The sequence below is a fragment of the Actinoallomurus spadix genome, assembly GCF_024055725.1.
Taxonomy (GTDB): Bacteria; Actinomycetota; Actinomycetes; order Streptosporangiales; family Streptosporangiaceae; genus Actinoallomurus; species Actinoallomurus spadix.
In genome coordinates this window covers 1-56,533 of sequence record NZ_JAMXMX010000024.1, presented here as the reverse complement: position 1 = coordinate 56,533, position 56,533 = coordinate 1, and the positions used below count along the sequence as shown (strand labels likewise).

56 protein-coding genes (1 of these 56 cut by a window edge) are annotated in these 56,533 nt (G+C 70.5%); 25 read left to right on the top strand and 31 right to left on the bottom strand.

All coding sequences use genetic code 11. The features are described from left to right. Window positions 1-562, top strand: the 3' portion of a protein-coding gene (locus NE235_RS28970) for an alpha/beta fold hydrolase (RefSeq protein WP_252808448.1). 470 nt of this gene lie to the left of the window's left edge; only the last 562 of its 1,032 coding nucleotides appear in the window; its start codon lies off the left edge, out of view; the stop codon is at window positions 560-562. Window positions 563-576: 14 nt separating this feature from the next. On the opposite strand, the gene NE235_RS38395 is transcribed toward NE235_RS28970, so the two are convergent. The 11 genes from NE235_RS38395 to NE235_RS28915 form a co-directional block, all read right to left on the bottom strand. Further along, a complete protein-coding gene (locus tag NE235_RS38395; RefSeq protein ID WP_252808447.1) occupies window positions 577-1,026 on the bottom strand; it encodes a helix-turn-helix domain-containing protein in 450 nt (149 codons plus the stop codon). Next, window positions 1,023-2,204 carry an ABC transporter permease gene (locus NE235_RS28960; protein WP_252808446.1) on the bottom strand — a complete coding sequence of 394 codons (1,182 nt, stop codon included), beginning with the start codon at window positions 2,202-2,204 and terminating at the stop codon, window positions 1,023-1,025. Before NE235_RS28960 ends, NE235_RS38395 begins: the two co-directional genes overlap by 4 nt. Window positions 2,205-2,260: 56 nt before the next feature. Further along, window positions 2,261-3,037 carry an ABC transporter ATP-binding protein gene (locus NE235_RS28955; protein WP_252808445.1) on the bottom strand — a complete coding sequence of 259 codons (777 nt, stop codon included), beginning with the start codon at window positions 3,035-3,037 and terminating at the stop codon, window positions 2,261-2,263. Further along, complete coding sequence (locus NE235_RS28950) at window positions 3,034-4,089, bottom strand: peptidoglycan-binding protein (RefSeq protein ID WP_252808444.1); 1,056 nt, start codon at window positions 4,087-4,089, stop codon at window positions 3,034-3,036. Before NE235_RS28950 ends, NE235_RS28955 begins: the two co-directional genes overlap by 4 nt. Further along, the gene (locus NE235_RS28945; RefSeq protein ID WP_252808443.1) at window positions 4,086-4,682 is read right to left on the bottom strand and encodes a hypothetical protein; all 597 of its coding nucleotides are present in this window, start codon (window positions 4,680-4,682) and stop codon (window positions 4,086-4,088) included. Before NE235_RS28945 ends, NE235_RS28950 begins: the two co-directional genes overlap by 4 nt. Window positions 4,683-4,761: 79 nt before the next feature. Continuing rightward, window positions 4,762-6,555, bottom strand: coding sequence for a sensor histidine kinase (locus NE235_RS28940; protein WP_252808442.1), 1,794 nt, complete (start codon window positions 6,553-6,555; stop codon window positions 4,762-4,764). After that, a complete protein-coding gene (locus NE235_RS28935) occupies window positions 6,533-7,237 on the bottom strand; it encodes a response regulator transcription factor (RefSeq protein WP_252808441.1) in 705 nt (234 codons plus the stop codon). The genes NE235_RS28940 and NE235_RS28935 overlap by 23 nt, the downstream gene beginning before the upstream one ends. A 67-nt stretch (window positions 7,238-7,304) precedes the next feature. Then, window positions 7,305-7,820, bottom strand: coding sequence for a hypothetical protein (locus tag NE235_RS28930; protein WP_252808440.1), 516 nt, complete (start codon window positions 7,818-7,820; stop codon window positions 7,305-7,307). A 78-nt stretch (window positions 7,821-7,898) separates the two neighbouring features. Continuing rightward, window positions 7,899-8,735 carry a DUF4097 family beta strand repeat-containing protein gene (locus NE235_RS28925; protein WP_252808439.1) on the bottom strand — a complete coding sequence of 279 codons (837 nt, stop codon included), beginning with the start codon at window positions 8,733-8,735 and terminating at the stop codon, window positions 7,899-7,901. Beyond that, window positions 8,732-9,382, bottom strand: coding sequence for a response regulator (locus tag NE235_RS28920; protein ID WP_252808438.1), 651 nt, complete (start codon window positions 9,380-9,382; stop codon window positions 8,732-8,734). Before NE235_RS28920 ends, NE235_RS28925 begins: the two co-directional genes overlap by 4 nt. Continuing rightward, window positions 9,370-10,683: a sensor histidine kinase gene (locus NE235_RS28915; RefSeq protein ID WP_252808437.1), complete on the bottom strand. Its 1,314-nt coding sequence runs from the start codon at window positions 10,681-10,683 to the stop codon at window positions 9,370-9,372. Before NE235_RS28915 ends, NE235_RS28920 begins: the two co-directional genes overlap by 13 nt. 133 nt (window positions 10,684-10,816) lie before the next feature. On the opposite strand from NE235_RS28915, the gene NE235_RS28910 reads away from it, so the two are divergent. Continuing rightward, window positions 10,817-11,326, top strand: coding sequence for a hypothetical protein (locus NE235_RS28910; protein WP_252808436.1), 510 nt, complete (start codon window positions 10,817-10,819; stop codon window positions 11,324-11,326). A gap of 5 nt (window positions 11,327-11,331) precedes the next feature. On the opposite strand, the gene NE235_RS28905 is transcribed toward NE235_RS28910, so the two are convergent. After that, a complete protein-coding gene (locus NE235_RS28905) occupies window positions 11,332-12,669 on the bottom strand; it encodes a helix-turn-helix domain-containing protein (RefSeq protein ID WP_252808435.1) in 1,338 nt (445 codons plus the stop codon). Window positions 12,670-12,931: 262 nt separating this feature from the next. On the opposite strand from NE235_RS28905, the gene qcrB reads away from it, so the two are divergent. Continuing rightward, window positions 12,932-14,509 (top strand): cytochrome bc1 complex cytochrome b subunit, encoded by a 1,578-nt coding sequence (gene qcrB / locus NE235_RS28900; protein ID WP_308206170.1) that lies wholly within the window; start codon window positions 12,932-12,934, stop codon window positions 14,507-14,509. A gap of 130 nt (window positions 14,510-14,639) precedes the next feature. Here qcrB and NE235_RS28895 read toward each other — a convergent pair whose 3' ends face one another. After that, window positions 14,640-15,473 carry a trypsin-like serine peptidase gene (locus NE235_RS28895; protein ID WP_252808433.1) on the bottom strand — a complete coding sequence of 278 codons (834 nt, stop codon included), beginning with the start codon at window positions 15,471-15,473 and terminating at the stop codon, window positions 14,640-14,642. Window positions 15,474-15,738: 265 nt separating this feature from the next. Here NE235_RS28895 and NE235_RS28890 point away from each other — a divergent pair, with 265 nt between their 5' ends. Together NE235_RS28890 and NE235_RS28885 are read left to right on the top strand one after the other, a co-directional pair. Next, window positions 15,739-17,082: a 6-phospho-beta-glucosidase gene (locus NE235_RS28890; protein ID WP_252808432.1), complete on the top strand. Its 1,344-nt coding sequence runs from the start codon at window positions 15,739-15,741 to the stop codon at window positions 17,080-17,082. A 170-nt stretch (window positions 17,083-17,252) separates the two neighbouring features. Further along, complete coding sequence (locus NE235_RS28885; protein ID WP_252808431.1) at window positions 17,253-18,149, top strand: S1 family peptidase; 897 nt, start codon at window positions 17,253-17,255, stop codon at window positions 18,147-18,149. Here NE235_RS28885 and NE235_RS28880 read toward each other — a convergent pair. The 4 genes from NE235_RS28880 to NE235_RS28865 form a co-directional block, all read right to left on the bottom strand. Continuing rightward, window positions 18,139-19,809: a SagB family peptide dehydrogenase gene (locus tag NE235_RS28880; protein ID WP_252808430.1), complete on the bottom strand. Its 1,671-nt coding sequence runs from the start codon at window positions 19,807-19,809 to the stop codon at window positions 18,139-18,141. The two genes, NE235_RS28885 and NE235_RS28880, sit on opposite strands and share 11 nt — an antisense overlap. Window positions 19,810-19,849: 40 nt before the next feature. Further along, window positions 19,850-20,476 (bottom strand): sulfotransferase family protein, encoded by a 627-nt coding sequence (locus tag NE235_RS28875; protein WP_252808429.1) that lies wholly within the window; start codon window positions 20,474-20,476, stop codon window positions 19,850-19,852. 101 nt (window positions 20,477-20,577) lie between these two features. Next, the gene (locus NE235_RS28870; RefSeq protein ID WP_252808428.1) at window positions 20,578-21,207 is read right to left on the bottom strand and encodes a sulfotransferase family protein; all 630 of its coding nucleotides are present in this window, start codon (window positions 21,205-21,207) and stop codon (window positions 20,578-20,580) included. Window positions 21,208-21,345: 138 nt separating this feature from the next. Continuing rightward, entirely contained in the window at window positions 21,346-22,152 is an 807-nt protein-coding gene (locus tag NE235_RS28865; RefSeq protein ID WP_252808427.1) for an alpha/beta fold hydrolase, read from the bottom strand. Window positions 22,153-22,294: 142 nt separating this feature from the next. On the opposite strand from NE235_RS28865, the gene NE235_RS28860 reads away from it, so the two are divergent. Continuing rightward, a complete protein-coding gene (locus NE235_RS28860; protein ID WP_252808426.1) occupies window positions 22,295-23,146 on the top strand; it encodes a helix-turn-helix domain-containing protein in 852 nt (283 codons plus the stop codon). A 136-nt stretch (window positions 23,147-23,282) separates the two neighbouring features. Here the strand turns inward: NE235_RS28860 and NE235_RS28855 are convergent, their stop codons facing one another. Genes NE235_RS28855 through NE235_RS28845 form a run of 3 tightly spaced genes read right to left on the bottom strand, consistent with a single transcriptional unit; the run spans window position 23,283 to window position 27,272 of the window. Further along, window positions 23,283-23,921 carry a response regulator gene (locus NE235_RS28855; RefSeq protein WP_252808425.1) on the bottom strand — a complete coding sequence of 213 codons (639 nt, stop codon included), beginning with the start codon at window positions 23,919-23,921 and terminating at the stop codon, window positions 23,283-23,285. Between the two features lies 1 nt (window position 23,922). Further along, window positions 23,923-25,065 (bottom strand): sensor histidine kinase, encoded by a 1,143-nt coding sequence (locus NE235_RS28850; protein WP_252808424.1) that lies wholly within the window; start codon window positions 25,063-25,065, stop codon window positions 23,923-23,925. 5 nt (window positions 25,066-25,070) lie between these two features. Next, the gene (locus NE235_RS28845) at window positions 25,071-27,272 is read right to left on the bottom strand and encodes an MMPL family transporter (RefSeq protein WP_252808423.1); all 2,202 of its coding nucleotides are present in this window, start codon (window positions 27,270-27,272) and stop codon (window positions 25,071-25,073) included. Between the two features lie 169 nt (window positions 27,273-27,441). On the opposite strand from NE235_RS28845, the gene NE235_RS28840 reads away from it, so the two are divergent. Together NE235_RS28840 and NE235_RS28835 are read left to right on the top strand one after the other, a co-directional pair. Beyond that, window positions 27,442-28,404 carry a hypothetical protein gene (locus NE235_RS28840; protein ID WP_252808422.1) on the top strand — a complete coding sequence of 321 codons (963 nt, stop codon included), beginning with the start codon at window positions 27,442-27,444 and terminating at the stop codon, window positions 28,402-28,404. Then, on the top strand, window positions 28,401-28,571 hold the full coding sequence (locus NE235_RS28835; protein WP_252808421.1) for a hypothetical protein: 171 nt from the start codon (window positions 28,401-28,403) through the stop codon (window positions 28,569-28,571). The genes NE235_RS28840 and NE235_RS28835 overlap by 4 nt, the downstream gene beginning before the upstream one ends. Here the strand turns inward: NE235_RS28835 and NE235_RS28830 are convergent. The 3 genes from NE235_RS28830 to NE235_RS28820 form a co-directional block, all read right to left on the bottom strand. Further along, the gene (locus tag NE235_RS28830; RefSeq protein WP_252808420.1) at window positions 28,550-30,205 is read right to left on the bottom strand and encodes a serine/threonine-protein kinase; all 1,656 of its coding nucleotides are present in this window, start codon (window positions 30,203-30,205) and stop codon (window positions 28,550-28,552) included. The genes NE235_RS28835 and NE235_RS28830 overlap by 22 nt on opposite strands. 253 nt (window positions 30,206-30,458) lie before the next feature. Further along, entirely contained in the window at window positions 30,459-31,304 is an 846-nt protein-coding gene (locus NE235_RS28825; RefSeq protein WP_252808419.1) for an LLM class flavin-dependent oxidoreductase, read from the bottom strand. A gap of 284 nt (window positions 31,305-31,588) precedes the next feature. Further along, the gene (locus tag NE235_RS28820) at window positions 31,589-32,101 is read right to left on the bottom strand and encodes a P-loop NTPase family protein (protein ID WP_252808418.1); all 513 of its coding nucleotides are present in this window, start codon (window positions 32,099-32,101) and stop codon (window positions 31,589-31,591) included. Window positions 32,102-32,205: 104 nt separating this feature from the next. On the opposite strand from NE235_RS28820, the gene fxlM reads away from it, so the two are divergent. The 7 genes from fxlM (at window position 32,206) to NE235_RS28790 (ending at window position 38,936) form a co-directional block, all read left to right on the top strand. Continuing rightward, the gene (gene fxlM, locus NE235_RS28815; protein ID WP_252808417.1) at window positions 32,206-33,423 is read left to right on the top strand and encodes a methyltransferase, FxLD system; all 1,218 of its coding nucleotides are present in this window, start codon (window positions 32,206-32,208) and stop codon (window positions 33,421-33,423) included. A 229-nt stretch (window positions 33,424-33,652) separates the two neighbouring features. Beyond that, on the top strand, window positions 33,653-34,522 hold the full coding sequence (locus tag NE235_RS28810; RefSeq protein ID WP_252808416.1) for a hypothetical protein: 870 nt from the start codon (window positions 33,653-33,655) through the stop codon (window positions 34,520-34,522). Window positions 34,523-34,711: 189 nt separating this feature from the next. After that, a complete protein-coding gene (locus NE235_RS28805; protein ID WP_252808415.1) occupies window positions 34,712-36,049 on the top strand; it encodes a helix-turn-helix domain-containing protein in 1,338 nt (445 codons plus the stop codon). A gap of 14 nt (window positions 36,050-36,063) precedes the next feature. Next, window positions 36,064-36,672 carry an HAD family hydrolase gene (locus NE235_RS28800; RefSeq protein WP_343885554.1) on the top strand — a complete coding sequence of 203 codons (609 nt, stop codon included), beginning with the start codon at window positions 36,064-36,066 and terminating at the stop codon, window positions 36,670-36,672. Window positions 36,673-36,779: 107 nt separating this feature from the next. Continuing rightward, window positions 36,780-37,925, top strand: coding sequence for a radical SAM protein (locus NE235_RS28795; protein ID WP_252808413.1), 1,146 nt, complete (start codon window positions 36,780-36,782; stop codon window positions 37,923-37,925). Then, a complete protein-coding gene (locus NE235_RS37780) occupies window positions 37,922-38,053 on the top strand; it encodes a hypothetical protein (RefSeq protein ID WP_289849355.1) in 132 nt (43 codons plus the stop codon). Before NE235_RS28795 ends, NE235_RS37780 begins: the two co-directional genes overlap by 4 nt. Before the next feature lie 73 nt (window positions 38,054-38,126). Continuing rightward, complete coding sequence (locus tag NE235_RS28790) at window positions 38,127-38,936, top strand: hypothetical protein (protein ID WP_252808412.1); 810 nt, start codon at window positions 38,127-38,129, stop codon at window positions 38,934-38,936. A 100-nt stretch (window positions 38,937-39,036) separates the two neighbouring features. Here NE235_RS28790 and NE235_RS28785 read toward each other — a convergent pair whose 3' ends face one another. Then, window positions 39,037-42,138, bottom strand: a complete 3,102-nt coding sequence (locus NE235_RS28785) for a DUF3427 domain-containing protein (RefSeq protein WP_252808411.1) — start codon at window positions 42,136-42,138, stop codon at window positions 39,037-39,039. 129 nt (window positions 42,139-42,267) lie between these two features. On the opposite strand from NE235_RS28785, the gene NE235_RS28780 reads away from it, so the two are divergent. Next, complete coding sequence (locus tag NE235_RS28780; protein WP_252808410.1) at window positions 42,268-42,612, top strand: effector-associated constant component EACC1; 345 nt, start codon at window positions 42,268-42,270, stop codon at window positions 42,610-42,612. Next, the gene (locus tag NE235_RS28775; protein WP_308206169.1) at window positions 42,609-44,219 is read left to right on the top strand and encodes a caspase, EACC1-associated type; all 1,611 of its coding nucleotides are present in this window, start codon (window positions 42,609-42,611) and stop codon (window positions 44,217-44,219) included. The genes NE235_RS28780 and NE235_RS28775 overlap by 4 nt, the downstream gene beginning before the upstream one ends. Before the next feature lie 38 nt (window positions 44,220-44,257). Here NE235_RS28775 and NE235_RS38795 read toward each other — a convergent pair whose 3' ends face one another. Together NE235_RS38795 and NE235_RS28770 are read right to left on the bottom strand one after the other, a co-directional pair. Then, entirely contained in the window at window positions 44,258-44,344 is an 87-nt protein-coding gene (locus NE235_RS38795) for a DUF397 domain-containing protein (RefSeq protein ID WP_406567652.1), read from the bottom strand. Next, window positions 44,337-45,212 carry a helix-turn-helix domain-containing protein gene (locus NE235_RS28770; protein WP_252808409.1) on the bottom strand — a complete coding sequence of 292 codons (876 nt, stop codon included), beginning with the start codon at window positions 45,210-45,212 and terminating at the stop codon, window positions 44,337-44,339. The genes NE235_RS38795 and NE235_RS28770 overlap by 8 nt, the downstream gene beginning before the upstream one ends. Before the next feature lie 122 nt (window positions 45,213-45,334). Between NE235_RS28770 and NE235_RS28765 the strand changes: the two genes are divergently transcribed. Continuing rightward, a complete protein-coding gene (locus tag NE235_RS28765; RefSeq protein ID WP_252808408.1) occupies window positions 45,335-45,769 on the top strand; it encodes an ATP-binding protein in 435 nt (144 codons plus the stop codon). Window positions 45,770-45,890: 121 nt separating this feature from the next. Here the strand turns inward: NE235_RS28765 and NE235_RS28760 are convergent, their stop codons facing one another. Next, window positions 45,891-46,376, bottom strand: coding sequence for a TSCPD domain-containing protein (locus NE235_RS28760; RefSeq protein WP_252808407.1), 486 nt, complete (start codon window positions 46,374-46,376; stop codon window positions 45,891-45,893). A gap of 149 nt (window positions 46,377-46,525) precedes the next feature. On the opposite strand from NE235_RS28760, the gene NE235_RS28755 reads away from it, so the two are divergent. Both NE235_RS28755 and NE235_RS28750 read left to right on the top strand, forming a co-directional pair. Beyond that, window positions 46,526-46,957, top strand: a complete 432-nt coding sequence (locus NE235_RS28755; RefSeq protein WP_252808406.1) for an ASCH domain-containing protein — start codon at window positions 46,526-46,528, stop codon at window positions 46,955-46,957. A gap of 29 nt (window positions 46,958-46,986) precedes the next feature. Beyond that, entirely contained in the window at window positions 46,987-47,508 is a 522-nt protein-coding gene (locus NE235_RS28750) for a hypothetical protein (protein WP_252808405.1), read from the top strand. Here NE235_RS28750 and NE235_RS28745 read toward each other — a convergent pair. Then, window positions 47,474-48,043 carry a TetR/AcrR family transcriptional regulator gene (locus NE235_RS28745; protein ID WP_252808404.1) on the bottom strand — a complete coding sequence of 190 codons (570 nt, stop codon included), beginning with the start codon at window positions 48,041-48,043 and terminating at the stop codon, window positions 47,474-47,476. The genes NE235_RS28750 and NE235_RS28745 overlap by 35 nt on opposite strands. A gap of 112 nt (window positions 48,044-48,155) precedes the next feature. Between NE235_RS28745 and NE235_RS28740 the strand changes: the two genes are divergently transcribed. After that, on the top strand, window positions 48,156-48,761 hold the full coding sequence (locus NE235_RS28740) for a dihydrofolate reductase family protein (protein WP_252808403.1): 606 nt from the start codon (window positions 48,156-48,158) through the stop codon (window positions 48,759-48,761). 143 nt (window positions 48,762-48,904) lie between these two features. Beyond that, window positions 48,905-49,609 carry a hypothetical protein gene (locus tag NE235_RS28735; protein WP_252808402.1) on the top strand — a complete coding sequence of 235 codons (705 nt, stop codon included), beginning with the start codon at window positions 48,905-48,907 and terminating at the stop codon, window positions 49,607-49,609. A 6-nt stretch (window positions 49,610-49,615) separates the two neighbouring features. On the opposite strand, the gene NE235_RS28730 is transcribed toward NE235_RS28735, so the two are convergent. Next, on the bottom strand, window positions 49,616-50,497 hold the full coding sequence (locus tag NE235_RS28730) for a helix-turn-helix transcriptional regulator (protein WP_252808401.1): 882 nt from the start codon (window positions 50,495-50,497) through the stop codon (window positions 49,616-49,618). A gap of 139 nt (window positions 50,498-50,636) precedes the next feature. Between NE235_RS28730 and NE235_RS28725 the strand changes: the two genes are divergently transcribed. Both NE235_RS28725 and NE235_RS28720 read left to right on the top strand, forming a co-directional pair. Further along, window positions 50,637-51,410, top strand: coding sequence for an SDR family oxidoreductase (locus tag NE235_RS28725; RefSeq protein WP_252808400.1), 774 nt, complete (start codon window positions 50,637-50,639; stop codon window positions 51,408-51,410). A gap of 162 nt (window positions 51,411-51,572) precedes the next feature. Then, window positions 51,573-52,061: a TIGR03618 family F420-dependent PPOX class oxidoreductase gene (locus NE235_RS28720; RefSeq protein WP_252808399.1), complete on the top strand. Its 489-nt coding sequence runs from the start codon at window positions 51,573-51,575 to the stop codon at window positions 52,059-52,061. Window positions 52,062-52,076: 15 nt separating this feature from the next. Here the strand turns inward: NE235_RS28720 and NE235_RS28715 are convergent, their stop codons facing one another. Beyond that, window positions 52,077-52,559, bottom strand: a complete 483-nt coding sequence (locus NE235_RS28715; protein ID WP_252808398.1) for a MarR family winged helix-turn-helix transcriptional regulator — start codon at window positions 52,557-52,559, stop codon at window positions 52,077-52,079. Window positions 52,560-52,868: 309 nt separating this feature from the next. Between NE235_RS28715 and NE235_RS38390 the strand changes: the two genes are divergently transcribed. Then, entirely contained in the window at window positions 52,869-55,238 is a 2,370-nt protein-coding gene (locus NE235_RS38390) for a D-alanyl-D-alanine carboxypeptidase family protein (protein WP_252808397.1), read from the top strand. 189 nt (window positions 55,239-55,427) lie between these two features. Here NE235_RS38390 and NE235_RS38385 read toward each other — a convergent pair whose 3' ends face one another. Next, window positions 55,428-56,093 (bottom strand): LppP/LprE family lipoprotein, encoded by a 666-nt coding sequence (locus NE235_RS38385; RefSeq protein WP_252808396.1) that lies wholly within the window; start codon window positions 56,091-56,093, stop codon window positions 55,428-55,430. Window positions 56,094-56,533 lie beyond the last annotated feature (440 nt).

The following is a 56,533-nucleotide window of genomic DNA, read 5'->3' as shown; positions in this document are numbered from 1 at the left end:
GAAGACCTCGCCGCACAACGTGGTGTTCATCGAGAGCCTGCGGGCGACCCTCACCCTGGACGCCGCCTACCGCGACGGACGCTATGAGGCTCCGCCCCTCGCGGGCATCAGGGCGTTCTCCCGCGTCTACGCCGGCTGGGGCTTCTCCCAGGCGTTCTACGGGGAGGAGACCTACCGGCAGCTCGGCTTCACGACGCTGGAGGAGTTCCTGACCGGGTTCTGGGAGGCCAACTTCATCGACCAGGACGCCAATGACCTGCTGGCGATGCTGTGGACCTGGCGGCACGCCGACGTGTCGGCCACGCCCGGCATGGACGGCGACATCAAGCGCGCGCTCGGCTCCATCACGGCCGAGACCCTCGCCCTCCCCGCGGAGAAGGACCTGTACTTCCCGCCCGAGGACGAGATCCGCGCCGCGCAGCACATCCCCGGCGGCCGGGTCCGGGTGATCCCCGGCATCTGGGGCCATCTGACCGGCGGCGGCGCCAACCCCGCCGACGCCGCCTTCATCGACGGGGCCGTCCGTGACCTCCTGGCCACCGGGACCGACGGCCGAGGGTAGCGGTGCGGGCGAGGTCACCCTCCAGAGCGCCGGGTGAACGTGGCGCGGTAGGCGCTGGGCGTCGATCCGGTCCGTCGGAACAGGTGCCGGCGCAGGGAGTCGGTGGTGGCGAGGCCGCTGAGCCGGGCGATGCCGTCCATCGGCAGGTCCGTCGTCTCCAGAAGTTCCTGCGCCCGGATCACACGCTGGTGAAGAAGCCACTGGAGAGGGCTGAGGCCGGTCTCCGCGTGGAACCTGCGGGCCAGGGTGCGGACACTGGTCCGCGCGTGGGCGGCGAGGTCGGCGCGGGTGAGCGGTTCGTGCAGGTTGCCGAGTGCCCAGGCCCGCGTCGCGGCGAGCGAGGTTCCGGTCTCGGGCGGCAGCGGCGTCTCGATGAACTGGGCCTGTCCGCCCGGTCGACCCTCGGCGCCGAGGATGCGCGTCGTTCGGACGACGAGGATCCTCGGCACCGGCGCGCGCTTCACAGGGCGAGGGCCTCGACCGGGGGGAGGCGAGCGGCGCGGGCGGCCGGGTAGAGGCCGGCGAGCACGCCGATCAGCAGGGCGGACCCGGTGCCGCCGAGCACCGCGAACGCCGGGATGACCGCGGGCCAGCCGCGCGACGCCGCGTACACCGCGGTGCCCAGGGCGCCGAGCGCCGCGCCGGCGCAGCCGCCGAGCGCGCAGACGCTGACCGACTCCGCGAGGAACTGGCCGCGGATCTGTCCCCGGGTGCTGCCCAGGGCACGCCGCAGCCCGATCTCGGGTCTGCGTTCCAGCACCGAGATCACCATGGTGTTGGCGACGCCGACCCCGCCGACGAACAGGGCGACCCCGGCGAGGCCGATGAAGAGGCCGGAGAAGGCGGTGGAGGTGATCCGCTTGGCGGTGAGCGCGTCGGACGGGCGGCTGACCTCGACCTTGGCGGGGTTCTCCGGGAAGACCGTGGCCGCGAGCACCGACCGTACGCTCTCCACTTGGTCCTCGCGTGCCCGGACGAACAGCTCGGTCGGGTGCCCGTCGAACCGCAGCCACCGGCGGGCGGCCGGCCAGCCGACGAGCACGGAGCGTTCGACGTCCGGGGCGAGGGGCAGCGGCGCGAGTACGCCGATGACGGTGAACCAGCGGCCGCCGATCCACACCATCGGCGCGGAGGCCCCCGCCGGGACCGAGGTGATCCCGAGGCGCGTCGCCGCCTGGTCGCCGAGAACCACGGTCGGCAGCGCGGCGGTGGTGGCGTCGAGGTACCGCCCGGACGAGACGTGCCCGCCGATGGCCGGCAGCAGGTCGGGCCGGGCGGCGAGCACGGTGAGGCCGGAGCCGTCCTCGGGCGGGATGCGGTCGGTTCGCTGCACGGTGGCGTGGGTGTTCGCCACCGCGCTGGCGCGCTGCACGGGGCCGATTCGCGTCACCATTCCGGCCGCGGCCTCGGGGACCGGCGGCAGGGTCTGGGGCTGTTCGTCCATCTTCGCCTGGACGCGCAGCAGGTTGGTGCCGAGTGCGGACAGCCGGTCGTTCAGGGCCTGCCGGCCGGACGCGGGGATGCCGACCACCACGACGATGGTGGCGATGCCGATCGCGATTCCCAGCGCCGACAGCACGGCGCGCAGGGGGCGGATGCGCAGGCCCGACAGGCCCAGCGCGAGCAGGTCCGCGACGGCCATCCGGACCGGCGTGGTCGGGCCGGGCGCCGTCCTTCGACGTGTCCTTCCCCGGCGCGTCATTCCCCGGCCTCCCGCGACCGGCCCTGCGACCGGCCTGCCTCCCGCAGCCGGCCTGTCTCCTGCGGCCGGCCTGTCTCCTGCGGCCGGCCTGTCTCCTGCGGCCGGCCGGAGTCGAAGCGGATGCGGCCGTCGACCAGTTCGACGCGTCGCGGGAGCGCGGCGGCGATGTCCCGGTCGTGGGTGATGACGGCGATGGTGGTGCCGGCGCGGTTGAGGTCCTCCAGGAGCCGCAGGACCGTACGGCCGGTCGCGGTGTCGAGGGCGCCGGTCGGTTCGTCGGCCAGGACGATCGCCGGGTCGTTGACCAGGGCGCGGGCGATGGCCACCCGCTGGCGTTCGCCGCCGGACAGTTCGTTGGGGCGGTGCGCGGCGCGGTGGCCGAGGCCGACGCTTTCGAGTGCGGCGGCGGCACGGGGGCGCCGTTCCCGCCGGGGGACGCCGGCGTACAGGAGCCCGGTGGCGACGTTGTCCACGGCGGACAGGCCGTCGGCGAGGTGGAACTGCTGGAACACGAACCCGATGCGCCGGGCCCGCAGCGCGGACAGGCGGCGGTCGGGGAGGGCGTCGGCGTCGATGCCGTCGATCCGTACGCTTCCGCTGGTCGGCCGGTCGAGGGTGCCCATGACGTGCAGCAGGGTGGACTTGCCGGATCCGGACGGTCCGACGACCGCCAGCAATTCGCCGTGGTGGACGTCGAGGGAGACGTCGTCGAGGGCGCGGACGCCGCCGGGGTAGACCTTCTCGGCGTTCCGTACGGCGAGGGCGGGGGTCATGAGGCGATCACCACGCGCATGCCCTCGGCGAGGCCGGTGCCGCTGACCTCGACCATGCCGTCGGCGAAGAGGCCGGTCCGTACGCCGACGAGTCTCTTCGCGGTGCCGTCGGCGACCTGGAGGGCGTATCCGCCTTCGGCGAGCGCGAGCAGTGCCGTGACGGGGACCGCGAGCACGCCACGGCGGGCCTCGGCAGTGATCTTGACGTCGACGGATCCGTTCACCTCGGCGATCGCCGACTGGTCGGGCACGGTCACGGTGGCCTTCTGTTTCGGTGGCCCGCCGTCTCCGGCGCCGGAGTCGTCGGCGGCCGAGTCGGTGACCCGGGTGACCTTGCCCGGGGTCCGCCCGCCTCCGGGGATCAGCACCGTGACCTTCGCGCCGGCCTTCAGGGTGGGGGCGGTGGTCTGCGTCGGGTCGAGCTGGAGGGTGATCGTCTTGTGGATGGAGGTGTAGGCGAACAGCTCACCGGTCGCGGGGGAGCCGAGCTGCGCCTTGCGCGCGTCGATGCGCACCGGCCGCGGCAGCATGACCGCGTCGCCGGCGCCGACGGTTCCGGTCTCCTTCAGCCCGTTCGCGTGCTGCCAGCGTTTCACCGCCGCCTTGGTGGCCGGTCCGAACCGGTCACCGGTACCGGCGTCGCCGTGGCCGAGCGCCCGCAGGTTCTCGATCAGCTCGCGGACGTCGGGGCCGGGGGCGACGCCGGCGCGCATCGTGCGGTACAGCGGGGTCGCGCCGATGAGCAGCGGTACGGGCCTGGCGTTCACCGCGTACAGTCGCTGCCCGCGCCGGACCACGGTCCCGGTCTTCGGCAGCCAGGTCAGCGTGCCCGGTTTGCGGCCGGTGAACAGAGTGGACGCGCCATGGCCCACGGTGCCGGGGACGGTGACGGAGGTGTTCAGGTCCATCCGGCGGATCCGTACGGTCTGGGCGGCGGCCGGCGTGCCGTCCGCGACGACCGGGGGCCGCTCGGTGAACCGGCTATAGGCGATCGCGGCGGCCACGGCGACGGCGAGCCCGGCGGCGAGCCCGGGCATCAGCCATCGGTTCACTTATGCCCGCCGCCGACGGAGAGTTCCTTCTCGCAGACGGGCGTCAGGTTCAGGCCCTTGCTGATGGAGGCGCGGTCGTTGTTCTTCCCGCCGAAGGAGATGGCGTTGCGGTCCTCGCCGGGGCCGGCGGGGGTCTCCTCGACGTACCGTACGCCCTTGTTCCGCAGGCACCGCACCAGCTTGTGGATGAAGTCGAGCGACTCGGGGTTGGCGGTGTCGTACTGCCACGGCGGCAGCGGTTCCTTGTTCTTGCACGCGGCCTCCGCCTTGGCCTCGACCTTCGGATCGACCCGTACGGCCTTCGGTCCTGAACCGGCTCCGCCCTTCGGCTTGAACTTGCTGAGGCCGTTCTGGTCCAGGCAGCGGTTGTAGGTGGCCCAGAGGGCGTCCTGTTCCTCCGGGGTCATGTCGAGGCGTTCGCGTGGCCGGGCCTCGGGGTGCGACGCGCCCGAGGCGCGGGCGCTCGTGGTGCCCCCGGCGCCCGGGGTCTGCAGGGTCGCCACCTTCGGCTTCGGCTGCGACGAGCCGCACGCGGCCGACGCCGAGAGCGCGGTCACGGCCGCGAGGACGCTGAGACGTCGTGTCAGGGTCATGCCCGAAAGGATGATCGGCGAATGTGAAGAACCTGTCAGGACGTCGTTCAGGTTCCTTCACGTGTCGCCGGCGGTTCCTTCACGGACGGCGGGCGGTTCCTTCACGGGTGGCGGGCAGGCGGACGGTGAACGTCGTGCCGGCACCGAGTTCGCTGTCCACGGTGACGGTGCCGCCGTGCGCCTCCACGAGCTGGCGGACGATGGCGAGTCCGAGGCCGCGGCCGCCGGTGACGCGGCTGCGCGACTTGTCCGCCCGCCAGAACCGTTCGAAGACGTACGGCAGGTCCTCCGGTGCGATGCCGCTGCCGGTGTCGCGGACCGCCAGGACGATGGCGTCGCCGTCGCGGTGGCCGTGCAGGGTGATCCGGCCGTCCGGTGGGGTGTGCCGCACCGCGTTGACGACCAGGTTGCCGACGGCCTGCCGCAGCCGGACGGGGTCGGCGTCGAGCTGCAGGTCCCCGGAGGTCTCGACGGTGAGCCGGGCGGGGTGGGCGGCGGCGACCTGTGCGAGGAGTTCTCCGGCGTCCATGGGTTCGGGATGCAGGCTCAGCCGCCCGGCGTCTGCGGAGGCGAGTTCCTGCAGGTCGTCGACGAGGTGCTGGAGTACGAGGGTCTCCTCCAGCAGGGACGCCAGCAGCTCGGGGTCGAGGTCGGCCACGCCGTCCTGCGCGGCGATCAGCCAGCCCCGGATGTTGCCCAGCGGCGTGCGGAGTTCGTGCGAGACGTCGCTGACCAGGTCCTTACGCTGCTGCTCGGTGCGGGCCAGGTGCTCGGACATCTCGTTGAACGCCGCGGCGAGCTCGGCGATCTCCCATTTGGCCCGTACCTCGGCCCGGGCGGTACGGTCGCCGCCGCGCATCCGCTGGGTGGCGGCGGTCAGCGCCCGCAGCGGCAGCAGCACCCGGCCGGCGAGCAGGACGCTCACGCCGACGGTGAGAACGAGCACGGCCAGGGCGGCGCCGACGATCCGGGTGGTGCCGGCGGCGGGCAGCCCGGCCGGGGAGCGCGCGTCTCCCGCCGGAGCGCTGATGAACAGCAGGGCGGCGGGGGCGACGTACGGTTCCAGTACGGCGCGCCTGCTCGACCCCAGGCATTCGAAGAACGTCTGCCGGGACTCGGTGGCGACGATGAACGTCAGGCGGCCGGTGGCGGTGAGTACGGCCTGGTAGGGCCGTACGGAGTGGCCCTTGAGACAGTCGGCGAGGTAGTCGTTGAGGATGCCCAGCGCGGTCGCCTCCGTCCTGGTCGGGGTGACCACGGCGTCGCCGCGCGGCATGCGGTCGCAGTGCGGTGCGGGAGCGGCGTTCGACCGGACGTACGGCCGGCCGCCGGGCGTCTCGGCGACGGCGGCCTGCTGCCCGGCGGCGCGCATGCACGCCACCTCCGCGTCCGCCGTACGGCGGAGGGCGTCGTGTTCGCCGGCGCGCAGCCGGAACGGCCCGACGGCCCGGGGGTCGATCCGGTCGTCGGGGACGGCCGGCGACAGGGTCACGTCCACGGCGAGGGGGTCGGCCACGGCCGTCGGCGTGGCCGGCAGCGGCGGGTCGTCGGGCCCGAACGCGCCGGCGATCGGCACCCGGTTCCCGGCGGTCAGGCCGATCCGCATCCCGGTGCGCCTGCTCAGGTCGGCGAGTACGGGGGCGACGTCGGCCCAGCTCGGATGGGTCGCCGCGTAGGCGAGCACGCCGTCGTATATCCGGGCCACGGCGGCGCGGTTCTGCCCCTGCTCTGCCTTGATCGTTCCGGTGGCGCTCTGCACGGACAGCCACGCGGTCGCCCCGATCGAGCAGATCGCGACCAGCACCGTCCCGGCGAGCAGCCGGACCCGCAGGCCGCCCCGCCACCGAGGCTCAGTCGCCGGTGTGCCGGCCATCGACGATCTTGTATCCGACGCCGTAGACGGTCCGCAGGTAGGCGGGCCTGCGCGGGTCCTGCTCGACCTTCTTGCGCAGGTTCATCACGTGCACGTCGATGGTCCGCTCGGTGATGTACCCGTCGAGCCCGTAGGCGTTCTCCAGCAGCCGGCGGCGGCTGAAGACCTGCCCGGGCGCGGCCATCAGCGTGCTCAGGATGCGGAACTCGGCGGGCGTGCAGGCGACGGCCCGGCCGCCCACCCGCACCTCGTGCCGCAGGGCGTCCACGGTGAGGTTCCCCACCCGCAGGGGCGGCGCGGCGGCCGGGCCCGGCGCGCGCTGCGACCGGCGCAGCAGCGACCGTACGCGCGCCATCAGCTCGCGCGGGTCGTACGGCTTGGTCAGGTAGTCGTCGGCGCCGAGGTCGAACCCGAGCAGCTTGTCGTCGGCGCCCGCCCTGGCCGTGACCATCAGCACGGGCAGGTCGTACTCGCGCCGGAGGACCCGGCAGACGTCCAGGCCGTCGAGCTCGGGCATCATCACGTCGAGCACGAGCAGGTCGGGCCGGTCCCGGCGGACCTCGTCGACGGCGGACCGGCCGTCGGCCACCACCCGCACGGAGTGCTCCTCACGGCGGAGGTACCTCCGCACCAGCTCGGCCTGCTTCGGGTCGTCCTCGGCCACCAGAATGTACGCGCACACGGTCCTCTCCCCGCTGGGCGTGCCCCATGATGCCGGAGTCCGCCCGAAATTCCGGGGAATCGCCGTTTCAGCCGTCCGCGTCCAGCACCTCGTTCACGAGATCGTCGAGGTGGCGGAGCGCCGCGCCCTTCTCCTCCAGGCAGAAGTCGACGTAGTTGACCAGTGCCCAGGCCGCGTAGACCCAGGCGAGGGACTCGGCGTGGGAGACCGGGCCGAAGGCGTCCCGCCATCCGTTCGGGGAGATGCGGAGGAACGCCGCGGTCATCCCGCCCGCGATCATCGGGAGGACCCCTTCGGGCACCACGCCGAGTCTGCGGATCTTGCGGACGGCGGCCGGGATGAAGTCGAGCGGCGGCTCGGGGAACGTCGCGCCGAGGAACATCAGGAGGGTCATGCAGCCGGTACGGACGTCGTCGATGGCCTGCTCGTCGGCGAACCGGTCCGCGAGACGCCGGGCTAACCGGTCGTCCGGTGCGCCCAGCTCGTCGTTCAGCCCCCGGACCAGCTCGATCGCCAGGTCGAGGTCACCAAACTCGTCGAGGTACGCGCGGTCCGGCGCGTCGCCGTCGGTCCTGTCGGTCATGCGACGACGTTAACCCCACCGGGCCGTCACGTGTGACGTCTTCGCCGCGCTCCGTGACGGCGGAGCCGGGTGCCGGGGTCAGGGGCGGGCGTAGCGGATCTCGATCGAGCCGGAGGAGGTTCGCGCGTCGATGCGGCGGGTGGCGGTGTCGTCGGCCAGGCCGCCTTCGACGGACGGGGCGCCGAAGGACGCCTTCGTGGTCACCTGGTAGCGCTGTCCCGGAGGCAGGAAGACGGCGAGCGCTCCGGAGCTGGCCTTCGCCGTGACCTCCTGGGGGGCCTGCGCGAAGGTCAGGTCGACGGAGCCGGAGGACAGCGCGGCGTCCACGCGGCCGGACCGCAGGCCGGTCCCCCTGATCACGCCGGAGGTGGCGCGCGCCCGGACCGGCCCGGCGAGGTCGCGCATCGAGACGACACCGGAGGAGGTCGACAGCCGCGCCGGGCCGGTGAGCCCTTCGGCGTCGACCGTGCCGGACGATGAGGTCGCCCGCACCTCCACGCCGGCCGGGACGCGGACGCGCAGGCCGACACTGCACGAGAGGGCGGACAGCGGTGCCCGCGTCCCGCACCGGCCGCTGAGCCGGAGCGTCGTGCCCTCCCAGGTCGCCTGGACGTGGGGCTTGCGCATCGCCCACTTGAGCGTCTGGTCCACGGTCACCCCGCCGGTACCGTCGCCGACGACCGTGAGGTCACCGGCGCCGATGTCGACCTCCAGCGCCGTGATCGGGCGCGTGCCGACGGCGAGGCGGCTCCGCTGTGTCTGGCGGATCAGCCGGCCCCACATCTGCACGGCGTTGGGCGCGACGATGACGAACGCGGTCAGCGCCGCGACGAGGGTCCACAGTCCCCGGCGGCGCGGGCGCGGCGGGGGCGTGGCGGCCTCGGGTTCACGGGTGCGCGGCACGTCGGTGATCATGATCCGCCCTCCAGGAAGCGGAGTACCGCGAGGACGCGGCGGTGGTCGGCGGCGGCGCCCTCGACGAGGCCGAGCTTCGCGAAGATGTTGTTGATGTGCTTGGCGACGGCGCTCTCGCTGACGACGAGGGCCTGGGCGATGCCGCTGTTCGAGCGGCCCTCGGCCATCAGCGCGAGCACGTCCCGCTCGCGCGGGGTGAGGGCCTGCAGCGGGTCGCTCTGCCGCCGGACGAGCAGCTGGGCGACGACCTCGGGGTCCAGGGCGGTGCCGCCGGACGCGACCCGGCGCAGCGCGTCGAGGAAGGACGAGACGTCGGCGACCCGGTCCTTCAGCAGGTAGCCGATGCCGCTGGTGTTGGTGGCGAGGAGGTCCGCGGCGTACCGCTCCTCGACGTACTGCGAAAGGAGCAGCACGGCGACGTCCGGCCACTGGCGGCGGATGACGAGCGCCGCCCGTACGCCCTCGTCGGAGTAGCCGGGGGGCATCCGCACGTCCGCGATCACCAGGTCGGGCCGGTGCTCCCCGACCGCGGCGAGCAGGCCCTCGGCGTCGTCGGCGGCGGCCGCGACCTCGAATCCCGACGTCTCGAGCAGCTTGATCAATCCGGCTCGCAGCAGGACGGAATCCTCGGCGATCACAATGCGCACGGCAACTCCACGGTGATGACGGTCGGCCCCCCGGCCGGACTGGTGATCCGGAACGTACCGTCGACCGACGCCACGCGCTGCCGCAGTCCCGTCAGGCCGGTGCCGTTGGAGGGGTCGGCGCCGCCGACCCCGTCGTCGGTGATGGTCATCCGCAGCAGGTCCTCCTCACGGGTGAGCGTCATCTCCACGTGCGCGGCGCGGGCGTGCTTGGCGACGTTGGTGAGGGCCTCGGAGGCGACGAAGTACGCGACGGCCTCGACGGTCGGCGCGGGGCGTTCGGGCACGTCGACGCGGAGCGTGACGGGCAGGGGCGCGCGGGCGGCGATGCCGGACAGGGCGGCGTCCAGGCCCCGGTCGTCGAGGACGGCCGGGTGCAGGCCCCGTACGACGTTCCGCAGGTCGGTGAGGGCCTCCTTGGCCTCGGTGTGCGCCTCGGCGATCACCCGCATGGCGTGGTCCGGGACGTCCGTGAGCGTCTCGCGGGCGAGGCCGAGGTTCATGGCGAGGGAGACGAGCCGCTGCTGCACGCCGTCGTGCAGGTCGCGTTCGATGCGGCGGCGTTCGGCGTCGGCCGCGTCGACGACGCCGGCCCGCTTCTCGGCGAGGTCCTCGACGCGGCGTTCGAGCTCCTCGGTACGGCTCGGCCCGAGGAGGGCCAGGGCGGCGCGGGTGTCCAGCCGCGCCACCAGCGCCGCGACGGTCGGCGTGACGATCAGGAGCAGGACGCCGGACGCGGTCAAGACGTTGATCAGCTTCTGGTGGTCCGGGACGTAGAGCGGGCTGTACGGCGGCAGCGCCCACGCGTACGCGTACACCCCCGCCATGCCGAGACCGGCCGCCCACATCACGACGACCAGCAGCCCGCCGAGGCCCAGGAGGGGACCCGCCAGCAGGTGGTAGGCCAGCGCCCGCCACATCGCCCCGGAGCGGAGCACGGCGCGGAGATCGAGCACGGTACGGAGGTCGCGTGCGGTACGGAGGTCGAACACGGTACGGAGGCCGAGGCGGCCGCGGGGCGGGGCGGGCACGTCGACGCCGAGCAGCCCCCACAGGCGGCTCCGCTGCACGGCGTTCAGCGGCCACAGCGCGGCGAACAGCGTGAGCGAGACGACGGTGGCGAGCAGGATCTCCGGCAGGGTGGTGGGCGCGCCGACCCAGGGCAGGGCGACCAGCGACACCGCCACGGCGTGGACGGGCACCCCGGCCGTGACGAACGTCGTGTTCCGCCACGCGCCGCGCGACCACGGAAGGTGGTCGGTCCAGGAGGGGGAGGCGCGGTTCGAGGCGACCGCAGGAGTCATGGGGCGACTCTAATTCGGGGAGATCACGTCGTGCCATGGAGCAGGTGCCTGGCCGGGGGTGAAGGCAGTACCACCCCGAGGTCGGAAAGCGGCGTGACTGACGGTGACGCCGCCGATCGCGATGCTTATGATCATGTCGCTCATCACCGCCGCCCCGCCGCCCCGGACCCGCACCGGCCACCGCCCGCCGGTCTCCCGCGTCGCGCCGTACGAAACCCGTACCGGCTCCCGCCCGCCGGCCTCTCGTGTCGCGCCGCGCATCCGCTCGCGGCGGCCGGCGTGGCTGGGCCTGGGGCTGATCGGCGCCGGGGTGGCGCTCCTGCCCTGGCTGTTCGTGCTGGCCACCAGCCTGCCGGCGACGACGACCGCCGCCCACTGGCGGGTCGCCTGGGTCGGCCTCGACACCCTGGAGGCGCTGTCCTTCGTCGCGACGGGCGCGCTGCTGATCCGGCGTGACCCGCGGGCGTGCCTGACCGCGATGGTCACCGCGACGCTGCTGCTCGCGGACGCGTGGTTCGACGTGTCCACCGCCGCGCCCGGCGCGGACCAGGTGACGGCGGTGGCGATGGCGGTGGTCCTGGAGGTCCCGCTGGCCGTGTTCTCCGCCGTCCTCGCCTACCGCACGCTGCCCCGCGCGCGGTGACGGGGTCAGCGGCGCAGGCTGATCAGCTGTCCTCCGGCGGGTTGCCGGGCGCGGGTGTCCCCGGACAGCAGGGCGCGGGCGCGCAGCACGATCTCCAGCTCGAACCGCAGGTCCGGGTCCTGCAGCCGGTCGCCGAACAGGTCGTCGAGCTGCCGCAGCCGGTACCGCACCGTCTGGGGGTGGACGTGCAGCCGTACGGCGACCTCGTTGGCGTTGCGCCCGGCCTGCAGCCACGCCAGCAGTGTCTCGGCCAGCCGGTCCTGCTGGCCGGGCCGCAGGTGCGCCAGCGGGGCGAGTTGCCGGGCGGACAGGGCGGCGAGCAGCTCCTCGTCCTGGAAGAGGATGAGCGTGGACATGTGCTCGGCGCACCGTACGACGTCGGCGTCGTCGATGAGGCCGCGGCGTACGAGGTCGAGGCCCTGCCGGGCCCAGCGCATCGACCGGGACACCTCGGACAGTCCCACGGTCGGGCCGACGACGGCGACCCAGTCGGTGAGGGCGGCGTCGAGGAGGCGGGCGCGACCCGGCCCGTCCGGGTCGGGCACGATCAGGCAGGGCTTGGAGCGGCTGAGGTCGGCGAGGATGTCGGGCGGCACGGCGGGCCGTCCGACGTTCTGGCGGCGTTCGTAGAGGGCGACGGCGGCGACGGTGCGCGGTACCGGCCACCGGGCGACGCGGGCGAGTTCGGCGACGTCCTCCGGGGAGGCGGGGGGCCGGGCGAGGAGCAGGTTGACGAGCTGGTTGCGGCGGCGGGTCAGCTCTCCGGCCACGGCGGCCTCGGCCTGGGCGTAGCCTTCGGAGGCCGCGGCGGCGACCTCGTCCTGGATCAGCATGACCGTCTCGCCGAGGACGCACAGCAGCCGCGCGGAGAGCCGCAGCGGCTCCGCGTCGGCGGAGATCCGGCGCCAGACGGCCAGCCCGGCGACGCGGATCGCCGTCTGGAGGCCGTCGAGTCCCCGCCCTTCGCGGGCGACGCTGCGGCCGATGGCGCGGAAGAAGTCGGCGATGGGCTCGGCGTCACCGGCCCCGGCGGGCCGCCCGGACGCTCCGGGTCGTGCGGCCGCTCCGGGTCGCCCGGACGCTCCGGGTCGTGCGGGACGCGCGGCGTCGCCGGCCCCGGAGGGACGCGCGGCGTCCTCGGCGCCGGCGAGCCGTCTTAACACCTCGTCGATCACCCGGTCGATGGCCGAGCGGATGACCGTCGCGAAGGCGTCATCCCAGCGGCGGGCGTACTCGGGGATCCGGCGGTGGATCTCCTCCATCATCTCGTCGGCCAGCCCGGGTCTGACCTTGGCGGCGAGTTCGGGTGGAATGTAAGACCACGGCCGCCCTTCGTTCGTCACGCGGTACCTCCCCCAGCCCATGGCTGAGATCGCAAGTTACCGGCCAGAAGTGACTACTTGCACTAATTGTGCCAAAAGTGGCCATCTCCACTCCGCTGCGTTACCAAGCGGAGAGTACAAGTGGGTGGAAGACCCGAATGCCGAGGCGGTCGGGGGGCCGCCAGAGCGGAGTGCGGCGATGGCCAGGGTGCCGAAACCACTGTCGAATACGGGGCGAGCGCTCGATGAACGCGTCGGAGGCGCCCGTTTCTTTACGAAAGCATTGCGGAAGGTCTTTCCCGATCACTGGACCTTCCTGCTCGGCGAGGTCGCGATGTACTCGTTCTTCATCATCGTCGTGACCGGCGTCTTCTTGACCTTGTTCTTCAAACCGAGCATGCACGAGGTCGTCTACAACGGCCGGTACATGCCATTGCGCGGCGTCACGATGAGCGAGGCGTACGCGTCCACGATCCGCCTCAGCTTCGACGTACGCGGCGGCCTGCTCATGCGGCAGATCCACCACTGGGCCACGATCCTGTTCATCGGGGCCATCGTCGCCCACATGCTGCGCAACTTCTTCACCGGCGCGTTCCGCAAACCGCGGGAGATCAACTGGCTGATCGGCGTGGTGCTGTTCCTCCTCGCCCTTGTCAACGGCCTGTTCGGCTACTCACTGCCCGACGACCTGCTGTCCGGTACCGGCCTGCGGATCCTCGAGGGCGTGCTGCTGAGCATCCCGATCGTCGGGACGTACCTGACGATGTTCCTGTTCGGCGGGGAGTTCCCCGGGAGCGACATCATCCCGCGGCTGTTCACCATCCACATCCTGTTGATACCGGGCATCCTCCTGGCGCTGATCCCCCTCCACGGGGTGATCCTCACCTGGCGGCAGACGCACACGCAGTTCCCCGGCAGGGATCGCACCAACCGCAACGTCATCGGCAAGCCGATGTGGCCGGTCTTCTTCGCCAAGACCACGGCGTTCTTCCTGTGGGTCTTCGGGATCATCACGCTGATGGCGACGTTCCTGCAGATCAACCCGGTCTGGCTCTTCGGCCCGTACACTCCCGACGCCATCAGCGCGGGCTCGCAGCCGGACTGGTACATGGGCTTCATGGAGGGCTCGCTACGGCTCATGCCCAGCTGGGAGATCAACGCGTGGGGGCACACCCTCCCGATGAACGTCATCATCCCGGCGCTCGTCGTGCCGGGCCTGCTGTTCACCGGGCTCGCGGTGTACCCCTTCCTCGAACGCTGGGTCACCCGCGACTACGCGATCCACCATCTCCTCGACCGGCCGCGCGACGTGCCCGTGCGCACCGGCATCGGCATGGCGGGCGCCGTCTTCTACGGCCTGCTGTGGTCGGCCGGCGCCAACGACATCATCGCCAAGACGTTCGAGATCCCACTGTTCGCCACCACCTGGTTCTTCCGGATCACCGTGATCATCGGGCCGATCATCGCGTTCTTCGTCGCGAAGCGGATGTGCCTCGGCCTGCAGCGCCGGGAGCGGACCATGATCGAGCACGGCATGGAGAGCGGCATCATCAAACGGCTGCCCAACGGTGCGTACGTCGAGGCCGAGGTCCCGATCAACGAGACCGGCGCGGCGGTGGTCCTCGCCCGCCGGGCGCCGCCGGCGAAGGTGATGACACCGGCGGAGGCCGACGAGCACGGCGTGCTGCCCAAGGCGGCCCACCGCCCCGCGAACCGGATACGGGTCCGGCTGAACCACGCGTTCGTCGACGTCGTCCCGGCGCCGGACACCGCCTGGATCCGTACGGACGACGGAGAGGAGAAGCGCATCGCGGTCACCGGCGGCGACGGCGAACGCGCCCCGGCACGGACGAAGTCCTAGGGTTGGTTCCGGCAGGCGCCGTCGGGTGGCGGCTTGTTTTCCAGGGGCGTCTACTCAGGCGAGAGGACTCTTCCCTCAGTAGCCGCTGACGGGAACAAGGTTCCTCCCGGCGGTGTCCGCTCTGCCAGTATCACTGGGAGGAGGCGCTCTCGCGGACGGCTTCGTCGTAGAGGTGCTTGACGTCGTCGTCGAAGTAGGAGCTGTAGGAGATGTCGTCCTCGTCGCCGCCCTCGTCCCGGCCGCCGATCACGCCGACGACCCGGCCGCCGCGGTCCGGGTCGAAGTCGGCGAGCCAGGGGCTGCCGCTGGTGCCGGGGAAGTACCCGTTGCAGGCGAAGCGCAGTTGGTAGGTGTCCGCCTTCGTCGTGGCGTTGACGCAGGTGATGGGTTTGTCGGACCGCATCGGGTAGCCCGTGACGCGTACGACGTTGCGGAAGCCGGGGTCGATGCCGAGCGTGTTGACGCCGACGACGTCGCCGACGTTCTTGCCGTTCAGGGGGGCGACGACGGCGAAGCCGACGTCGAGGTCCTCGTCGGAGCCGTGGGCCCAGCGGGTGTCGACGAGCAGCGAGCGGATCTTCCAGACGCCGTACGGGGCCTTGCCGTCGTGGTACCCGGGGACGAAGACGAGGTCGCTGGTGTAGCTGCTGCCCTTGCCGCCGTGCAGGCAGTGCGCGGCGGTGATGATCAGGTTGTGGCCCGGGCTGTCGACCGTGCTGCCGGTGCAGAAGTGGGTGCCCGAGGTGTCGTGGGAGAAGATCGCCCCGACGCGGCGGCCCGCGGTGAGGGACTTCGCGGTCGGCGTGCCCTTGGGGAGAGGCGTCGGAGTGGCGGTCGGGGACGGGGAGGCCGGTGGGGCCACGGCGTTTCGCGCGCCCGCCACGGTGTGCGGCGTCCCCCCGCGGGCCTCCGTGCAGCCGGCCAGCAGGACCGTGGACACCACCAACCACAACAATTTACGCATCGCACCTCCCCTGCCGCGTTCTTTCCTTAGGGATAACCCTCGAAACTCCCCGCATCCTGGGCGCTCGCTGTGAGGTGTCCGAGCACGGCGGCCCGCCCGGTCACCGGCCTGAACAGAGTGTGACCTGGTCGTTCTCGAGGCTAGTGGGCCGCCGTACGCACTGTCGGCCACTCCGGCGGCCCTGGGGCGTGTCGTGGGCGCGCCGGTCCGTGCCTCGTGCGATCACCGATGTTCGGCGTCGCCCGCGCGGGTTAGCCTCGGGATCATGCGACTGACCATCCTCGGCGGCGGCGGGTTCCGGGTGCCGCTCGTGTACCGCGCTCTCCTGGCCGACCGCGGCAAGGGCCGTGTCACCGACGTGGTCCTGTACGACCTGGACCCCGACCGTACGAGCGTGATCCGCCAGGTCCTCGCCGAGCAGGCCGCCGGCCACGCGGACGCCCCGGTGGTCACCGCGACGACCGATCTGGACGAGGCGCTGACCGGCGCGGACTTCGTGTTCTCCGCCATCCGTGTGGGCGGGCTCGCGGGCCGCGCGGCCGACGAGCGGCTGGCCCTCGACGAGGGCGTGCTCGGGCAGGAGACCGTCGGCGCGGGCGGCATCGTGTACGGCCTGCGCACGATCCCCGTGGCGGTGGACATCGCCCGCCGGGTCGCCGCCGTGGCGCCGGACGCCTGGGTCATCAACTTCACCAATCCGGCCGGTACGGTCACCGAGGCGATGTCCCGTCATCTCGGCGACCGTGTGATCGGCATCTGCGACTCACCCGTGGGTCTCGGCCGCCGCGTCGCCGCCGCGCTCGGGGTGGACCCGGGCGCCGCGTGGTTCGATTACGCCGGGCTGAACCACCTGGGCTGGCTGCGCGCCGTCCGCGTCGAGGGCCGTGACGTGCTCCCCGAGCTGCTGGCCGACGACGCGGCGCTGGCGTCGTTCGAGGAGGGCCGGCTGTTCGGCGGCGCGTGGCTGCGGGCGATCGGCGCGGTCCCGAACGAGTACCTGCACTATTACTACTTCGCCCGTGACGCGGTCGCCGCCGCCCGGGACGCCGAGCACACGCGCGGCGCGCTCGTTCTCGACCAGCAGCGCGACTTCTACGCCCGTACGCCCGATTCGCCGGGTTCCGCGCTGGAGGCGTGGGAGACGACCCGCATGGCCCGCGAGACGACCTACATGGCGGAGAACCGCGAGGCCGCCGGCGCGGGTGAGCGCGACTCCAGTGACCTGGAGTCCGGCGGGTACGAGAACGTCGCGCTCGCGCTGATGCGCGCCATCGCCCACGACGAGCGCACCACGCTGATCCTCAACGTACGGAACCGTGGCGCGCTCCCGGGGCTGGACGATGACGCCGTGGTCGAGGTGCCGTGCCTGGTCGACGCCAACGGTGCCCGTCCGGTCGCCTGCGCGCCGCTAGCCGATCACCAGTTCGCCCTCGTCGCGACGGTGAAGGCGGTGGAGCGGGCCGTCCTGGAGGCCGCGGCGACCGGTTCCCGCGCGGCGGCGCTGCGCGCCCTCGCGACGCACCCGCTCGTCGACTCGGTCACCGTGGCGGACCGGCTCCTGGAGCGGTACGAGGCGCGCTTCCCCGAGTTGTCGTACCTGCGCGCCTGATCCCGTGCGGCCCGGGCCGGAGGGGCGGCGCGAGATCAAGATCACATAGCTTCCAAGATCAACTTCTCCCCGCCGGCCGGTAACGTCCCGCGCGGGGTCGATGGCGTACGCGTCGCGCGGCCCCTGCACATCCGCCCCCTGACAGACGATGTGACAAGGAGTCAGCGACGATGACCTCGGCTCTGACCACCCCCTCCACCGGCCGGCGACGGGCGTTCACGCGCGTGCTGGCGACCGCGGCGGTCGCCGCCGGCGCCCTGGCGGCCACCGGCGCCGCCGCGTCCGCGGACACGACCGGCGGCGACCCCTCACCCGGGATCGTCGGCGGCGGCACGGCGACCCAGGCCTACCCCTTCATGGTCTCGCTGCAGTACACCCGCAACGGCGTCCCGAACTCCCACCGCTGCGGCGGCGCCCTGATCCGCAAGGACTGGGTGGTCACCGCCGGGCACTGCGTCATGACGATCGGCTCGGACGCCACCACGTCCGTGCCCTGGGACCCCTCCCTCCTCCACGTCCGGGTCGGCTCCAACGACCGGACCACGGGAGGCACCGTCTCGGACATCGACAAGATCGTCGTGCACCCGGACTTCATCAACTACGAGGACAAGAGCCTCGGCAAGGACATCGCCCTCCTCCACCTGACCACCCCGCAGTCCGTGAAGCCCGTTCCCATGGACTCCAAGCTCCCCGCGCCGGGCACCAAGGTCCGGGAGATCGGCTGGGGGTACCTCTCCGACGACGCGAGCGACCCGAGCCAGCTGCCGACGCAACTGCAGCAACTCGACACCAGGGTCCTGCCCCTGAGCACCCCGAAGTGCCACGTGGACGAGAACGGCAGCGACGCCTTCGGTGCCTACCCCGGCGACGTCTGCACCGACAACCCGGACGGCGTGCGCGGACCCTGCGGCGGTGACTCCGGCTCGCCGCTGCTGACGCTGGTCGACGGGCGCTGGCGGCTCGAGGGCGTCGACAGCCGCGGCGTCAGCGACATCTGCGGCGGCGGCCCGGACGCCTACACCGGCGTCGGCGCCTACCGCCGCTGGATCGACGGCGTCATCTCCTAGTCAGGCCGATCCTCACCTGCGCGGGCCGGCCGGGCGGACCGCCCGGCCTGGCCGCGTAGGCGGGAATTCCGACGGAGACGGCGAGCATGCACGCGGTCCGGCCGCCGAACGCCGCCGCCACGTCGTCGTCGGTGAAGGTGAGGCCGGTGCCGCCGTATCCGAGGGCGAACGCCGCCAGCTGCAGCCGCCCGGCCGCCACGCCCGCCTCGAGCTGGGCGACGCGGTAGCCGCGGTCCCCGTACACGCCGAGCACCTGGTCGAGGTCGGCGAAGAGGTAGTCGGTGAACGCCGCGTCGCCGCCCAGCGCCTGGTCCCGGCACAGGTAGCGGCTCAGCCGCCGTACCGCCGCCTCCGACGCGGCGCGGTACGGCTCCGCCCGCCCGCCCGACCAGTCGTACAGCCCGGACTCGACGCCGTGGACGGCGTGGACGGTGAGCCGGTGGGAGAGCAGGGTCGTCCCGGCGGGGAGGGCGTCGGCGGGCAGGGGCCGGGTGGCCACGGCCATGCCCCATTCCAGCAGCTCGGCCGGTACGAAGTCGGGCCGCATCCGCCGCGTTGACCCGCGCCGCAGGAGGAGCGCGTCGATCGGCTCGTCCCGCGTCGGCGTCGAGGTCGGCGCCGGCACCGGGGCGGGTGGTTCCACCGCGTCCGTGTGCGGCCCGGCGGGCGCCGCCGCCCGCCAGGCCGCGACCTGCCCGGCCGTCACGAGCTCGCCGACGCGCTGCACCTCGGTGATCAGCGGAAGTTCCAGTGGGGCGCGGGCCGGGGGATTGGCGACGAGGTGCGGGGGCGGCGGGCGGCCGCCCGCCGCCCCCGTCACGCCGAGCGAGCCCGCCACGCCGGTCACACCGGCCACGTCCGGCGAGCCCACCGAACGCGCCACGCCCGCTGCGCCCGGCGAGCCCGCCGTGGCCGGCTCGCCGGGACCGCCGACCGTGACCACCGCGATGGGGAACTCGGCGATACCGTCGATCCCGAGCCGGTGGCACAGCGCCGAGTCGGCGAATCCGAGCAGGACGCGCGCCCGTACCCCGTACGCCTCGGCGACCGTGAGGAGGTTGGCGAGCATCGTGCCCGCGTCCCAGTAGACGTGCCGCCAGCCGCGCTCGCCGTATCTCCAGGCGGTGCGCCAGGGGACGCCGGTGAGGATGAGGACGAGCGGCTCGGCCGCGGCCTCCGGCGCGGCGGCGGCGTCGGCGAGGGCGGGGCGGTGGTCGCCCGCGGACAGCTCCTCCAGGGCGAACACGTCCGGCGCGAAGTGGTAGAGCCCGGGGTCCAGCCCGCCGACGGCGCCGGCCGCGACGTACATCTCCAGGGGGTGCCGGTTGCCCGCCGACGGCGCGGTACGGAACCAGACGCTCTGCTCCCGCACCATCGCCCACCGGGTGATCCCCGTGGACAGGAACAGCAGCCGGGTGAGGAGCTCAAGATCGACACCTTCCCGTTCGGGGGGTACCCGCCCGGACAGGGCCGCGACGGCCGGCGCGCCTCCGGGGGACAGGTCCATGGGAAGGGCCCGGATCGGCGCCTCGGGATAGCGCTTGAACGGGACGGGCCGGTTCTCCGGGTCCGACGGTACGAACCCGGGGACGCTGGGCCGCGGCGGGCGTCCGGAGCCGAAGCCGGTCGCCTCGTGGTAGAGCCGGGTGAGCTCGCTCATTCGCGCTGTATACCCGCTCGAGCGGCTCGGCGGGAGACCGTCATCGTCCCTGCCGCTGGGCGATCCGTTCGGCGAACTCGCGGCGGTCGTTGGTGCGGGGGAACGGCTCGCCGGGGACGGGTACGCCGAGGAAGCCGCACAGTGGTTCCCAGCCCTGGCGGACGCCGAACTCCAGCAGCCGGCCGGCCGGGACCTCCCGGCGTACCGCGTCGTAGTGCTCGGTGAACACGGCCATCGTGTGCTCGGCGTCCTCGAACCGGCCGCCGAAGTCGCCCTCCCAGACGAGCCGGTGCACGAGCCGCCGCCGTCGCAGGCCGAGCGGGTCGTCCGGGTGGATGGAGCTGGCGCGGTAGATGCTGTCGCGGGCGCTCTCGTACCAGCTTCGCGGGTCGCGGACGGTGAGGATCACCTTGGCGTCGGGGTAGTGCGCGACGAGTTCGCGCCAGAACGCGACGCCCGGCCAGTCGACGGTGGCGCGGTAGCCGCGGTAGACGTCGTCCCAGTCTCGGTCGCCGTCCTCGATCACGCGTGCCCACCGGTCGATCTGCTCCGGGTCGTCGATCAGTTCGATCATGTGGTGGCAGGGGCCGAACCCGAGCCGTTCCAGCGCCAGCTTCAGTGACAGCGTTCCCGTACGGCCGTATCCGGCCCCGATCACTTCGAGCACGGCGTCCCCCTCGGGGAGTGGCGGTTCCCGTTTGCGTTCTCCCCGCCTCAAAGCAGGACGAACCGGCACGAATCGCGCGCCACTCCCCGCGTCGGGGTCCCTTACCGGTCCTTCAGTCGCTGGGCGACCCGGGCGGCGAACTCCTGCCGGTCGTTGCTGCGCGGGAACGGCTGGTCGGGGACGGGCACGCCGAGGAAGCCGCAGAGCGGCTCCCAGCCGTCGCCGACCTGGAACTCCAGGAGGCGTTCGGCGGGGACCTCCCGGCGCACCGCCTCGTTGTGGGCGTTGAACACCGCGATGGCGTGGTCGGCGTCCTCGAACCGGCCGCCGAATTCGCCCTCCCAGATGATCTGGTCGACGAGTTCCCGCCCTCGGGTGACGAAGCCTTCGGGTACGGGGATGGACCTGGTGCGGTAGATGCTCTCGTGGACGCTCTCGTACCACTTCCGCGGGTCGCGGACGGTGAGGACCACCTTGGCGTACGGGTAGTGCTCGACGAGTCGGCGCCAGTAGCGCGTTCCCGGCCAGTCGGTCGTCGCCCGGTAGCCGCGGTAGACCTCGTCCCAGTCCACCGGCTCCCCGGCGACGACCCGTCCCCACAGATCCATCTGTGCGGGGTCCTCCATCAGTTCGGTCATGTGGTGGCAGGGACCGAAGCCGAGTCGTTCCAGTGCCAGCTTCAGCGAGAGGGTGCCGGTGCGCCCGAATCCGGCGCCGATGACCTCGAGCATGACGCGTCCTTCCTGGATGTCCGCCCGAAGGGGCGGGTGGCAGGAAAGACGATCATCTCCCCAGTCATGACGGATTGCAGCCACTAGGCTGACAAAATGGGTAAAGTTGCCTGCCGTGGGCGCCCGATCGGCCTGCGCTCAGCCGCCGAGGCCGGCGGCGAAGTCCTCCAGCGCCGACGCGACGGCGTCCGGCGCCTCCAGGGGCAGCAGGTGCCCGCTCTTCGCCACGACTTCGAACCGCGCGGCCGGGAGGAAGGGCAGGAGGTGCTCCCGCAGGACGGACGGCGGCTCGACCTGGTCGTTCTCACCCGCCAGCACGAGGACCGGCACGTCGATCCGCGCGGCGGCCGCCGAGACGTCCGCCGCGATGCCGCGCAGCGGCCACTCCCGCCGCGCGTCCGCGTCGCCCGCCAGGCTGTCCCGCACGACGGCGTCCCTGACGGCGGGATCCAGCGGGACGGCGGTCAGGACGTGGTCGAGCGCCTGCCCCACGCTCTCCGCCGAGTCGTACGCGTGCGCCAGGACCTGCTGATACTCGGGCGTCACCATGGGCGCCGGCCGCGGCGGCGCCGGGGCGACCAGCGCGATCCCGGCGAGCCCGGAGGGGCGCCGGGCGGCGGCGAGCTGGCTCACCTTCCCGCCCATCGAGTGCCCGGCCAGGACGTACCGCTCCAGGCCGAGCCCCTCGGCGACCGCGAGCACGTCGTCGGTGAGCCGGTCGAGGTCGTACGGGCCGGGCAGCCGCCGCGACGAGCCCCAGCCGCGCTGGTCGTACCGGACGACGCCGCGCCCGGCGGGCAGCCGGTCCATGACCGCGTCCCAGGTCCGCGCGGACCCGCCCCAGTAGTGCAGCAGGACGAGGGCCGGACCGCCCCGCCCCTGCCGCCGTACGTCGATCGTTCCACCGGTCACCGGCACGCTCGCGCTTGTGGTTTCCGTCGTCACCGTGTTCTCCTCCGGAGTGCCGGACCGCCCGTACGGGGCTGATCAGGTCGAATGTCATCTGAAATCAACGCTAGGGTCGGACCGGACGGAAGGCATGGTCGAAAGGCGCGTCGGCATTGTGGAAAACGGTCGGCTCCCCGGTGTGCGGCAGCTGCGGTACTCCCCGGCCGCCGGGGCGGGCTTCGGTGTCGAGGCGCTGAGCTTCGGGCGGCTGCGGCGGATGGATCCCGGCCGCCGGCGGGTCCGGCCGCAGCGCCCGGACTTCCACGTCCTCGGCCTCGTCCGGTCGGGTTCCGGACGGCACACGGCCGACTTCGTCGATGAGGACCTGCGGGCGCGGAGCGTCGTGTGGATCCGGCCCGGTGTCGTCCACCGCTGGACCGACGTCGAGGATCTCGACGGCCCGCTGATCCTGTTCGAGCAGGGCTTCCTGCCCGCCGGTCCGGCCGCCCGCGCGGCGGGGGACGCCTTCGCGCCGGCGACCCGGCACCTGGACGCGGGCGCGTGGGACCTGGCCGTACGGGCGGCGGACCACCTGGCGCGGGAGCACGCGGCCGCCGTCACCGACCCGCGCCTGGCCTCGCCTCCGGTGCTCGCCCACCTGCTCGCGGCCCTCGTCCTGCGGGTCGTCCCCGCCGGGCAGGCCGGCGCGGCCGCCGCGGGCGAGGGAGGCACCGTCTTCCACCGGTACCGCGCCGCTGTGGAGGAGCACTTCACCCGGTGGCATCACGTCGGCGACTACGCCCGCGCGCTGGGCTACGGCACGCGTACCCTGACCCGGGCGACCCGGGTGGGCGCGGGGGTGGGCGCGAAGCGGTTCCTGGACCAGCGGATCCTGCTGGAGGCCAAACGCCTCCTCGCCCACACCGACCTGCCCGTGGCCCGCTGCGCCGAACGGCTCGGTTTCGACGACCCGGCGAACTTCACGGCGTTCTTCCAACGCCAGGAGGGCCTGTCACCGGGCCGCTGGCGCACCGCCCGCAGCGGCCGCTGAGCGGTGGGCGCTGAGCGGTGAGCGCTGAGCGCTGAGCGCTGAGCGCTGAGCGGTGGGCGCCGGGGGACGCCGGTGCGGCGGTCCCCCGGACGCCGCACCGGCACGCCGAGTGATCATGAGCCGGTGCCGGGGCGTGTCAGGGGCGTTTCAGCAGGCCCTGGTCGAGGGCGACGACGACCGCGCGGGTGCGGTCGGTGACGTCGAGTTTGGCGAAGACGCGCAGCAGGTGGGTCTTGACGGTGGCCTCGGCGATGACCAGCCGGTCGCCGATCTCGGCGTTGGACAGGCCGTCGGCGACCGCGTTGAGCACGTCGATCTCGCGTGGGGTCAGCGCCGGCTGGGCGGGGCGGCGCATCCGGGCGACGAGGCGCTGGGCGACCCGCGGGGCGAGGACGGTCTCGCCGCGTGCGGCGGAGCGGACCGCGTCGATGAGCTGTTCGCGCGTGGTGTCCTTCAGCAGGTAGCCGACGGCACCCGCCTCGACAGCCCGCTCGATGTCGGCGTCTGTGTCGTAGGTGGTGAGGATCAGCACCCGGGTGGTTCCGGGACCGGCGGTGATCCGGGAGGTGACGGCGACGCCGTCGAGGACGGGCATCCGCAGGTCCAGGAGCGCGACGTCGGGGGCGTGCCGTTCGACGAGCTCGATGGCCTCCCGGCCGTCGGATGCCTCGCCGACGATGGCGATGGAGGGTTCGCCGGCGAGGAGGGCGGCGACGCCGGCCCGCATGGCGGGGTGGTCGTCGGCCAGAATGACCCGGAGGACGTCTTCGGACATGTCATTCCTCGGTGGGGAGCACGACGAGGACGCGGGTGCCGTCGCCGGGGGAGCTGGTGATGGTGAGGTCGCCGCCGAGGTCGGTGAGGCGGCGGCGCATGCCGGCGAGGCCGAATCCGCCGGTGGCCCCGACCGTGAAGCCCTGACCGTCGTCGGTGATCTCCAGCTCGACGCCGTGCGGCTGCCGGGTCAGGACGACGCCGACGGTGGAGGCGGCGGCGTGCTTGCGGACGTTGGCGAGTGATTCCTGGGTGCACCGCAGCAGGGCGATGCGGGCGGCCGGGTCGCAGTCGACGTCGTCGAGTTCGGCGTCGACGGTGAGGCCGGTGTCCTCGGCGAAACGGTCGAGGACGCGGCCGAGGGTCCGGGCGATCGACCCGGACTCGGCCCCGGTGCCGGGGGCGGGGGAGGAGCCGACGAGCGCCCGCGCCTCGGCGAGGTTCTCCCGGGCGGTCCGCTCGATCGAGAGCAGTTGCCGCGCGGCGCCGTCCGGGTCGGTGGTGAGCCCGGACCGTACGGCCTCGGCGAGCACGACGATGGAGGCGAATCCCTGGGCGAGGGTGTCGTGGATCTCGCGGGCGAGCCGCTCGCGTTCGGCGTCGGCGCCCTGCCGGCGGTACGCCTCGGCCAGCTCCGCCTGGGTGGTCGCCAGGTCTCCGGCGAGGCGGCGGGCGCGCTCGTCGGACCGGGCCAGGGTGCGCTGGGCGGCCAGGCCGAGGGCGGCTCCGGCGGCGCAGGCCACCGCGGTGACGATCGCGTTCCCGCCGGCGGGGTGACCGCTCAGCGCACCTCCGGCGACGGCGGCCAGCGCCCCGGCGCCGCTCAGCAGCACGGACCGCCGGGCGGTGCCGGCGGGCACCCAGAAGTAGGGAAGCGACACGACGTACAGGGAGGCGGCGCCGTCCCGGAGGAGGGCCACGACGCCCAGCCCGGCGACGAGCGCGTACGGGAACCAGGGGCGGTGCCCGGGGAACAGCGCCGCCACCGCGCCCGCGAGGCCCAGGGCGATCGGCACCGCCAGCGACCAGATCCGTGTACCCGCCGGGTCGGTCAGGCCCGCCGCGAACTCGGGCGCCGGGCCGAGCAGCACCCACACCGGCGTGTACCAGCGGAGAATCCGGATCTGGTCGTCGGGGGTCGCCATGATGATCAGCCTACGGTCCCCGCCACGCGACCCTCGGGGCCGGCGACGGCCTCACCAGGCCCGGCGGCGTCCCCGGAGCGGGAGGCACGGCGGCGGGACGGCCACCAGGCGGCGTCGCCGAACAGCAGCATCACCGCGGGCAGGATCACCAGTCGGATCACGAAGGCGTCGAGCAGCACCGCCACGGCCAGGCTGAACCCGATCTGCTTCATCTCGATCAGGTGCAGGGGGACGAAGGAGGCGAAGACGGTCACCATGACGATCGCGGCGCTGGTCACCACGCCGGCCGACCCGCCGATGCCCCGCAGGACCGCTGTCCGGGCCGGCACGCCACCGCGGACGGCCTCCTGCACCCGGCTGAGCGTGAACACCTGGTAGTCCATCGAGAGCCCGAACAGGATCACGAAGAGGAACAGCGGCACGCGCGAGCCGATCGACCCCATCGAGGTGAAGCCGAGCAGCCCCTCCGCCCAGGTGTGCTGGAACACCGCCGTCAGGACGCCGAGCGAGGCCGCGGCCGACAGGAGGTTGAGCACGATGCCGACCAGCCCGAGGACGACCGAGCGGAACGCGCGGGCGGTGATGAGGAAGGTGACGAGCAGCAGCGCCCCGAGGATCAGCGGCAGCCGCTGCTTCTGGTGCTCGGGGTAGTCGGCGTACCGCGCGACGTCGCCGGTGACCGCGGTCTCGGCACCCGCGAGCCGGCCCACCGTCGCCGGGATCAGGTCGGCCCGCAGGTGCTTCAGTGACTGCTGCGCGCGGGTCTCGCTCGGGTACGCGGGGACGGGCACCTCCAGCATGGTGATCCGGTGATCCGCCGAAACGCGGGTCCGGGTGCGACCGTCGAACAGCGGATCGTGTTTCACCGTGGCGGCGAGCGCGTCCAGCGCGGCGGCGACCTGCGGCTGCCGGTCCGGGGTGGCGCGGACGACGACCTGGTTCACCGACTTCAGCTCGGGGAAGGCCGCGTTGACCCGGTCGTACGCCTGCATGGCGGGCAGTTCACGGGAGTAGGTCTCCCGTCCGACGTCGGTCAGCCTGATGCCCAGCAGCGGACCCGCCATGGCGAGCATCGCGGCCACCGCGACGCCCAGCATGAGCACGGGCCGCCGGGCGACGGGGCGCAGCGCGGCCGGGATTCGGGTGTCATCGCCCGCCGGGCGCGTGGCGTCGTGCGCCCTCCGCGCGGCGCGCCGGGACGTACGGCCGCCGAGCAGGGCCAGCAGCGCGGGCAGGACGGTGACCGAGCTGACCACGGCCGCGATCGTGACGACGATGGCGCCGGTCGCCAGCGAGCCGAAGATGACGTCGCCCGCGAGGTACAACGTCGCGCTGGACGCGGCGACGGCCAGGCCAGAGACCAGCACCGCGCGCCCGGAGGTGGCGGCGGTGATCTCCACGGCGGCGGCCGGGGTGAGCCGCCCGCCGGACCGGGCCCGTTCCTCCCGGTGCCGCTTGAGGTAGAAGAGCGTGTAGTCCACGCCGACGGCCATGCCGATGAGCAGGATGACGTTCGTGCCGACCCCGGCGTCGGGGAAGACACGCGAGGCGAGCATCGACAGCCCCACCCCGGCCATGATCGAGGAGATCGCCAGCAGCAGCGGCACGAGGGCCATCGCCACCGAACGGAAGACCAGCAGCAACACGATCAGCGTCACCGGCAGCGCGAACAGCTCCGTACGCGACAGGTCCTCGCCGCGCTGCCCCTGCACGTCCTTGCTGATGGACGGGCTGCCGGACTCCTCGACCCGCAGCTCCGGGTGCGCCCGCTGCACCGCCGCGGTCTGGGCCAGGAGGGGATCGATGTGCTTCTTCCCCTCCAGCTCGGGGCCCTTCATCGTCACGTCGACCCGTACGGCGTGCCCGTCCGCCGACCGTACGGGCCGTCCCACCGACTCGACCTCCGCGAGCCGCGCCATCCGCGCGCGCACGTCCCGTACGGCCGCGTCGGCGCCGGCGTCCAGTGCCCTGCCGTCCTTCGCCGAGATCAGGACGCGTTCGAGCGGTTTCTGCTGCAGGCCGCCGCTCGCGGCCAGGGCCTCGGCCCGCCCGGCCTCGCCGACCCGGAAGTCCTCGGAGGTCGCGGCGTGACCGCCCACCGCGATCCCGGCGCCGAGGCACATCACCACGAACAGGAGCCACCCGGCGATCGCGAGCCAGGGGCGGCGGGCGCTCCACCGCGCCACGCGTACAGAGGGATTGTTCATGCCGTTCATGCTGGTCGCGGGGCCATTGCCGCCGACAGCATCGACCGGTCTAACCTGCCGTCCACCGATCGGTGGACGGCCGGGCCCCGGCATCCGCGCGGGCCGGCCCGCACGGGCGTGTATGCCATGATCAGGACCCCGCCGTCCCGCCACGGAGAGGCTCACGACCGTGCCGGCATCCGCCGAGTCCCTGATCGCCGACGTCCCCGCGTTCGCGCCGTACGCCCGCCCGGCGACCCTGCTGCGCCCGGCCGCGGGCACGCCCGGCACCGGTGACAGCTCCGTCGGCGGGCCCCTGCTGTGGCCGGCGGACGAGCCGTGGCCGGTCTGCCGCGCGCCGCACCTGACGATGGTGCGCGAGCGCCTGACGGACGAGGAACGCGAGACCTGGCAGCGGATCGACCGCGCCATGAAGGAACGGCGCCGGCGGAACCCGGGCGGGGGGTTCGTCCTCACGGAAGAGGAGGCCCGGCTCCAGGACGAGATCATGGCGGGCGCGTCGATGCTCGACCAGATCACCTGGGAGCGGTCCCGCTGGGTGCAGGACACCTCCGGCCCGGGCGTCCCGATGGTTCCGGTCCTCCAGCTGTACGCCCGGGACGTGCCCGTGGAGCACTGGCCGGCCGGGATGGACGTCCTGCAGGTGCTGTGGTGCCCGACCGAGCACGGCGACCTCCCCGGCCAGCCGTACTACTGGGGTCCGGCGGCCGAACTGCGGTACCGCTCGTCGTCGGTCGCGGAGACGGCGCCGCCCCCTCCCCGGCCGGACGAGGCGAACGACATGTACCTCCCGGACCCGTGTACCGTCGCTCCGCTGGAGGTCGTCGACCTCCCGGACGGTGACGAACTGCCCGGCGACCTCCACGACGAGGGCCGCCGCTGGGCGGAGGAGCGCGGCGTCGAGTTCCACCGTGACCTGGCCTGCCGCCCCGGCTGGAAGGTCGGCGGGTGGCCCAGCTGGCACCTCACCGACCTGGTCCCGATCGACTGTTCCTGCGGCGCGCGCATGCGGGTGTTCCTGACCGTGGACAGCGGGGGAGACCCGGACGTCGTCGTCGGCCGCTTCGGTGAACTACGGGTCTTCACCTGCCCGAAGGACCCCTCCCACCCGATCCGCCTGAACATCCAGTGACCGGCCCGGTCGGGCTCCCGGAGGGCGGTCTGCACGTCGAGGAGACCGCAGCCGCCCTGGACGGACTCCTGGCCTCGATGGCGCGCCGCTTCGGCGATGACCCGGTGCCCGGCATGAGCACCGGGGAGCCGTCCAGGGCCGGACGTCAGAGCTGGTTCCACTGGTAGACCGGCAGGTGCTCCTTCCGCGCGATCGGGGTCCACAGCGCGACGACCCGCCGTTTGGCGGGTCCGGCCTGGTCGTCGGCGGCGTTCGCCTGCTGCAGGTATCCGGTGTCCGGAGCGTTCTGCGGGCCGCAGCCCAGTGACGTGACGTACTCGGCGTGCGAGAGGTGGGCCTGGTCGGATTCGAGCGAGATCCGGTACGCGTCGGCGATGGCCTGCCGCAGCTCGGCGCCGTGCGGCAGCCGGTCGACCCGCAGGGTCTTCACCTGAGCCGACTCCCGCCGGCGGTCTCGCACGAGCCGTTCGAACGCCGGGAGCAGTGCGGTGACGTCGTCACAGGTCGCCGCGCGCTTCCCGGCCAGCGGGTCCCCCTCCGCGAGTTGCGAGCCCAGCAGCCTGCTGACCGCCTTCGCCTCGGTGGTGCCAGGCCCTTCCCGGACGAGGCCCGGAACCACGGTCGCCGCCGCGACGGCCACGACGGCGACCGCCACGGAACATAGAACGACCACGCGCCGCCTCCGCCGTCGCGGCCTCGCCGTGCCGGGCGTCTCGCGGGACGCGGGCACCTCCCCGGGCGGCGCCTGCCGGGACCACGGCGAGGTCTCCAGGCCGGGCGTACCGTCCGCGGGTGCGATGGTGTCCCCGGACAGTACGCCCGCCGCGCTCCGGCGGGAACCGGCGGCACCGAGCGCCCCGGGCAGGGTGCTCGGCAGTGAAGCGGTCCCCGTGGGGTCGGCGAGCGCGGTGCCCGCGGCCAGCATGACCGTGGTGGCCGCCGCGCCGGCGGGCGCGTCACCGGCCGGCCGGGCGACCGCCTCACTGCGCCGGAGCAGACGCAGCAGCACCTGCTGGGCCGACGGGCGGTCGGCAGGGTCCTTGGCCAGGCAGTCGGCGACGAGATCGCGCAGCGGACTCTCCAGCTCGCCGAGGAAGGGCTCGTGCGCCAGGATGCGGGCGGCGACGGCCTCGAAGGTGTCGTTCCCGAACGGCGGGTGCCCGCAGGCCGCGTACGTGACGGTCGACGCCCAGGCGAAGACGTCGCTGGCGGTCGTGATGACACCGCCGTTCAGCTGTTCGGGCGCCATGTACGGCGGGGTGCCGAAGATCCGGCCGGGCATCGTGGCCCCGGCGTCGAACGCGCGCGCGATGCCGAAGTCGATCACCCGCGCCCCGTCCGGGCCGATCAGGACGTTGTGCGGCTTGAAATCGCGGTGCACGATCCCGGCGTCGTGGATGGCGACGAGCGCGGTCGCGGTCGCGATCGCCAGCCGTTCCAGATCGGCGCCGTTGCGCGGCCCCTTCTCCGAGATCAGCCGCTGCAGGGACGGGCCGTCGACGTACTCGCTGACGATGTACGGCCGGTCGCCGGTCACGTCGGCGTCCACCACCTGCGCCGTGCAGAACCGGGCGACCTCCTTGGCCGCCGCGACCTCCCGTACGAAACGGGCGCGCGCCGCGTCGTCGATCGCCAGGTCCTGGCGGAGCATCTTCACCGCGAGGCGCTGCGGGGACTCGCCGGTGTCGTCGGCACGTCTGGCCAGGTAGACGACGCCCTGACCGCCCGCACCCAGACGCCCCATCAGCTCGTACGGCCCGAGGCGCCGCGGGTCGCCGGGCAACAGAACTCGACCGGTCACCGCGCTCCTCCACACCGCCGAACCGTCCATGCCCGATCGTGAGATCGGTGAGCACGTCAGGCACCCAAGATCATTTCCTGTTCGCGAGTGTGACGCTCACTCCGTGCGGACTGTTCGGACGCGGCGGGTAACGAAATGATCTCTGGGATGGGCCGGAACGTGACCGGCGGCCGCGCGGTCGCCTTCGCCGGGCGGCCACGCGGCCCGCGGTTCGCGCGAGTGAGGCCGGCGCCGCCCCGCCCCGCCGGAGCCCTCAGAGGACGTCGGCGAGGCGGTCCACCTGGGCTGGATCGAGCCCGTAGCAGTACAGCATCACCTCGTCGGCGCCGAGATCGGCGAACGCGGCGATCGCGTCGCGGATCTCGCCGGGCGTGGTGAGCATCCCGGCGACCATCCGATCGGCCGTACCGGTGAACGCGTAGTACGCGCGCATGCGGGCGCGGGCGTCCTCGACCACGGCCGGGGAGCCGAGCGCGACGTTGACCTGCGCCACGATCCGCGGCTCGCCCTCGCGCCCGTACTCCTTCCAGAACGTACGGACGGTGTCGAACAGCCCGCCCGCCCGCGACGGCGCCGCGGCGGCGAGGAACCCGTCACCCCATCGCGCGACCCGTTCGAGCGCGACCGGCTTGAACCCGCCGAACAGCACCTCCGGCCCGCCCGTACGCGCGGGCGCGGGCCCGATCGGCCCGGCACCGTCCCCGTACGGCTCCCCGGCCCACACGCGCCGCAGCACCGCCAGCTGCCCGTCGAGACGACGACCGCGCGTACGCAGGTCGACGCCCGCGACCCGGTGATCGTCCTCGCGACCACCGATGCCGAGGCCGAGGACCAGCCGGCCCCCGGTCATCCGGTCGAGCGTGGCGGCCTGCTTGGCGAGCAGCGCGGTGTCGCGCAGCGGAGCCAGCAGCACCTCGGTCTGCACGCGGACACGGGACGTCGCCCCCGCGAGGACGGCGAGCGCCACCAGGGGCTCGGGATTGTCGAAGACGAGCCGGTCGAGCAGGCCGAGCGTGCTGAACGGCCCGGCGTCGGCGCGCCGCGCCCAGTCGAGCAGGAGAGCCGGGTCGCCGATGGGCAGACCGATACCGACGTTCATGACAGAGACCTCCGAGGGGAAGGGTCGACGAAGACAACCTGCCGCCCCTCCAGCACCTCATCGAGGTGGGACGCTCCCGCTCTGCGGCATACCTCTGGGTGAGCGCCTCGTTCGAAGTGATCACACAGTAGGCCGACCCCCGTCCGCTCGGCAAGCCAAATGATCACGCTAGGCCAGGCGAAGATAGACATTCAGAGCGGCGGATGGATCCGACGTCGCGTACAGGACAGGTACGGAGTCGAGGAACGGGCTGGTGGTGGACATGGATCGCCTCCCGGAAATGACTAGATCGAACCGCTCTCGATGCGGGTGGTGAGGGCGTTGGCGGCGTGACGTGACTTCACGACATGGACCTGGGCGTGATCGGCGTATTCGGCGATTAGCGACCGGACGCGGGGTGCCATGGTGCGGCGGTAGTTCCGCACGTACGTGATGAAGTTCCAGGTGATGCGGTCGTAAACACCGGTCTGATCGTTTTGGCCGCCACCGTGGCGGAGGCGACGCTGGGCGACGCCCCATAGGCAGGCGAGCGGTGACAGGTCGAGGAAGATGACGGTGTCGGCCCGCTCGAGCCGGATCGGCATTGTCGAGGCGTAGTTCCCGTCGATCACCCAGCGGTCGGCCGCGACGAGTTCCTCCTGGAGCGCGGCGAACTTCTCCTTCGGCAGGGTGTTCCACTCGTTGTCGTAGTAGGCGACGTCGAGGTGGGTGACGGGGACATCGAGCGTTGTTCCGAGCCTGCGCGCAATGGTTGTCTTGCCGCTTCCGCCGCACCCGATGATGGCGATCCTGTCCACGTTGCCGCAGGTTACCGGGGGAACCGGCGTGATCCCAGGACCTGGAGCCTCCCGGCCTCGGAAGTGCACCGCTCGCCGCCGCACCTGCGGCTACGCTGACAGCGGTGACCAACGACACCATGGGCACCTCGCGACTTGACCCCGCGCAGCTCCGGGCCGGCTTGGTCGACTACATCCGCAGGCGCGGCACGTTCCGTACCCCGCAGGTAGAGCGGGCGTTCCTCGCCGTGCCGCGGCACCTGTTCCTGGGAGGCGTCGACCTGGCGACCGCCTACGCCCCGCAAATTGTCATCACCAAACGAGCCCCCGACGGCAGCGCGATCTCCTCGGCTTCCCATCCGAACCTGGTCGCCACCCAGCTCGAGGACCTGGACGTCCACCCCGGCCACCGGGTGCTGGAGATCGGTGCGGCTACCGGCATCAACGCTGCCCTGATCGCCGAAGTGGCCGGCGACGCCGGTCGAGTCGTCACCATCGAGATCGACGAGGACCTGACCGCTGGGGCCCGCGCCGCGCTGGCCAGGGCCGGTTACCGCAACGTCGAGGTGATCTGCGGGGACGGCGCCGCCGGATATCCCGCCGGCGCCCCGTACGACAGGATCATCGTCACCGCCAAAGCGTGGGACATCCCCTCTCCATGGTGGGAGCAGCTCGCCCCCGGCGGACGGATCGTCGTGCCGCTGCGCCTGCACGGCAGCGGCCTGACCCGCTCGATCGCCTTCGACCTCGATTCTTCGGGCCGGATGGTCAGCAGCCACGCGCGCGTGTGCGGGTTCGTGCCCATGCGCGGCAGCGCCGCCCACGGCGACCACATCACCCAGCTCAGCCCCGACGTCGTCCTGAAACTGGACGCCCGCGACCCCCACGACGACGACCTGCTCACCCAGGCCCTCACCCACCCCGCCCATGAGCATTGGACCGGACTACGGGTCCGCGACGACGAACCGGTCGAACACCTCGACCTGTGGCTGGCCACCAGCGCCAGCCGGTTCGGCCGCCTGGCCGTCACCACCGCAGCCCGCGACAGCGGCCTGATCAACCCCGCCCGGCGCTGGGCCGGCGCCTGCCTGTACGACGGCGGCACGATCGCCTACATCGCGGTACGCCCCTGCAGCGAGGACGTCAACGAGCTCGGCGTGATTGCGCACGGGCCCGACAGCGTCAAGCTCGCCGCCAGCCTCAGCGACCTGCTGCACCAATGGGACAACGACCGGCCTTCCCAACCCATCATCACCGCGCACCCCGCCGGTACCCCTGGTGAGGAGCTCGCGCCCGGCATGCTCATCATTCGGCCCGCCACGCGGGTGACGATCAGCTGGTGACGAACCCCTGGGAGATGAGAACGCCCAGCCGTTAGGGCCAGGCACGGACGAGAGTGATCGCTCGCCCGCTAGCGCTCCCGCTCTGCTGCGTACCTCTGGGTGAGCGCCTCGTTCGAAGTGATCACACTGTGGGCCGGGCGCCGCTCACCCGTCGACCGAACAGGCTTCGACCGGCTCTTATCCCGCCCAGTAGGCTCTGGCCGCACCGACGGGGATGAGGAGGAGCTCGATGGGCCTCAGGGACCGCGTAGGCGACGTCCGGCGTACGGCCTCGGCCGCGCTCGACACCGGAGCGAAGGCGGCCCGGGTCACCGGCCGCGGCGCGGCCCAGGTCGGCGGCACCGCCGCCGCGAAAGCGCGGGACGGCAACGACTGGGTGCTGGAACAGCTCGCGTCCGTCCCGCCACCCGTCCTCCCCCTGACCGAGGAGTGGCGCCTGTCGATCGGCGCGATCATCGCCCGGCACCCGAAGGCCCCCCAGCTGATCGGCCGACTCCTGGCCCCGCTGGACAGGTTCGGCGCGATCGCGGTGGGCCCGGCCGGCATCGGCTTCGATGGCGACTACGTCGAGTGGGAACGCGTCACCGAGGTACGCACCCGCACGGTGACCGAGCTCGCCTGCGGCGCCATCTGGGACTTCGCGATCGACGACCTCCGCGACCGCCTCCCCCCGGTCCCCGGCCGCAAGTGGGCCGTCACCAAGGTCCTCCAGATCGTCATGGCCATGTCCGTGGACTTGGAGGACCGCATGGAGGACCCTCCGGAGGGCGAGCTCCCGGACCGGGTGGCCTGCGAGATCGTCTACCGGGGCAGGATCCGCAAGGAGAAGACCGTCACCGCCGGTCTGTTCTCCAGCCTCGCCCTATGCACGATGCCCCACATCGGCGAGGCCCTCGCCCTCACCGCCGCCGACCGCGGCGTCCCCGTCGTCAACGCCGCCCCCCACAAGACCCTCTCCGTCAACGAACGCGTGGCCACGCTCCGCAAACGCCGAGCCGCCCTCGCCGCCACCGCCGCCGAACTCAACGCCGCCGACCCTCCCGCCGACAGTGAGAATGACGATCTGGTTGACGACCGACCGGAAAGATCATCACGCTGATCGCTACTGCCGTCACTGCACGCCAGGAACGGGACGCGCATGCGCGGACGTGGCATAGCTGCGGCTCGAGGACGTCGAGCGTTCCGGAGGTCGGGGATGTTTCTATTGTGCTGGGCCATGTAGCGGTTGATGCATTAGCTTCGATGCTGCCTGGAAGCAGCGGACGACACCAGCGGAGACGGTGTGCCCATGAACGAGCGCGACACCGTAGTGGGGCGCCGTATGGCGGAGGCTCGGCGGCGCAAGGGGCTCTCACAGTTGCAGTTCGGAGACCTGATCGGGCGAAGTGAGAGTTGGGTGTCCAAGGTGGAGACTGGAGTGATACGCCTCGACAGTCTCAACCTCGCCCAGAAGATCTCCACTCTCCTCGGTGTCCGGCTGGCTCATTTGATCGCCCTGGATACGGGAGCCAGTGGCGAGGAGGAGCAGCCTGAGCAGCGGCAGAGCCTGAAGTTCATGCACCTGGTCATCAATCCGCGAGACTGGGAGATGTGGTCTGAGATGAAGCGTCGCTGGTTCTTCGGGCAGGCGGCCGCCTCGGTCATGGGAATGCTAGAGCTACTTGGCGGCTATCCGGCCAATCCGCGCGACCTCGGGGACCGGCTTGCAACGACTCTGTCGCAGCAACATCGTTTGGATACGGAAACTCTGAAGGGCTTAGAACAGGCCACACTCGGTTATCGCCAGGTTTATCGATCTTCCTCAGCGTTCTCGCTGATTGGACCAGCTTACGGAACGTTAAACGTACTCTTGGAGCTTGCTCCCGACGCTGGCGAGCACCGTGACCGAGTAGTGTCGATGATCGGGCAGATGGCCGCGCTGGTCGGCGTCATGTTGATGCTGGATTTAGGCGACTTCGAGTCCTCCCGGCAGTACTTGGCCGTCGCAGCGAGGGCAGGCCAGCACATCGACGACCCTGAGCTCCTGGCGTTCGCCCTTGGTTGTCGGGCGTTCCATTCCTCCTACGATGGTGACCTCAGAGCCGGCGTTGGCTTCGCCCGCGGTGCGCTCTATCTGGCAGAACGTGGGATCCACCCGGTCACTCACGGCTGGCTGTCGGCCGTTGCCTCAGAGATGCACGCTGCGTGCGGTGAAGACCGAAACTGCGAACGGCTGCTGGAGGAGGCCGACTCCCATCTTCAACGCGATGGCTCTGCGCGACCGTGGCTCGGCATCGGTGTGTTCAACGCAGACAAGGTGACCGCTTACCGCGGTGGTGGGCTCATGCGGCTCGGCCGGTACGCCGAAGCCCAGAACGAACTACTGGCCGCGCTCGGACGGCTGGATCCAGCACTGCGCAAGCATCGTTGCACTGCCCACATCGACCTTGCTGAGGCATACGTCCGGGACCGAAAGGTCGACGATGGCGCCGAACATGCTCTCGACGCGTTGCAGATCATCAGCGACACTCGGCACGCCGACAGTCTGAAGCGGGTAGCCAGGTTGTTCGAAACCGTCCGATCGACCCGGACGCCGACGGTCCGGCGACTCGGTGAGAAGCTGATCGAGCTGAAGGCGATCTCGTGATCGGAGGCTGAGAGTTGTATCGGGGACTGATCCTGGATTTCGGCGGAGTGGTCACCACGGATTTCTACGGAGCGATGCGGGCATTCGGCGTCCGGGAAGGTCTGGGGGAGGCCGCGGTCGAGAACGTCCTGCGTAACTCCGAGGAGGGCCGGGCGGCGCTGGCCCAAGTCGAGGATGGACGTATGCCGCAGCGTGAGTATGAAGCGACGCTGGCGCGACTCCTGGGCGTCGACGCCGACGGCCTGCTGGGCGAGATTCTCGCCGACCTACGGCCGTGCCGACCGGTCCTGGACCTGGTCGACCGTGCTCGTGCGGCGGGTAGCGCTACCGCGATCTTGTCTAACTCATGGGGGACTGGCAGCTATAACCCATACGACGGGTACGGACTGGAGGAAAGGTTCGACGCTGTCGTGATCTCCGACCGAGTCGGGCTCCGTAAGCCCGGAGAGGATATATACCAGCTCACTGCCGACAAGATGGGCATTCCACCCTCGGAGTGTGTCTTTGTCGACGACACCGCGCACAACCTGCCCCCGGCCGAACGGCTGGGCATGGCTGTAGTGCTCTTCGACGATGTCGAGGCAGGAATCGCTCGCATCGAACAGCTTCTTCAGCTCGGCTGAGCTGCGGCATCAGGAACCAGGCTCCTACCCCGTAACCCGGTTCCGGAATTGAAGGCTGCCGCCGTCTTACTGTCCAGGCGAAGGTCACCCTCACGGGAAGGCGGCCGATGAATAACGCCTGGAATGTGCACGAACTGATCGTTTCTCCATTCTCCGGTGACTACCTCGTGCTGCGGCCGGGCAGCCACAGCGGCCTGCGGCTCCCCCGCGACAAGTACCGGGAGCTCTGCCAGACGGCCACTGACGGCGGCCACGCGCCGATGTGGCTGGTCGATGCCGTACGTGGGGGCTGGCAGGTCGACATCAGTGACCGACCGCTCAACGAGACGGCCGTCGTACGGGCGGAATCGCCGTACGGGTATGTGCGGGCCACCTACGAACTCAACCTCGGCTGTAACTACGACTGCGAGCACTGCTATCTCGGGCTCAAGCGTTTCGAGGGCCTGGCCTGGCCAGAACGGGAGAAGCTGCTGTACATCCTCCGGGATGCCGGTGTGCTGTGGCTTCAGCTCACGGGCGGAGAGCCGATGATCGACAAGCTGTTCCCGGACGTCTACCGCACGGCCTATCGGCTGGGCATGATGCTGACGATCCTCACCAACGGCTCGAGGCTGGCCAACCCGAATATCCTCGAGCTGCTGACGACGCAGCGACCGCACGAAATCACGATCAGCGTTTATGGCGCGACGGAGACGAGCTACGACGGCTTGACCCGGCGGCGGGGTGCGTTCAAGGCGTTCAGCCGCGGGCTGACCGCAGCGCACGAGGCCGGCCTACCACTCAAGCTCAGCCTGATCATTACGAAGACCAATGCCCATGAGGTCGAGCAGATGCAGGCCATGGGCGACGCGCTCGGAGTGCCGCACCACCTCTACTTGAACATGGCGCCGACGATCTACGGCGGTGCAGAGACGCTGCCCGCGCAGTCCGTCGAGCATCTCCGGGAGCGCAAGCCGTTCACCGGCTGCAACGCCGGCCACAGCTTCTTCCACGTCGATCCACACGGCACGGCCAGCATCTGCAAGATCGGACGCAACCCCAATATCCCGCTCGTCGCGGAAGGCGTAGAAGGGCTTCGTCGGCTCGGAGAGATCGCAGACTCGCTCCTCCTCCGGCAAGGCGGATGCACCGGCTGCTCGCTTCAGAGCACGTGCGGCACCTGCATGCCGCTCGTGCAGCTCTACCGCAAGGCCAAAGCTCCGCTGGCGACCTACTGCCAGCACCGGGAATCGAGAGAGGGGGTAGCTGGATGACCATCGATCTTGTCATTGGACCCAAGCCGACTACGGCACTGTCCGAGCCCGAGTTCGTCGACGACCTCGACACGCTGGTCAAGACGGCCATGTGCTCGTGTAGTGCCGGCGACGACCAGCCGTACTGACCGTCGCCCGAGGGATAGGGCCGCCCTACGATGTCGCGGGGCGGCCCTTCGCCACGGCCAGCAAGGGGGACACATGGCGGTCGAACGCATCCACTGGGAAGACCTTCCTGCTGGGACCAGGGCAGCAGTCGAGGAGCGCACCGGCGCGGTGTGGTCGGCGAAGACCGTGTCCGAAGGGCTGAACTCCGCGGTGGCGGCCGTACTGGCTACCGAGGCCGGGCCTGTCTTCGTCAAGGGACTGCATCGCGACTACCCGCGGCGCTGGAACCAGGACATGGAGGCGGTGATCAACCCGTACGTCGCACATCTGTCGTCCCGGTTGCTGTGGCGGGTGCAGGGCGAATGGGACGTGCTCGGCTTCGAGATGATCGACGGCCGGCATGCCGACTACCGGCCCGGGTCCGCCGACCTGCCGAAGATCGTTGAAGCTATGACGGCGCTCGGCACGATCCAGTGCCCAGACCTGCCGGTGAAAGTGGCGGAACATCGCTGGCGGACGTACGTGGACGCGCCTGCGGATCTGGAATGGCTCAAGGGTGACCGGCTCCTTCACACCGACTACAACCCGCTCAACGTGCTGATCGCCGATGACCAGGCGTTGCTTATCGACTGGGCCTGGCCGACGAGGGGAGCCGGTTGGATCGATCCGGCATGCCTCATCCTGAGGCTGATCGGGAACGGGCACAGGGCGACCTCAGCAGAACAGGTAGTGGAAAGCCTGCCCGCCTGGCAGGCCGCGCCAGCGGAGGGACTAGTCGTCTTCGCACAAGCGTGCGAGAGGATGTGGGAAGAGATCGCCAACGGCAATTCGGCGGAGTGGATCAGGAACATGGCTAATGCCGCCCGAGCGTGGGCGGCACATCGGCGGGTCATCACGTGTTAGTGGTGGCCGGTGGAGCTATGGGGCATCGGCAGAGTATCCCCGCTGCTTAGCATCGATATGACGCGTTGAATGAAGCAGGAGAATTCGATCATCGTCAACATCACCCTGCCGTGACCTTTGCGTAGTGAAAGACGTCCGCAGGGAGTTCATAGGCTAGTTGCCAGCGGACGCGCATCGGGCGTTCCCCCTCATGGCTCTCGTACGTCATCGGGCCTGCGTAGGTAAATGGGTCGCCTTTGTACTCGCGGATGAAGAGATGGACGCTCGACCCTCGGTCCGCGTGGTGGATGTACCGCTGACCGGTCTCGGAGCTCTCGCGGGTGAGATGCTGGGACTCCCACTGGAACTCTGTAGGACTGATAGCTCGGTCGCTGTACATCGTCTGCGGTGAGAAGTGATCTTCGGTCTTGTTGATCGTTACAAAGAAGATGTCGGCTTGCTCTTCAGGCATCCAGCGCACGCCTGCCACCCACGATCGTGGCTTCTCCATGCCGAACGCAGCCAGAATCTCGTCCTTGGTGTAGGTGGCGTGGAGGCGAAGAGGGATGTGGCTTGCCTCGGCCAACGGAGGGGTGATGCGGTGAAGACGCGCTCGTAGCACCTCAGTGATCTCTAGGACTTCATCCCTGCGAGCCGGGTTCCGCCAGAAACGCGCAAGATTCCGGGCGAGGGCGCTCAGCGGCAGGCTGCTGTCCACAGATGCATGAAGCATCGCTAGAAGGCGCCGTCGGCGATGATCGAAGGTTGCCGGCCGAGGCGGTTCGTTTTGTGAGAACACATCGCGGACGAAGCCGATCCGCTCAGGATCGTCGATGTGCAGCATCCGACCGATCGCGGAGGCGAGACTACGGTCATCCTTAGGATCTGTCGGAATCCTTTGCTCAAGACCAGCTTCGCGGCGAAGGCCGACCCAGCCTCCTCGCGAGCCGGAGTAAAGATCCTCAAGTTCGAGCCCGCTTTCGTCGAGGAAGCCGGCCAGGCTCCGCTCCGCCGAGCTGCGCAGCTCAGCGAGGATCGCCTTCTTGTTAGCGTTGAGTGCCTGCTTGAGGTTCTCCAGCACCAGCTTGCTGACCTCGCGATCGAGGTCGATATGGCAGCCGGCTGGCAGGGTGGGGAACCCGTCATGGATGTCGCGTTCGAGCTGGCGGGGACTGTCACCCGTAAGCGCTCGGTACCGCAAGTCGAAGCGGAAGTTGACGTTCTGACGCCCAACGAAATCCAAGACCGTGAGACATGGCTTGTCATCGGCGAAGCGCAGGCCTCGGCCGAGCTGTTGGAGGAAGACGGTGGCGCTCTCGGTGGGGCGGAGGAAGAGCACTGTGTCGATTTGGGGCACGTCAACGCCCTCGTTGAACAGGTCGACCGTGAAGACAACGTTGATCTCCCGGTTCCGCAGGTCGATGAGCGTTTGCTCCCGCGCGCTCCGATCAGTCGCGGAGGTGACCGCGACTGACGGGATACCTGCCTGGTTGAAGCGCGTCGCCATGAACTCCGCATGCGCGATGCTGACGCAGAAGCCGACGGCACGCATGTCGCGGACGTTGGCGAGCTTGTCCGCCAGCGCCTTGATCACCATGGAGACACGCGCGTCGTGGCCGGTGTAGAGGTTCGTCAGCTCTGCGATGTCGTAGCCGGTGCCACGTCGCCATGTGATCTGAGACAAGTCAGTGGCATCGTGGATCCCGAAGTAGTGGAATGGGACAAGGAGGTCTCGTTCCAGCGCTTCCCACAGCCGAAGTTCCACGGTCGGCTTACCGCCGTCGAACCAGTGAAGGATGTCGGCACCGTCTGTGCGTTCTGGGGTAGCGGTGAGGCCGAGCAGCACCTTCGGCTTCAGGTGATCAAGCAGCCGGGTATAAGTTGCCGCCTCCGCGTGGTGGAACTCGTCGACGATCACCATGTCGAAGTGGTCCGGTTCGATGTCGAGGCGGGATAGCGACTGGATCGAGGCGAAGACGTGTCGCCACTCCTGCGGTCGCTGGCCATCGACGAGCAGTTCCCCGAACGATCCGTCCTGCAGCGTCTGCCGGAAGGTCAAGAGACTCTGCTGCAAGATCTCCTTGCGATGCGCGACGAACAGGAGCGACTCAGCAGCGCCTTGAGCTCGCAGCCGCTTGTAGTCGAGCGCGGCAACGACAGTCTTGCCGGTGCCGGTCGCCATGACGGCGAGGTTCCGCCAGTGGCCGTGTAGCTTGCGTGCTGCCTGGACCTCGTCCAAGATCTCGCGCTGGTAGGGATAGGGCGTAACCGCAATGTTGGTGATCTGAAGTGGGAGGTCAGTGGGTCCCCCAGCTTCCTTCTTGAGAGCTTCGTCGAGTCGCTGGGTATCCCGGCTCGGGACGTACGTCTCGAAGGAGGGATCTGCCCAATATTCATCGAAGGTCGCCTGGAAGGTGTCGAGCAGGTGCGGTTGCTCCGCGCGGGCGAGCCGGACGTTCCACTCCTTACCGTCTGTCAAAGCTGTCTTGGACAGATTCGACGACCCGACGTATGCGGTGTCCAGCTGCGAAGCACGGCGAAACAGCCAAGCTTTAGCGTGGAGCCGAGTGGTGCGCGTTTCATAGTTGATCTTGACCTCGGCGCCCATGCCGACGAGCCGATCGAGCGCCCTACGCTCGGTGGCGCCGATGTAGGTCGTCGTGATCACCCGCATCCTGCCGCCTCGTTCGATGAAACGCTGAAGGCTGTCATCGATCAGCCGCAGGCCATGCCACTTGATGAACGCACAGAGCAGATCAACCTGGTCAGCAGAGTCGAGTTCCTTGACTACCTGCCGGCCGACTTGGGGTTGTTCGTGCCCGTTGACGAGGAGAGCGCTGGTCGAGAGAGGGATGTCGGGTCGGTCGGGGAACGCAACGGTCCCGTCAGGTCGCCGGCTAGCAGCCACCGCGAGCAGCACCTCATGTCCATCAGCGACGAAGTCGTCACTGGTCACCGCATCAGCCATGACAGAGGCGATGGCCTCCGCGATCCGATTGGCCATCGCCACCTGTGCTGCCACCGGGTCTCGTCCGTTGTCTGCCTCGCGGGCGAGCTTCAGAGCCCGGCTTACAAGCTGAGATAGGTGTCGGCCGAGGATCGCTCCCGCATCCTCATCACCTAGCCGCTTACGGTGCACAAGATCATCGCTGATGCACTGAAGCTGTCTACGGACAGCCGTGGTGATGAGGTGCTCGTAGACACCGGGCTGAGCTTCTGGCATGGCGGCACTGTACGCGGCGTCGTTACCAGGGCGAAGACCAAGATCGGCGATTTGCATGCACTCGGGGTGGATTTGCCCTAAATTGTTCTCCGCATGTGCACAGCGAGGGACATGGGGGAAGCTGCGACCATGATCAACATTTCCGTAAGTGGTGACGGCGCTGCAGACGAGCTCCGCTCGCTGTTGCAGTGGCTGCGTGACGATCCGGATATCAGGCACGATGCGCTTATCTCCCTATCCTCAGACTTGCCTGAGCCTGGGAAGATGGGTGCATCCTTCGAGGCCATCAAAATGGTGCTCGATGAGGGGTTCCAGGTGGGGAACTTCGCTCTTGCGTTCGCCAGCTGGTATTCCACGCGCCGTAATCATCGCACCGTCACGATTGAGCGTGACGGGATTAAGGTAACCATAGACGGCGCCGATCCTGAGATGGCTGCCAAGATATACTCGGCTATCGGAAAGGTCGAGTCGTGACGCTGCCAAGTGGTGCCAAGTCGCGAGCCGTCCTCGTGGGTGTTAGCGAGTACTCCATTCTTGGGTCCCTGCCTAGCACATCGAACAATATCGATTCGCTTCAAAGGGTCTTCTGTAGTCAGGGTATTTGGGGCCTACCGCCGCAAAACTGTAAGCTTGTTCGTGACCCTCTGACAAACCCTGAAATGCTGGATCCTCTCAGAGAGGCGGCACATGAGGCGACTGATACACTGATCTTTTACTTTGCGGGTCACGGCTTCATTGATCAGAAAGGTCAGCTCCACCTCGCGCTCTGTGACTCTGATTCGCAGCGTCCATATACCGCAGTCTCCTACGACCACGTTCGCGACCTCCTCCTAGAGGGTCGAGCCAAGCGCACGATAGTTATTCTGGACTGCTGTTACAGCGGGCGCGCTATCGGCGCAATGTCGGACTCGGTAGGCGCTGTCGTCGACCTTGCTGACATAGATGGTGCCTATATCCTCGCTGCGACGTCCGCGGATAAGCAGGCAATTGCGCCTCTTGATGGTGACCTGACGGCGTTCACGGGTGAATTGATAAAGCTCATCGACGCTGGAGTGCCAAACGGTCCGGAAGAGATAACCCTGGATGATATTTATAGCCACCTGAGGGATAGTATGCGGAGCAAGGGCTTGCCCTTGCCGCGTAAGCGTAGCTACAACCAGATAGGCCAGCTTCCTCTCGTCAAGAACCAAGGGATCAAGAAGAATTCAAGAGTCTCGATAGCTGCCTTCGGTCATCAATACAGGGGAATTGAGGTGGGGGCCGTCTTCCCTGATCGCCGGTCGCTGTATGACGCCCACATCCATCGGCAGTTGCGGGCTGGTATCTGCGGCTCTGCTGCCCGGGGAGGTGCTGAATCAATCGTTGTATCTGGCGGCTATAAAGACGACCAAGATTTCGGGAGTGTGATCATCTACACGGGGCATGGCGGGCGCGACCAAGACACAAAGCAACAGGTTAAGGATCAGGACCCGACGGATCCCGGTAATGCGGCCCTGCTGAGAAATATCGTGACTGGTCTGCCGGTGAGGGTAATTCGGGGGGCTGGTGGCGATCCTAATCACTCTCCTCCGGTGGGTTTCAGATATGACGGCCTATTCTCTGTAGGAGAATACTGGACCACTAAGGGATTGGATGGATTTCGCGTTCTACAGTTTCGGCTCGAGCAGCTCCAGAGTGACGGTGGCATCGGCCGATCTCGTAACGTGGCCCCCAATCAATGGGAGCTTGTCTCAAATGATGTATATCAGGACCGGCGTATAGCCGAATCGGTCATGCGGGTGCATGATTATGAATGCCAGGTGTGCGGTATTTTTCTCGAGATTCCGGGCGGAATGCGGTTCGCGCAAACGCTACATCTTCGCGGATTGAGCGCACCCCACCACGGGCCGGACATTGCAGAGAACATCCTGTGCTTGTGCCCGAATCATCGCATGCTTATTTCGTTGGGCTCGTTCGTCATCAATGACAACTATGCTGTGATTGATGAGGATGGAGAAGTCGTTGGTGATCTGCGTGTGAAGCGCAATCACCGAGTCGGGTTGGAATACATAAGGTATCACCGGGCGCTGCACCGCCCGTAACGGCCAGTGATCGAAGATTAAGCAGGGCGTCTTCCTGACTATCCGGCTACTCCTACCTCAACGCACTGGCCGTTCGAACTAGATCGGCTGCTCTTGCGCCAATCGATCTGGGGCAAGTCATTCATCGTCTGTCTCTTCCCTTACTTGATACTCGTCGGCCACGCGGATTATCAGCTTTCTGGTGGCGTCTGGACTGATTGCGACAGCTCTGAGGTGTTCGTAGAGTCCAGTGTAGCGATGTACGTCTGCTTCCTCTTCGAGGAAAAGGTTGCCGGCCATGCTGTCGATGTAGACAACAGCCGGATCGCCGGAAAACTGAAGTACGACGAACGATCCCGGCATGCCGGGGTGCGCGCCAACGTTGAACGGCACGACTTGGAGCGTGACGTTCGGCCGCTCCATGGCCGAGACCAGGTGCAAGAGTTGATCACGCATCACGGCTGGGCCACCAACCGCGCGGTGGATCGCTGCCTCGTCGCAGATCGCCCAGAGACGGAGCGCTGGGTCGCGGTCCAGGATCGCTTGGCGTTCCATCCTGACCTGGACTCGCCGGTCGACCTCTTGTCGGCTCAGGGATGGCATGCCGCCGGGGATGACGGCGCGGGCATAGTCCTCGGTCTGGAGTAGGCCAGGGATGTAGAGGCTCTCGTAGTTCCAGACACTCCGCGCTTCGTTCTCGAACTCGATGTAGGTGCTGTACTCCTCGGGCAGCTCGTCCGTGTACGCCTGCCACCATCCGGATTGCGACGAGTCCTTGAGGAGTCTGGTGAGGGCTCGCTGCTCGTCCGGCTCGACCTCGTACAGCGTCAGCATGGCGGCGAGCGTGCGTGCCTGTGGACGGACCTTGGCTTTCTCGATCCGGTAGAGCGTGGCCTTGTTGATTCCGGTGGCTTCTGCGACGTCTTCTCTACTCAGGCCGCGGGCTGTACGTAGGCGGTTCAGGCTTCCGGCCAGGCGACGCAACCGGACGGTGGGGTGCGGGTGAGCGGGCATGGGGGACCTCCCGGAACGAAATGCAACCTGAATCCTATGCAACAGGTTGCATTGATCTCTGATGCAGGTTCACACTGAGCACCCGAGAACTTACCGAGTGTGGTGATCGCATGAGGCCAACCGTGGCTTTCTTCCCGAACCAGCAGGACCAGGCCGTCAACCTGGCTGCCGCACCGAACGCCGTCCCCCTCGCCCGCCGCCTGGTTGCCGAGGTGGCTCGGCACTGGCACCTCCCGACTGAGCTGATCCACGACACGGAGACGATCGTGTCCGAGCTGGCCACCAATGCGCTGAAGGCGACCAATGCCTTCCACCAAGCCATGGGGATCACCGAGATCGGCCGTATTCGCCTACGCCTCAAGTGGACGAGCCCCAGCCTCTTCACCGAGGTCTGGGACATCAACCCAGTCCTCCCGACCAAGCGTCAGCCGAACGACCTCGACCTAGACGGCCGGGGGCTGGGAATCATCGAAATGCTCAGCGCGCGCTGGTCGGCTGTGCACTGCGAGGAGGGCGGCAAGATCGTATGGGCCGAACAACGTCTCTGCTCGTATTAGCGGTGTCGTAGCGCATCACCGCGTTCCCTATACGCGGTCCCCGGCAGCCTCGCCTTAGTCGACAACCACGGCGCTTCGATCTCCACCGGGCGAGGTCGGTGAACCTCGAAGAACTCGACAGTCACCAGCTGATCGCGGAGCTGAGCGCCGGGACGCCGGCGGTCTCGGCTGTGAGCCAGTCTGTGGCGGCGGTTTCGCGTTCCTGGATCGTGAGGATGCCTTCGGCGGCGCGGGTCTCGTACGGCAGCCAGTCGATCGCCAGTCGCCGGGCGACCCAGTCCACCACCGACCGGACTCGCGGGATCTCGGGGTCGTCGGTGTGGCCGTTGGGCACGAAGTACAGGTCCATGCCCTGGCGGACGAGGTCGAGGAGTGGGACGCCGCGCTGGAGTCCGACCGAGAGCGTGACGGCGTAGAGGTCCATGAGGCCGGTCTGGGTCTGGCCCTGCTTGCCCCACTGGATGAACACCTCGCCGAGCGTGCCGTCCTGGCGGCCGTTGGCGGTCAGGGCGAACCGCTCTCCGCCGATGGTGACCGTGGTGGTCAGGCCGGTCCGGCGCCGGGGCAGGTGCTGCCGTTGGTGCCGAGGGCTCGGGGGGTGGGTCACATTCGCCTCCATGACCGGTTCCACGATCGGTGGGAGAGCCGCTGAGTCCGGCTCCTCCCGGGGTGCTCGGGGAGCCTACTGAGCCGGGCGGTCGCGGCACGGGACGGCTCGCCGACGTCCTCGAAGGAGCGGGGTCGTACGCTCGCGCCATGGAACTCGAAGATCTTCCGACGATCGAGCTCGCGTTTCCCGGGCCGCTGCGGGACAGCGGCGTGGCGGCGATCCTGGAGGGGCGGAAGACGGCGATGACCGGGCTGCTCGAGATCTACGAGCACTCCGGGGAGGCGGTGCCGGAGGCCGGGCAGCGGTTCGCCGTGCTGGACTCCGACGGGCGGCCGGCGGTCGTGATCGAGCTCGTCGAGGTGCGCGTCATCCCCATGAAGGAGATCGACGACGACTACGTACGCGCGGAGGGGCGCGGGTACGCCGACGCGGCGGAGTGGCGGGCGATGCATGAGGAGTTCTTCCAGAGCGAGGGTGTAAGCGCGTTTTTGGGGCACACACCGGTGATCGACGATGGAACACTCGTCGTCGCCGAGCGCTTCCGTGTGGTCGAGCCCGGCGGTCCCGGCCGGTCTTGACCGGCGAAGCAGCCGATCGTGGAGTTCCCATGACGTTGCTCGTACGCCTGCGGCCCAACGGGCCGTACCTTCTGTTCACGCTGGCCGCCGTGGCGGTGCTGGTGTTCGGGCTGGTCCGGGCCGACCTGCTCGGCACGGTGGTCGCCGTCTGCGGCGGCGTGCTGCTGGTGCTGTTCGGCGGCCCGGTCCTCGTCAGCACGGTGTTCCGGGTGCCGGTGCTGGCGGTCGACGAGAGCGGAATCCGCCTCCCGCTGATGGGTGTGCGGCTGAGCTGGGACGAGGTGGTCGACGTCCGGCGCTCCGCCGCCCTGCGCGGCAATCGGTCCACTCCCGTACTGCTGATCGTGCCCACCGCACCCGAGGTGGTCGTCGACCGGGTACGGCCGTGGCTGTTCCGTGAGGCGCGCGGCAACCTGGCGCGGTACGGGACCCCGATCGTCCTGTCCGACCGGTCCCTCGACCACTCGCTCGACGACATCGCCGCCGCCGTACGTCGTCAGTGGCCGGGAAACGGCGTCAGGGGAGAAGCCGGTTCACCATCTGCTCGATGAGGTCGTCGGTCGAGTAGGGCTCCAGGATGGCGGGGACGGTGAGGTCGTCCACGATCAGCCCGAACATCGCGAAGTAGAGCAGCGCGACGCCGGTGCGGTCGCCCGGCAGGCCCGCGGTCAGGTGGTAGTCGACGACCTGCCGGTTCTCCTCGGCGAGGAAGCCGCTGAGTTCGGTGTGCAGGTCGGCGCGGCGGGTGGCCTCCAGGCGCAGCTCCAGCATGGCGAGGTTGCCGGCGCGGTCGTTGCGCATGCGGGTCAGCAGTTGGCGCATCAGCTCGGCGGCCAGCTCGTGTGACGGTGCCTGCTTCATGGTCTCGGCGAGGGCCTCGGGGTCCGGGGTGAGGCGTTCGCGGGTGCGGCGCATCACCTGGGTGAGCAGCTCGTCCCGGTTGGCGAAGTAGTTGGAGGCGGTGCCGGTGGGCACGCCCGCCTCCTTGTCGATGGCGCGCAGCGTCAGGCCGCGCGATCCCTCCCTGGCCAGGACGTCGATTGCGGCGTCGAGGAGCGCGGTGCGCCGGGCCGGGTTCTGTCGCATGGAAAGCCTCCGCAGGGAACTGGTTGACACTACTGCAACTGCAGTACTACGGTGAAACCACTTCAATCAGAGTACATCAGTTGAAGCGTTGCACTCCAGGGAAGGCTTCACCTTGCGCAAGCTCGTGTACTACATCGCCACCACCCTCGACGGTTTCATCGCCGGACCGGACGGCGCCGACCCCACCGGCCCGGACGGCTTCTGGCCCATCTCCGCCGACTACCTCGAGCACCTCGTGGCCCACTATCCCGAGACCCTGCCCGGGCCGGCCCGCGCAGCGCTGTCGATCACCGCCGAGGGCACGCACTTCGACACCGTCCTGGAAGGCCGCCGAAGCTACGAGATCGGGCTCAAGGCCGGGATCACCGACGCCTACCCCCACCTGCGGCACCTGGTCTTCTCCCGGACCCTCACCGAGAGCCCCGACCCCGCCATCGAAGTCCTCGCCGCCGACCCCGTCCAGACGGTGCGGGAGCTCAAACGCGAGAACGGCAAGGACATCTGGCTGGTCGGTGGCGGCGAGCTCGCCGGCGCCCTGTACGGCGAGATCGACCGGCTCATCCTCAAGGTGGGCCCGCTGACCATCGGCACCGGAATCCCACTGTTCTCCCATACGGCCGCGTTCGACCCGCGCAACTGGAAACTGACCGATCACACCGTGCTCGACAGCGGCGCCGCGTTCCTCACCTACGACCGTCCCACCGACCCCGGCGAGTGAGGTGACCATGACGACCCTCCCGTTGGCGACCCGGCCCTCTGCGGCACGCCGGGTCGCCGCGGCTCAGGGGGAGAAGGCGTGAAACCGGGCGGGTGGTTCGCTCGTCGGATTCACGTTCGTGAATTCCCGGCGGAAGGTGGGCGATGGACGCGGCGAGTGCGGCGGAGCTGCTGGCCCGGATGTTCGGTGAGGGGCACGGCCTGGCCTGCCGGCTCGACGGCAACGTCGTCGAGCTGCCGGACGCCGGGCTGCGGGTCGCGGTGGACACCCCGGACCTGCAACCGAACGGCGTGATCGTACGGGTGCCGATCGGGGTGAACCATCCCGCGTGGGGTGACGTGTTCGCCTGGGACCAGGCCGTCGGTGTCGGCGGGGACGACCGGCATCCGGTGGCCGCCGCGGCGTACGAATGGCTGCACCATGTCTTCCCGGTCTTCGCCGCGTACGCGCTGCCCGGTCACGAGCTCGCCGCGAACGTGCACACCGAGACGCGCAACGACGGGCGGCGCCCGGCGCGGATCCACTACGGGCCGATCGCGATCCGGAACTTCGGCGGCCTGGGCGAGGTGACGCAGCGGGCGGTGGCGGACCGGTCGCCGACGATGGTCGTCGCCGAGCGGCTGTTCGACGGGTACGCGCTGCCGGACCGGCCGCTGTGGTGGTACACCTTCGCGGCGCGCATGCCGGACGGCCCGATCGAGGAGGTGACCCTCGTCAACGGCGACGGCGGGGACTCCCTCCGGGGGATCTCCGACCACCTGCCGTGGGAGGGCCACGGGTCGGTCAAGTCCTGGGCGCTGCTCGTGCCGGGACCGATGATGCCGTTCACCCAGCCACCGGTCGGCTGAGCGCGGTCAGGCCCGCTCGGGGGCGGGCCGCTCGACCTCGGCGGGCGCCAGGTCCTGGGTGCCGATGACGGAGAGCAGTTCGAGCTTGGCGGCCCCCTCGGTGCCGGGCGGGGCGGTGAACCACAGCAGGCGCTGGCGGCCGTCCTCGCTGAACAGGCTGTGGCAGTCGACCTCGATGACGCCGAGCGCCGGGTGGACGATCCGCTTGTGGTCGGTACGGCGCACGGCGACGTCGTGGGTGTCCCACAGTCCGGCGAACTCCTCGCTGCGGCGCCGCAGCGAGGCCACCATCGTCGCCACCTCGGGGTCACGGCCGCGGCGGGCGGCGACGGCCCGCAGGTCGGCGACGAGCGTCCGCGAATGGTACGCGTGGTCCTCGGGCGGATGGATGCCCCGCGTGTCGGGGTCGGTGAACCAGCGGTGGACGAAGCTCGCCGCCGGACCCCGCATCGTCGGTTGGCGGCCGATGAGGGCGACGGCCGGTTCGTTCTGGGCGAGGGTCACGTGCAGGTCGGTGATGACCTGGGCGGGCGTGGTGGCGAGCCGGTCCAGCAGGCCGAGGAGCGCGGGCTGGGCCTGCGCGGCCGGGCCGTGCGCCGCCGGGATGCGGCGGTCGGCGAGGTGGAACAGATGGTCGCGTTCGTCGTCGTTCAGGCGGAGCGCGCGGGCCAGGGCGGCCAGAGCCTGGGCCGAGGGCTGCGCGCTGTTCCCGCGTTCGATCTCGGTGTAGTAGTCCGCCGACAGGCCGGCGAGCTGCGCGACCTCCTCGCGGCGCAGACCGGGCACGCGGCGCCGGGGGCCGGTGGGCAGGCCCACGTCGGAGGGCCGGACCCGGGCGCGCCGGGACTTCAGGAACGCGGCGAGTTCGGGGAGGTTCACGCTCCCCATCCTGTCCCGTGCGCCGCGATCGTAACCAGGGGTCGTCAACCCCTGGGTGAACGCAGCCCTGGCCGGCGGCCGCGCGCCGCCGCATCGTTGGGGGAGCAGACGGGACGCGAGTCCCCGTTCCACCAGCTGAGGAGTTCGCATGTCGTTCACAACACCGCTGCCGCAGGCCGAGCAGACCTCCGGGCGCCCGCGGGTGGCCATCGTCACCGGTGGCTCGCGGGGCATCGGCCGGGATACGGCCGCCCGGCTGGCCGCCGACGGGTTCGCCGTCGTGGTCGGGTACGCGGGCAACCGCGACCTGGCCGAGGCCGCCGTCAAGGAGGTCGCCGCGGCCGGGGGCCGGGCGGTCGCCGTCCAGGCCGATGTCGCCGACGAGCACCAGGTCGCCGCGATGTTCGAGAAGGCCGAATCCGAGTACGGCGGCGTCGACGTCGTCGTCAACGCCGCCGGGCGGATGGATCTGTCCCCGATCGCCGACCTGGACCTGGCCGTCCTCGACGCGATGCACCGCACGAACATCCGCGGCGCCTTCGTCGTCGCCCGGCAGGCCGCGCGCACGCTGCGTCCCGGCGGGTCGGTCATCCTGTTCTCCACCTCCCAGGTCGGGCTGGCCTTTCCCGCGTACGGCGGGTACGTCGCGAGCAAGGGCGCCGTCGAGGCCCTCACCCGGGTCCTCGCCCAGGAGCTCGGCGACCGGAACATCACCGTGAACACGGTCGCCCCCGGCGCCACGGCCACGGACATGTTCCTCGACGGCAAGGACGAGGAGACCATCGCCCGCGTCGCCGCGCAGACCCCCCTGAACCGGATCGCCGCCCCCGCGGAGGTCGCCGAACTCGTCGCCTTCCTCGCCTCCCCGGCAGGTCACTGGGTCAACGGCCAGGTCGTACGGGCCAACGGCGGCATCATCTGACCGGCCGCCGTCGGCCGCCGCCGGCTGGAACGGCGGCGGTGGCGAACCCGGCGGCGAGCCGGGCCACGGACGCGCCCGAACTGGATCGGAACCAGATCGTCTATAACAAGACTATCTGCTAAGGTCTCTCCTACTTCGTCACAGCGGAAGGACATGATCCAGATGAGCGACGACACGACCGAGTACCGCCCCGGCCAGGGGCCCGGCCCGCGCGCACTCACCGAGGAGGAGGCCGCCCGGCTCCTCGGCGCACAGCGGTTCGGCGTGCTGGCGACCCTGAAGCGCGGCGGACAGCCGCACCTGGCCTCGATGGTCTACACCTGGGACCCGGAAGAGCGGATCATCCGGTTCACGTCGATCGCCGACCGCATCAAGGTGCGCCACCTCCTCAAGGACCCGCGCGCGACGTTCCATGTGCAGGGCGAGACCGTCCTGTCCTACGCGGTGGCCGAAGGTGAGGCGGAGGTCTCCGAGGTCACGACACGGCCCGGTGACGCCGTCGGCCGGGAACTGCGGTCGCTGTTCGGGATCACCGACCCGGCGGACGAGGCGGAGTTCTTCGAGCGGATGGTGCGCGACCGGCGTCTGGTCATCAGACTGCGGGTGTCGCACCTGTACGGAACGGCCCTGGACGGTCCCGTCGCGCCATAGCCCTCAACGGGCTCGTTACGGCGTGTTGAACCACTGCGGGGTGTCGAGGCGGAACACGTCGGACGGGGTGACCTTGCGCAGGTCCTCCACCATGGCCCGCAGCCGGTCCTCGCCGATGGTCTCGGCCCACTGGTCGCGCAGCCCGTCGAAGATCTGTTCCGACCGCTCGAGCGCGTCGTAGGCGTGCGGGGTCAGCGTGTAGGTCTTACGGCGCGCATCGCCGGGATCGTGCCCGGGCCGCACGTAGCCGAGCCCCTCCAGCATGTCGATGGTCTTGCCCGCCGCCTGCTTGGAGACGCCGAGCGCCCGGCCCAGGTCGGCGGCCGTGGTCCCGTACGGGCCGCCGGCTCGCATGATGGCCTGGAAGACGAACCCGTGCATGGGCCGCATCTCCGGATGGCCCTGCCGGGCGAGCTCCTCGTGCAGTTCGTCGATGAGCATGCGAAACCCCAGCAGCAGCCGCAGCGGCAGCTCGAAGCCCTGCAGATCGTTCGACAAGATGGGCGACCTCGTTAACCATGTAGACAACGACCTTGTCTACATTATTGGTGATGTGAACCGTGGCGCTCGTCCTAACGAGGCCAGACCCTCGTGGATCGCCTGACCGGCGGCCTCCGAGACCACGATCGGCGATCCTCGACGAAACGGCATTGAACCCGGTGCCGGCGTCGTGAACCGGCGAGTGCGTGAACTTTGTCGCCGGTGCCCGCGTCTTCACCTGTACGAGAGGCGTCGACGGGACCGTTCCACGCACCTGTCCGGTGATTCTGTCCCTCCGCCCGGTGCCATAGTCGAGGAGGTCGCGCCGTGAACGACGCGTCGCAGGAATCGCAGGACGACGCGGGGCACGAGACCTCCGGGCCGCCGTCGCCGGGCGACCCCGACGGCGGTCCCGAACCCCAGGAGGAGACGGGCACCCCCACCGCCGACGACGCCGAACCCGGCGCGCGGCCCCGGCCCGAGCCCGGCCAGGAAGAGTCCCCGGACCCCGAGGGCGCCACCGACCTCGGCCAGGAGGACTCCCCGGACCCCGGAGACGCCACCGCCCCCACCTCCCACGACACCGCCGAACCGGAGCCGGAGCCCGAACAGTCCCCCCCGGCGACCGGACCCACCGCGGAACACGACGACACCCCGGACCCGGACACCGAGGACGAGGACGAGGAGAACGCCGAACACCCGCCGCCGCCCCCCGAGCCCACCGAACACCCGGCGTCACTCTTCGAGCCCACCCGTCGCCCGGCGCCACTCTTCGACCCCGCCTACCGCGCGGTGCCGTCCTCCGAGCCCACCTCCGCCGAAATCGCCGCCGAGGCCGTCCCTGATGAGGACGCGACGGACACCGCCGAGCACGTACGGCCCCAGCCGGCGGACGAGCCCGAACACCCGCGCCCCGAAGCCAACGAGCCCCACGCGGACACGACGGCCCCGGAGCCCGAGGAGCCCGGGGAGCGGCCCATCCCGTACCAGGACCACACGGTCATGGACCTGCCCCAGCAGTCGTATCCCCCGCGCCGGAGGACGAGCCCGGAGCCCCCGCCGACCGCGCCGCACCGGCCCACTCCACCCGAGCCGCGCCCCCCGCGCCCCGCTCCATCCGAGCCGCGTTCCCCGCACCCCGCTCCGGCGCCGGTTCCTCCGCCGCGTACGCCGGACGCCGACCGTGGGCCGGACGTGGAGGCGCCCGTGCCTCCGCGGTACCCGGCCGCCTCCGCGTACTCCACGGCACCCGCGACCGTCGAACAGGTGCTGCCCGCACGCCGCCCGGCCGCCCCCGCGGACTTCGCGTCGACGACGCAGCGCGACGGCGTGCCCATGATCACGCCGCCCGCGGTGGCGACGACGTCGTACCCGGCGGCGCCGACGCGGACGCCACCACCGCCCCCGCCTCCGGCGATCTCGTCCGGGCCCATGCGGCCGCCCCTGACGGAGGCGCCGGCGCAGCCCGCCGCGCAGCTCCCCCCGGCGGAACCCCCCGTACGGAAGCGGCGGCGCGGCCGCCTGATCGTCGCCGTCATCGCCCTCGTGCTGCTCGCGGGCCTCATGGCCGGTCAGCTCGTACGGCCCGTGCCCGCGCCGAAGCTGCGCCTCACGCTCTCGGCCACCCGGTACACCTTCGGCGGCCCCGCCCTCGACCTGCCCTGGCCGGACCAGGGCCAGGCGACCCTGTACGCGGAGGGCCTCGGGTCGATGGGGTCCTCCGGCGGGCAGTCGCCGACCCCGACCGCCAGCGTCGCGAAGGTGATGACCGCGTACGTCGTCCTCCACGACCACGCGCTGCGGGCGGGCGAGGACGGCCCCGCGTTCCAGATCTCGGCGGAGGAGGCCGCCCGGCTCCCGGAGCGTAAACAGCGCGGCGAGTCGCTCGTCGAGGTCGTCGCCGGGCAGGAGTTCACCGAGCACAAGGCGCTGGAGGCGCTCCTCATCGTCTCGGCGAACAACCTGGCGCACGAACTGGCCCGCTGGGACGCCGGTGACGAGCAGGCGTTCGTCGAGAAGATGAACGCCGCCGCCCGGTCCCTGGGCATGACCTCCACCACGTACACCGACCCCAGCGGGTACGACTCCCAGACGGTCAGCACCGCGGCCGACCAGGTCAAGCTGCTGACCGCGGCGATGAAGCTCCCCGCCTTCGCCGAGATCGTCGCCATGCACACCTACGAGCCGAACGACGGGCGTCCGTCGCGCTCCGGCGGTGACATCCTCGTCGGCCGGCACGGCGTGATCGGCGGCAAGACCGGCTACACCGACGCGGCGGGCGGCAACTTCGTCTTCGCCGCGCGCAAGCGGATCGGGAAGACCACGACGACGATCATCGGCGCCGTGATGGGACAGCAGTCACCCAGCGCGATGGGCGCGATCGAGGCCGCCCAGCGGCTCGTCGTCGGCGCCGAGAACGCCTTGACCTCCGTCACGCTCGCCAAGGCCGGTTCCCAGGTCGCGCTGGTCGACGACGGCCTGGGCGGGCGCGTACCCCTGCGCGCCTCCGCCCCGGTCACGGTCGTCGGCTGGAGCGGGCTGACCGTGCCCGTCCACGTCACCGGCGACCCGCCCCACCAGGCCGCCGAAGGCACCCGTGTCGGAGCGGTACGAGCGGGCTCCGCGGTCACCCCCCTCACCCTCGACCGTGACCTGAACAAGCCCTCCATCCTCGAGCGCCTCCGCCGTCTCGCCTGAATTCGCCCACGCGGGCGTGGAACGGCCGACCGCCCACACCGCCCGGCGCGCGCGGACTCCCTTGCGTGGACGTGGAACGGCGGCCGGGGGCGCGGCGCCGGCGCGGGGACGTCTTCGCCCGCCCGCGCGGACGCTCCGCGTGGGCGGGACCGGTCGCCGGACGCCCGTACGTGCCGTCCGGTGGCCGGGCTACGGCAGCAGCTTCACGCGGACCGCCGCGCCGTGCACCGGGGGCGCCCCGGAGGCGGCCAGGCGGCCACCGTCCTGCCACGTGTACGTGACCGTGGCGGGAGGCAGAGAGGGACAGCACTCGGGGTCCCGCTCCGCGTAGTGCAGATAGGTGACTCGGAACGAGCCGGGCCCGGCGGTCACGCCCCGTACGGCGTCGGTCTCGGTGCCGGTGTCCCAGCCGAGGAACCGTGTGCCGTGCCAGAAGAAGACGAGCTGCCCCTTGCCGTCGGCCGTCGGGTACCTCTGGCCGATCACGGCGGTGAGCGTGCCGCCGTGCCGGTCCGACGTGGTCACCGGCGGGCGGACGCTGGCGAAGTGGGTCGACGGGTCCGCCGCCTCGACGGTACGGGTCAGCACCCGCCGGATGGCGGCCCGGTCCGGAACCCCGGCGGAGGGAGCGGCGGCACTGGCCGTACGGGTCGCGGGCGCCGACTGGGGAGAGGAAGGTACGGGGCTCGGCGCGGACCAGGCCGGCGTCGCCGGGGACGCGGACTCCGGTGGCCGGATGGCGGTCCGCTGCTCCGACCGGCAACCGGCCGCGGCGGTGACGGCCACGAGGACGGCGGCCAGGAGGGCGACGGCCGTCACCCGGGGCCGTACGAGGGAGGCGTCCTCGTCGATCACGGCATCTTCCCCGGCATCCGGTCGTCCTGCTACGACAGTGAAGATCGTAGAACGCGTGAAGGAGGCCGGCGGGGGCCACCGTGGAATCGTCGCGGGGGAGGCCGGGTCCCGGCGGCCGGTCGGTTCCCGTACTGCCGGGTCTCCGTGCGCTCGAGCCGGCCGAGGCCCTGAGGAGCGGGTGCCTGTGCCGGCGAACGCCCGTACTGCGAGCGGTCCGGTGCGGTGTTCGCGGATCGGCCGGGGCCGCTCGTCGGGGATCGCGAATCTTCTCCGGTGCGGGAGGTTTGGCCCTCGAAGCACGGGGGTAGAGGAAAGCGTGACCTGCGGATCTTTACGCGTCGGCGGCGGGATTTGACCATGCTGCCGCAGGCACGTATGGTTTCCGTTGCCCGCAGGGGAGCGGGACGCCGAGAGGCGGCCGGCCCCGCGGAAGACACCCC

Coding starts and splice junctions, on each gene's coding strand:
- NE235_RS28780 (WP_252808410.1), top strand. CDS start 42,268: ATGATCAACATTTCCGTAAGTGGTGACGGCGCTGCAGACGAGCTCCGC.
- NE235_RS28755 (WP_252808406.1), top strand. CDS start 46,526: ATGGAACTCGAAGATCTTCCGACGATCGAGCTCGCGTTTCCCGGGCCG.
- NE235_RS37780 (WP_289849355.1), top strand. CDS start 37,922: ATGACCATCGATCTTGTCATTGGACCCAAGCCGACTACGGCACTGTCC.
- NE235_RS28880 (WP_252808430.1), bottom strand. CDS start 19,809: ATGAGCGAGCTCACCCGGCTCTACCACGAGGCGACCGGCTTCGGCTCC.
- NE235_RS28890 (WP_252808432.1), top strand. CDS start 15,739: ATGCGACTGACCATCCTCGGCGGCGGCGGGTTCCGGGTGCCGCTCGTG.
- NE235_RS38795 (WP_406567652.1), bottom strand. CDS start 44,344: ATGAATGACTTGCCCCAGATCGATTGGCGCAAGAGCAGCCGATCTAGT.
- NE235_RS28745 (WP_252808404.1), bottom strand. CDS start 48,043: ATGCGACAGAACCCGGCCCGGCGCACCGCGCTCCTCGACGCCGCAATC.
- NE235_RS28810 (WP_252808416.1), top strand. CDS start 33,653: ATGGGCCTCAGGGACCGCGTAGGCGACGTCCGGCGTACGGCCTCGGCC.
- NE235_RS28885 (WP_252808431.1), top strand. CDS start 17,253: ATGACCTCGGCTCTGACCACCCCCTCCACCGGCCGGCGACGGGCGTTC.
- NE235_RS28930 (WP_252808440.1), bottom strand. CDS start 7,820: ATGACCGACAGGACCGACGGCGACGCGCCGGACCGCGCGTACCTCGAC.
- NE235_RS28925 (WP_252808439.1), bottom strand. CDS start 8,735: ATGATCACCGACGTGCCGCGCACCCGTGAACCCGAGGCCGCCACGCCC.
- NE235_RS28790 (WP_252808412.1), top strand. CDS start 38,127: ATGGCGGTCGAACGCATCCACTGGGAAGACCTTCCTGCTGGGACCAGG.
- NE235_RS28955 (WP_252808445.1), bottom strand. CDS start 3,037: ATGACCCCCGCCCTCGCCGTACGGAACGCCGAGAAGGTCTACCCCGGC.
- NE235_RS28805 (WP_252808415.1), top strand. CDS start 34,712: ATGAACGAGCGCGACACCGTAGTGGGGCGCCGTATGGCGGAGGCTCGG.
- NE235_RS28940 (WP_252808442.1), bottom strand. CDS start 6,555: ATGGCCGGCACACCGGCGACTGAGCCTCGGTGGCGGGGCGGCCTGCGG.
- NE235_RS28960 (WP_252808446.1), bottom strand. CDS start 2,204: ATGGCCGTCGCGGACCTGCTCGCGCTGGGCCTGTCGGGCCTGCGCATC.
- NE235_RS28730 (WP_252808401.1), bottom strand. CDS start 50,497: ATGGGGAGCGTGAACCTCCCCGAACTCGCCGCGTTCCTGAAGTCCCGG.
- NE235_RS28785 (WP_252808411.1), bottom strand. CDS start 42,138: ATGCCAGAAGCTCAGCCCGGTGTCTACGAGCACCTCATCACCACGGCT.
- NE235_RS28750 (WP_252808405.1), top strand. CDS start 46,987: ATGACGTTGCTCGTACGCCTGCGGCCCAACGGGCCGTACCTTCTGTTC.
- NE235_RS28720 (WP_252808399.1), top strand. CDS start 51,573: ATGAGCGACGACACGACCGAGTACCGCCCCGGCCAGGGGCCCGGCCCG.
- NE235_RS28725 (WP_252808400.1), top strand. CDS start 50,637: ATGTCGTTCACAACACCGCTGCCGCAGGCCGAGCAGACCTCCGGGCGC.
- NE235_RS28735 (WP_252808402.1), top strand. CDS start 48,905: ATGGACGCGGCGAGTGCGGCGGAGCTGCTGGCCCGGATGTTCGGTGAG.
- NE235_RS28945 (WP_252808443.1), bottom strand. CDS start 4,682: ATGACCCTGACACGACGTCTCAGCGTCCTCGCGGCCGTGACCGCGCTC.
- NE235_RS28895 (WP_252808433.1), bottom strand. CDS start 15,473: ATGCGTAAATTGTTGTGGTTGGTGGTGTCCACGGTCCTGCTGGCCGGC.
- NE235_RS28770 (WP_252808409.1), bottom strand. CDS start 45,212: ATGCCCGCTCACCCGCACCCCACCGTCCGGTTGCGTCGCCTGGCCGGA.
- NE235_RS28795 (WP_252808413.1), top strand. CDS start 36,780: ATGAATAACGCCTGGAATGTGCACGAACTGATCGTTTCTCCATTCTCC.
- NE235_RS28910 (WP_252808436.1), top strand. CDS start 10,817: ATGTCGCTCATCACCGCCGCCCCGCCGCCCCGGACCCGCACCGGCCAC.
- NE235_RS28915 (WP_252808437.1), bottom strand. CDS start 10,683: ATGACTCCTGCGGTCGCCTCGAACCGCGCCTCCCCCTCCTGGACCGAC.
- NE235_RS28850 (WP_252808424.1), bottom strand. CDS start 25,065: ATGGCGACCCCCGACGACCAGATCCGGATTCTCCGCTGGTACACGCCG.
- NE235_RS28870 (WP_252808428.1), bottom strand. CDS start 21,207: ATGCTCGAGGTCATCGGCGCCGGATTCGGGCGCACCGGCACCCTCTCG.
- NE235_RS28855 (WP_252808425.1), bottom strand. CDS start 23,921: ATGTCCGAAGACGTCCTCCGGGTCATTCTGGCCGACGACCACCCCGCC.
- NE235_RS28845 (WP_252808423.1), bottom strand. CDS start 27,272: ATGAACAATCCCTCTGTACGCGTGGCGCGGTGGAGCGCCCGCCGCCCC.
- NE235_RS28825 (WP_252808419.1), bottom strand. CDS start 31,304: ATGAACGTCGGTATCGGTCTGCCCATCGGCGACCCGGCTCTCCTGCTC.